Origin of the sequence: Aeromonas sp. 2HA2, assembly GCF_029237345.1 — a bacterium.
GTDB classification, from domain to species: domain Bacteria; phylum Pseudomonadota; class Gammaproteobacteria; order Enterobacterales; family Aeromonadaceae; genus Aeromonas; species Aeromonas salmonicida.
Genome location: NZ_JAACGB010000002.1, coordinates 455,524 through 513,194, shown reverse-complemented (window position 1 = coordinate 513,194; position 57,671 = coordinate 455,524). Strand labels below are relative to the sequence as shown.

Annotated in this window: 44 protein-coding genes (2 of these 44 only partly in view); 20 read left to right on the top strand and 24 right to left on the bottom strand. The window is 60.5% G+C overall.

What is annotated here, in order from left to right:
* Together GWQ29_RS05765 and topA are read right to left on the bottom strand one after the other, a co-directional pair.
* Positions 1-67, bottom strand: the beginning of a protein-coding gene (locus GWQ29_RS05765) for a hypothetical protein (RefSeq protein ID WP_005312189.1). It extends 101 nt beyond the left edge of the window; the window shows 67 of its 168 coding nt (coding positions 1-67); it begins with the start codon at positions 65-67; its stop codon lies off the left edge, out of view.
* A gap of 114 nt (positions 68-181) precedes the next feature.
* The gene (gene topA, locus GWQ29_RS05760; RefSeq protein WP_275918952.1) at positions 182-2,803 is read right to left on the bottom strand and encodes a type I DNA topoisomerase; all 2,622 of its coding nucleotides are present in this window, start codon (positions 2,801-2,803) and stop codon (positions 182-184) included.
* Positions 2,804-3,164: 361 nt separating this feature from the next.
* Here topA and astB point away from each other — a divergent pair, with 361 nt between their 5' ends.
* Entirely contained in the window at positions 3,165-4,502 is a 1,338-nt protein-coding gene (gene astB / locus GWQ29_RS05755; RefSeq protein ID WP_275918951.1) for an N-succinylarginine dihydrolase, read from the top strand.
* A gap of 203 nt (positions 4,503-4,705) precedes the next feature.
* Here astB and sohB read toward each other — a convergent pair whose 3' ends face one another.
* Positions 4,706-5,713 carry a protease SohB gene (gene sohB, locus GWQ29_RS05750; protein WP_275918950.1) on the bottom strand — a complete coding sequence of 336 codons (1,008 nt, stop codon included), beginning with the start codon at positions 5,711-5,713 and terminating at the stop codon, positions 4,706-4,708.
* Positions 5,714-5,935: 222 nt separating this feature from the next.
* Between sohB and GWQ29_RS05745 the strand changes: the two genes are divergently transcribed.
* Positions 5,936-6,691 (top strand): YciK family oxidoreductase, encoded by a 756-nt coding sequence (locus GWQ29_RS05745; protein WP_059112091.1) that lies wholly within the window; start codon positions 5,936-5,938, stop codon positions 6,689-6,691.
* A 109-nt stretch (positions 6,692-6,800) separates the two neighbouring features.
* Positions 6,801-7,685 (top strand): LysR family transcriptional regulator, encoded by an 885-nt coding sequence (locus tag GWQ29_RS05740; RefSeq protein WP_005312172.1) that lies wholly within the window; start codon positions 6,801-6,803, stop codon positions 7,683-7,685.
* Between the two features lie 181 nt (positions 7,686-7,866).
* Here GWQ29_RS05740 and GWQ29_RS05735 read toward each other — a convergent pair whose 3' ends face one another.
* Positions 7,867-9,039, bottom strand: coding sequence for an MFS transporter (locus GWQ29_RS05735; RefSeq protein ID WP_005312169.1), 1,173 nt, complete (start codon positions 9,037-9,039; stop codon positions 7,867-7,869).
* A gap of 161 nt (positions 9,040-9,200) precedes the next feature.
* On the opposite strand from GWQ29_RS05735, the gene GWQ29_RS05730 reads away from it, so the two are divergent.
* Both GWQ29_RS05730 and GWQ29_RS05725 read left to right on the top strand, forming a co-directional pair.
* Complete coding sequence (locus tag GWQ29_RS05730) at positions 9,201-10,340, top strand: PatB family C-S lyase (protein WP_275918949.1); 1,140 nt, start codon at positions 9,201-9,203, stop codon at positions 10,338-10,340.
* Between the two features lie 177 nt (positions 10,341-10,517).
* On the top strand, positions 10,518-11,882 hold the full coding sequence (locus tag GWQ29_RS05725) for a TAXI family TRAP transporter solute-binding subunit (RefSeq protein WP_275918948.1): 1,365 nt from the start codon (positions 10,518-10,520) through the stop codon (positions 11,880-11,882).
* A gap of 199 nt (positions 11,883-12,081) precedes the next feature.
* Here GWQ29_RS05725 and GWQ29_RS05720 read toward each other — a convergent pair whose 3' ends face one another.
* Complete coding sequence (locus tag GWQ29_RS05720) at positions 12,082-13,002, bottom strand: LysR family transcriptional regulator (protein ID WP_058393458.1); 921 nt, start codon at positions 13,000-13,002, stop codon at positions 12,082-12,084.
* Positions 13,003-13,183: 181 nt separating this feature from the next.
* Here GWQ29_RS05720 and GWQ29_RS05715 point away from each other — a divergent pair, with 181 nt between their 5' ends.
* The 4 genes from GWQ29_RS05715 (at position 13,184) to GWQ29_RS05700 (ending at position 18,564) form a co-directional block, all read left to right on the top strand.
* Positions 13,184-14,440: an adenylosuccinate synthetase gene (locus GWQ29_RS05715; protein WP_265452188.1), complete on the top strand. Its 1,257-nt coding sequence runs from the start codon at positions 13,184-13,186 to the stop codon at positions 14,438-14,440.
* Positions 14,441-14,675: 235 nt separating this feature from the next.
* Positions 14,676-15,212, top strand: a complete 537-nt coding sequence (locus GWQ29_RS05710; protein WP_275918947.1) for a YbhB/YbcL family Raf kinase inhibitor-like protein — start codon at positions 14,676-14,678, stop codon at positions 15,210-15,212.
* An 11-nt stretch (positions 15,213-15,223) separates the two neighbouring features.
* Complete coding sequence (locus GWQ29_RS05705) at positions 15,224-16,027, top strand: AraC family transcriptional regulator (RefSeq protein ID WP_275918946.1); 804 nt, start codon at positions 15,224-15,226, stop codon at positions 16,025-16,027.
* Between the two features lie 425 nt (positions 16,028-16,452).
* Positions 16,453-18,564 carry an alpha-amylase gene (locus GWQ29_RS05700; protein ID WP_275918945.1) on the top strand — a complete coding sequence of 704 codons (2,112 nt, stop codon included), beginning with the start codon at positions 16,453-16,455 and terminating at the stop codon, positions 18,562-18,564.
* An 81-nt stretch (positions 18,565-18,645) separates the two neighbouring features.
* On the opposite strand, the gene GWQ29_RS05695 is transcribed toward GWQ29_RS05700, so the two are convergent.
* On the bottom strand, positions 18,646-19,272 hold the full coding sequence (locus GWQ29_RS05695; RefSeq protein ID WP_059167917.1) for a glutathione S-transferase: 627 nt from the start codon (positions 19,270-19,272) through the stop codon (positions 18,646-18,648).
* 158 nt (positions 19,273-19,430) lie between these two features.
* On the opposite strand from GWQ29_RS05695, the gene GWQ29_RS05690 reads away from it, so the two are divergent.
* The 4 genes from GWQ29_RS05690 to GWQ29_RS05675 all read left to right on the top strand — a co-directional run bounded on the left by GWQ29_RS05690 (position 19,431) and on the right by GWQ29_RS05675 (position 22,953).
* A complete protein-coding gene (locus GWQ29_RS05690; protein ID WP_234593867.1) occupies positions 19,431-20,075 on the top strand; it encodes a response regulator transcription factor in 645 nt (214 codons plus the stop codon).
* 87 nt (positions 20,076-20,162) lie between these two features.
* On the top strand, positions 20,163-20,744 hold the full coding sequence (locus tag GWQ29_RS05685) for a TetR/AcrR family transcriptional regulator (protein ID WP_005312128.1): 582 nt from the start codon (positions 20,163-20,165) through the stop codon (positions 20,742-20,744).
* A gap of 70 nt (positions 20,745-20,814) precedes the next feature.
* Positions 20,815-21,684: an alpha/beta fold hydrolase gene (locus tag GWQ29_RS05680; protein ID WP_275918944.1), complete on the top strand. Its 870-nt coding sequence runs from the start codon at positions 20,815-20,817 to the stop codon at positions 21,682-21,684.
* Positions 21,685-21,807: 123 nt separating this feature from the next.
* Positions 21,808-22,953 carry a patatin-like phospholipase family protein gene (locus tag GWQ29_RS05675; protein ID WP_265461662.1) on the top strand — a complete coding sequence of 382 codons (1,146 nt, stop codon included), beginning with the start codon at positions 21,808-21,810 and terminating at the stop codon, positions 22,951-22,953.
* Between the two features lie 31 nt (positions 22,954-22,984).
* Here the strand turns inward: GWQ29_RS05675 and GWQ29_RS05670 are convergent, their stop codons facing one another.
* Positions 22,985-24,937, bottom strand: coding sequence for a monovalent cation:proton antiporter family protein (locus GWQ29_RS05670; protein WP_275918943.1), 1,953 nt, complete (start codon positions 24,935-24,937; stop codon positions 22,985-22,987).
* Between the two features lie 101 nt (positions 24,938-25,038).
* Here GWQ29_RS05670 and GWQ29_RS05665 point away from each other — a divergent pair, with 101 nt between their 5' ends.
* Positions 25,039-25,959 carry a GGDEF domain-containing protein gene (locus GWQ29_RS05665; protein WP_034523696.1) on the top strand — a complete coding sequence of 307 codons (921 nt, stop codon included), beginning with the start codon at positions 25,039-25,041 and terminating at the stop codon, positions 25,957-25,959.
* Positions 25,960-26,019: 60 nt separating this feature from the next.
* Here GWQ29_RS05665 and tilS read toward each other — a convergent pair whose 3' ends face one another.
* The gene (gene tilS / locus GWQ29_RS05660) at positions 26,020-27,390 is read right to left on the bottom strand and encodes a tRNA lysidine(34) synthetase TilS (RefSeq protein ID WP_275918942.1); all 1,371 of its coding nucleotides are present in this window, start codon (positions 27,388-27,390) and stop codon (positions 26,020-26,022) included.
* Positions 27,391-27,518: 128 nt separating this feature from the next.
* Here tilS and GWQ29_RS05655 point away from each other — a divergent pair, with 128 nt between their 5' ends.
* From GWQ29_RS05655 to GWQ29_RS05640, 4 genes are all read left to right on the top strand, one after another.
* Positions 27,519-29,549 carry a M13 family metallopeptidase gene (locus tag GWQ29_RS05655; protein ID WP_275918941.1) on the top strand — a complete coding sequence of 677 codons (2,031 nt, stop codon included), beginning with the start codon at positions 27,519-27,521 and terminating at the stop codon, positions 29,547-29,549.
* Between the two features lie 116 nt (positions 29,550-29,665).
* Positions 29,666-30,103 carry a PliI family lysozyme inhibitor of I-type lysozyme gene (locus GWQ29_RS05650; protein ID WP_021139089.1) on the top strand — a complete coding sequence of 146 codons (438 nt, stop codon included), beginning with the start codon at positions 29,666-29,668 and terminating at the stop codon, positions 30,101-30,103.
* A 398-nt stretch (positions 30,104-30,501) separates the two neighbouring features.
* Positions 30,502-32,235 carry an ABC-F family ATP-binding cassette domain-containing protein gene (locus GWQ29_RS05645; RefSeq protein WP_275918940.1) on the top strand — a complete coding sequence of 578 codons (1,734 nt, stop codon included), beginning with the start codon at positions 30,502-30,504 and terminating at the stop codon, positions 32,233-32,235.
* Between the two features lie 77 nt (positions 32,236-32,312).
* Entirely contained in the window at positions 32,313-32,852 is a 540-nt protein-coding gene (locus GWQ29_RS05640) for a GNAT family protein (RefSeq protein ID WP_111589316.1), read from the top strand.
* Positions 32,853-32,907: 55 nt separating this feature from the next.
* On the opposite strand, the gene yjeH is transcribed toward GWQ29_RS05640, so the two are convergent.
* Together yjeH and GWQ29_RS05630 are read right to left on the bottom strand one after the other, a co-directional pair.
* Positions 32,908-34,188, bottom strand: coding sequence for an L-methionine/branched-chain amino acid transporter (gene yjeH, locus GWQ29_RS05635; RefSeq protein WP_275918939.1), 1,281 nt, complete (start codon positions 34,186-34,188; stop codon positions 32,908-32,910).
* A 140-nt stretch (positions 34,189-34,328) separates the two neighbouring features.
* Positions 34,329-35,624: an HAAAP family serine/threonine permease gene (locus GWQ29_RS05630; RefSeq protein ID WP_034523881.1), complete on the bottom strand. Its 1,296-nt coding sequence runs from the start codon at positions 35,622-35,624 to the stop codon at positions 34,329-34,331.
* 504 nt (positions 35,625-36,128) lie between these two features.
* Between GWQ29_RS05630 and GWQ29_RS05625 the strand changes: the two genes are divergently transcribed.
* Positions 36,129-37,037, top strand: coding sequence for a LysR family transcriptional regulator (locus GWQ29_RS05625; protein ID WP_021139723.1), 909 nt, complete (start codon positions 36,129-36,131; stop codon positions 37,035-37,037).
* A 106-nt stretch (positions 37,038-37,143) separates the two neighbouring features.
* Complete coding sequence (locus GWQ29_RS05620) at positions 37,144-38,565, top strand: MATE family efflux transporter (RefSeq protein ID WP_275918938.1); 1,422 nt, start codon at positions 37,144-37,146, stop codon at positions 38,563-38,565.
* Positions 38,566-38,589: 24 nt separating this feature from the next.
* Here GWQ29_RS05620 and pdxY read toward each other — a convergent pair whose 3' ends face one another.
* The 14 genes from pdxY to rseP form a co-directional block, all read right to left on the bottom strand.
* Positions 38,590-39,450 (bottom strand): pyridoxal kinase PdxY, encoded by an 861-nt coding sequence (gene pdxY / locus GWQ29_RS05615; RefSeq protein ID WP_275918937.1) that lies wholly within the window; start codon positions 39,448-39,450, stop codon positions 38,590-38,592.
* Positions 39,451-39,518: 68 nt separating this feature from the next.
* Positions 39,519-41,651 carry a lysine decarboxylase CadA gene (locus tag GWQ29_RS05610; protein WP_275918936.1) on the bottom strand — a complete coding sequence of 711 codons (2,133 nt, stop codon included), beginning with the start codon at positions 41,649-41,651 and terminating at the stop codon, positions 39,519-39,521.
* A 76-nt stretch (positions 41,652-41,727) separates the two neighbouring features.
* On the bottom strand, positions 41,728-43,062 hold the full coding sequence (cadB, locus tag GWQ29_RS05605; RefSeq protein WP_005312099.1) for a cadaverine/lysine antiporter: 1,335 nt from the start codon (positions 43,060-43,062) through the stop codon (positions 41,728-41,730).
* Between the two features lie 726 nt (positions 43,063-43,788).
* A complete protein-coding gene (gene cadC, locus GWQ29_RS05600; RefSeq protein ID WP_275918935.1) occupies positions 43,789-45,324 on the bottom strand; it encodes a lysine decarboxylation/transport transcriptional activator CadC in 1,536 nt (511 codons plus the stop codon).
* A 402-nt stretch (positions 45,325-45,726) separates the two neighbouring features.
* Positions 45,727-46,677: an acetyl-CoA carboxylase carboxyl transferase subunit alpha gene (accA, locus tag GWQ29_RS05595; RefSeq protein WP_159165782.1), complete on the bottom strand. Its 951-nt coding sequence runs from the start codon at positions 46,675-46,677 to the stop codon at positions 45,727-45,729.
* Positions 46,678-46,693: 16 nt separating this feature from the next.
* Entirely contained in the window at positions 46,694-50,173 is a 3,480-nt protein-coding gene (gene dnaE, locus GWQ29_RS05590; RefSeq protein WP_275919014.1) for a DNA polymerase III subunit alpha, read from the bottom strand.
* 38 nt (positions 50,174-50,211) lie between these two features.
* Positions 50,212-50,802, bottom strand: coding sequence for a ribonuclease HII (gene rnhB / locus GWQ29_RS05585; protein ID WP_005312094.1), 591 nt, complete (start codon positions 50,800-50,802; stop codon positions 50,212-50,214).
* Positions 50,803-50,882: 80 nt separating this feature from the next.
* Entirely contained in the window at positions 50,883-52,022 is a 1,140-nt protein-coding gene (gene lpxB, locus GWQ29_RS05580; protein WP_005312093.1) for a lipid-A-disaccharide synthase, read from the bottom strand.
* On the bottom strand, positions 52,015-52,806 hold the full coding sequence (gene lpxA, locus GWQ29_RS05575; RefSeq protein ID WP_021139730.1) for an acyl-ACP--UDP-N-acetylglucosamine O-acyltransferase: 792 nt from the start codon (positions 52,804-52,806) through the stop codon (positions 52,015-52,017). The genes lpxB and lpxA overlap by 8 nt, the downstream gene beginning before the upstream one ends.
* A 5-nt stretch (positions 52,807-52,811) precedes the next feature.
* Positions 52,812-53,273, bottom strand: coding sequence for a 3-hydroxyacyl-ACP dehydratase FabZ (fabZ, locus tag GWQ29_RS05570; RefSeq protein ID WP_005312091.1), 462 nt, complete (start codon positions 53,271-53,273; stop codon positions 52,812-52,814).
* Positions 53,274-53,297: 24 nt separating this feature from the next.
* Positions 53,298-54,317, bottom strand: a complete 1,020-nt coding sequence (gene lpxD / locus GWQ29_RS05565) for a UDP-3-O-(3-hydroxymyristoyl)glucosamine N-acyltransferase (RefSeq protein WP_042467152.1) — start codon at positions 54,315-54,317, stop codon at positions 53,298-53,300.
* 3 nt (positions 54,318-54,320) lie between these two features.
* Positions 54,321-54,833, bottom strand: a complete 513-nt coding sequence (locus tag GWQ29_RS05560) for an OmpH family outer membrane protein (RefSeq protein WP_219598530.1) — start codon at positions 54,831-54,833, stop codon at positions 54,321-54,323.
* Positions 54,834-54,981: 148 nt separating this feature from the next.
* Entirely contained in the window at positions 54,982-57,405 is a 2,424-nt protein-coding gene (gene bamA, locus GWQ29_RS05555; RefSeq protein ID WP_219598529.1) for an outer membrane protein assembly factor BamA, read from the bottom strand.
* A gap of 34 nt (positions 57,406-57,439) precedes the next feature.
* Positions 57,440-57,671, bottom strand: the 3' portion of a protein-coding gene (gene rseP, locus GWQ29_RS05550) for a sigma E protease regulator RseP (RefSeq protein ID WP_275918934.1). The gene runs 1,121 nt beyond the window's last position; 232 of the gene's 1,353 nt are visible here — the last part of the coding sequence; the start codon falls outside the window, past its right edge — the gene reads right to left on this strand; it ends in the stop codon at positions 57,440-57,442.

Genomic DNA, 57,671 nt, shown 5'->3' with positions numbered 1-57,671 from the left:
CCAGCACATAGGCAGTCCCTTCCCGGGTCAAGCAGGTCATTCCCGGCCGGATCTCGTTAATCTCCATCACAACCTCCGTGTACAGCGCTGCCATCCTTGCAGCCGTTTCAGTATACCGTCATCTCCCAACAAAAAGGCCCCAGCAAGGGGCCTCTTTCATCATAGTGTGAACTGCGCGCCATCACGCCTTCTTCGACTTGGCCAGGCTCTCCTGCCACTTGCCGTTGTCGTAGTGCGCCGTCCAGCCCGTCGCCTTGCCGTTGACCTCCGTCATCACGTACTGCTCCTTGGTCTTGCGACTGAAGCGAACGATGGAGGCGTTACCGTCAGGATCTGACGCCGGGGCGTCAGCCAGGTACTGATGCTTGGGCGACAGGCGATCCTTGAAGCGCTTGAGCTCTTCCACTAGGGGTGCACGAGTCTCGCGGGATTTCGGGAAGTTGCTGGCGGCCAGGAACAGGCCCGCCGCCCCGTCACGCAGTACGAAGTATGCATCGGACTGGGTGCACTTGAGCTCGGGCAGTGGTACAGGATCTTCCTTCGGCGGCGCTATGTCGCCGTTTTTCAGGATCTTGCGGGTGTTCTTGCAAGTCTCATTGGTACAGCCCATGTACTTGCCGAAACGGCCGTTCTTGAGCTGCATCTCGCTACCGCAGCGATCGCACTCTATGCTGGGGCCTTCATAACCCTTGAGCTTGAACTGGCCCTTCTCGATTTCGTAACCGTCGCAATCCGGGTTGCGACCACAGACATGCAGCTTGCGGCTGTCGTCGATGATGTAGGCGTCCATGGCTGTGCCACAGATGCCGCAGCGGTGCTTGGCACGCAGCGCCTCGGTTTCGGCCTCATCACCGTCAGTGGCAGAGACAAATTCGTCGGCTGAGACCAGGTTGATGGTCTTCTTGCAGCGCTCTTTCGGCGGCAGGGCATAACCGGAGCAACCGAGGAAGACGCCGGTGGTGGCGGTACGAATGCCCATCTTGCGGCCGCAATCCGGGCAGTCGATGTCGGTCAGCACCATCTGATTGGCACGCATGCCACCCTCTTCCGCATCCCGATCCGCTTTTGCCAGCTCCTGGGTAAACTCTTCGTAGAAGGCGTCCAGCACCTTCTTCCACTCCAGGCTGCCTTCGGCGATGCCATCGAGCTTGTCTTCCATCTTGGCGGTGAACTCGTAGTTCATCAGCTCGACGAAGTTCTCCACCAGACGGTCGGTGACGATTTCACCCATCTTTTCGGCGAAGAAACGGCGGCTCTCGACCCGCACATAACCGCGATCCACGATAGTGGAGATGATGGAGGCGTAGGTGGAAGGACGGCCAATGCCGCGCTTTTCCAGCTCGCGCACCAGGGCAGCTTCGGTGAAGCGCGCGGGCGGCTTGGTGAAGTGCTGGCGCGGATCCAGCTTGATCAGTTTGAGCACCTCACCCACTGTCACCGCAGGCAGCTGGCTGTCTTCGCCCTTGCGCCCCATGGGCGGCAATGCCTTGGTCCAACCGGCGAAACGCAGGGTACGACCACGGGCCTTGAGCTCGAACTCACCGGCCTTGACGGTCAGGGTGGAGGAGTCGTACTGGGCTGGCGTCATCTGGCAGGCCACGAACTGGCGCCAGATAAGATCATAGAGACGCATCGCATCCGGCTCCATGCCTTCCAGCATTTCGGCCGTGACCAGCACGCTGGATGGACGGATCGCCTCGTGAGCCTCCTGGGCACCGGCCTTGGAACCATAGAGGTTCGGCTCGGCCGGCAGATAGGCTGCGCCATACTGCTCACCGATATATTCACGCAGCGCCTCGACCGCCTCTTTGCTGAGGTTGGTGGAGTCGGTACGCATATAGGTGATGTAACCCGCTTCATACAGACGCTGGGCCATCATCATGGTCTTCTTCACCCCGAAGCTCAGACGGGTCGATGCCGCCTGTTGCAGGGTGGAAGTAATGAAGGGAGCGGACGGCTTGGAGCCGGTCGGCTTGTCTTCCCGGTTCACCACCTTGTAGTCGACCCCTTCCAAGGCGGCCACGGCGGCAAAGGTCTCGGCCTGGGTGACTGGCTTGAAGTCGGCGCCGTTGCGGCTGACCACTTCCATGCGCAAGTCGGCCTTGTCAGCGGTCAGCAGATCGGCGTTGAGATCCCAGAACTCGACCGGTACGAACGCCTTGATCTCGCGCTCTTTATCGACGATGAGACGCACGGCAACGGACTGCACCCGGCCGGCAGAGAGGCCACGGGCCAGTTTCTTCCAGAGCAGGGGGGAAACCATGTAGCCCACCACGCGGTCGAGGAAACGACGGGCCTGCTGGGCATTGACGCGGTGGATGTTCAGCTCGGATGGCTGGGCAAATGCTTCCTGAATCGCAGTCTTGGTGATCTCGTTGAACACCACCCGCTTGTAGCGGCTGTCGTCACCACCGATGATCTCGCGCAAGTGCCAGGCGATGGCTTCTCCCTCTCTATCCAAGTCGGTTGCGAGATAGATGGTGTCGGCCTTGGCGGCCAGACTTTGCAACTCACTGACCACTTTCTCTTTGCCGGGCAAAATCTGGTAGTTGGCCTGCCAGCCTGCGGTCGGATTTATCCCCATCCGTGAGAACAGGGCATTGCGATCCTTGGCAGCCTTCTCTGATTCGCTCAGCTTTATACCGCGAATGACAGGTTTTTTGGGCTCGTTGCTGGCGCTGCCACTGGTGGGCAGATCGCGAACATGACCGACGCTGGATTTCACCACGTAGTCCTTGCCCAAATATTTATTGATGGTCTTGGCCTTGGCCGGAGACTCCACTATGACCAGTGATTTGCCCATGCTGTAACTATTATCCTCATTGCACCCGACGGGGTTGGTGTGCGGTTTTGTGGGGCTGTATAAGAGATTTGACGCGAAAAAGCAATCTTGTGAGCAAATTAGCTCACCAGCCCGAACCACCTGACCTCTTTATTTATTAATGCGAAGCCGAGCCTTGGGAAGCAACCGCTTTTTTATTTTTATGCCATATCCACCCCTTTTTTATATTTGAAACGACATAACAAACCGCTCTTGCAACATAACAAACCACTTTAGTTATCAGCTTGTTACAAAAGACAAAATCTCTTTATAATGGCTGCATCCCGCAGCTTTGTGCGCGGAAGGAACCGCTACCCATATAAAAATCGAAAGGATGTACTCAATGAAGCACTTCGAGGTCAATTTCGACGGCCTGGTCGGCCCGACCCACAACTATGCGGGCTTGTCCTACGGCAACGTTGCCTCCCAGAGCAATGCCAAGGAAGCGTCCAATCCCAAGGAGGCAGCCAAGCAGGGGCTGCGCAAGATGAAGGCGCTAACCGAGCTTGGCATGACCCAGGGGGTGCTGGCCCCGCAGGAGCGGCCGGATCTGGCTACCCTGCGCCGTCTCGGCTTCACCGGCAATGATGCAAGCGTGCTGGCCCAGGCCGCGAAACAGGCACCCGCCGTGCTGGCCGCCTGTTATTCAGCTTCCAGCATGTGGACCGCCAACGCCGCCACCGTCTCCCCGAGTGCCGATACCCAGGATGGCCGCATTCACTTCACCCCCGCCAACCTGACCAACAAGTTCCACCGCTCCCTCGAACCCGAGGTGACGGGCCGCATACTGCGCGCCGTGTTCAACAACGACCGTCACTTCTATCACCACCAGCACCTGCCGGAAAATGATCACTTTGGTGATGAAGGCGCCGCCAACCACACCCGGCTGTGTCGTGCCTACGGCGAATCCGGGGTCGAGCTGTTCGTCTATGGCCGCAGCGCGTTTGATGTCTCCCAGCCCGCCCCCAAGCGCTATCCGGCCCGCCAGACCCTGGAAGCCAGCCAGGCCATCGCCCGTCTGCACGGGTTGAGTGAAGAGAGTGCCGTCTTCATCCAGCAGAATCCGGACGTGATCGATCAAGGGGTGTTTCACAACGACGTGATAGCGGTAGGCAACCAGAACCTGTTCTTCTTCCACCAGCAGGCGTTTCTCAATACCGAGTCGGCGCTGGTCGAGGTGCGCAACAAGTTCGGCGAAGGCGAGCTGCACTTTATCGAGGTACCGACTGCCGAGGTGTCGGTACAAGATGCGGTGAAATCCTATCTGTTCAATACCCAGATCCTGACCCTGCCGTCCGGCGAGATGGCGATCATCGCTCCCACAGAGTGTCGTGACAATCCGGCGGTATCGGCCTACCTCGGCAAGCTCATCGCCCGGGGCACCCCCATCAAGCAGATACACTACATGGACGTGAAGCAGAGCATGCGCAACGGCGGCGGCCCCGCCTGTCTGCGGCTGCGGGTCGCCATGAACGATCAGGAGCTGGCGGCGGTCAATCCGGCCTGCCTCATCAACGACAGCCAGTTTGCCCGGCTGGATCAGTGGGTGGATCGCCACTACCGCGACAGTCTGGCGCTGGACGATCTGCGCGACCCGGCACTGGTACAGGAGTCCCGTACCGCACTGGACGAGCTGACCCAGATCCTCAAACTCGGCTCCGTCTACCCCTTCCAGCGCTGAGTCGCTGGATAGCAAAAGCCGGGCAAGTGCCCGGCTTTTTATTGCCCTTTGAACGGCTTCCTAGAACCTGTTTTCGAACTGTCGCGAGAGGTCGTCAGCAAGGTGAAGAGCAGCGCAGGAACCGGAGCGTATAAACATACGTGAGGATTCCGAGCAGCACATGAGCCTTGATCACGACCTCGCAGTAAGATCGGAACAGGTTCTCAGCGCCAGGGGCTCTGCTGCCACAGGCGACCCAAGCTCGACTCCAGCGCCATGGCCGCCTGCTGGCCCAGCTTCTGGGTCAGGCTCTTTGGCTTGCGATAGCTGATGCCGACCACCTTGTGGTGGCTGGCCTGGGCCAGCAGGTAGTCGTCGCTGGTGCAGAGGGTATCCACCAGCCCCAGCCCCTTGGCCTGGCTCGCCAGCCAGTGTTCCCCCGTGGTGACACTGTCTATGTCGAGGTGGGGTCTGTGCTCGGCCACGAACGCCTTGAACCGCTCGTGGATGGCGCCCAGCTCCTCACGAAACTTTTCCCGCCCCAGATCGTCGTTCTCACCGAACATGGTGATGGTGCGCTTGTACTGGCCAGCGGTGTGCATCTCGAATTCGATGTCGTGCTTTTTCAAGAGCTTGTTGAAGTTCGGCAACTGGGCAATCACACCGATGGAGCCGACGATGGCAAAGGGCGCCGCCAGTATCTGATCTGCCACGCAGGCCATCATGTAGCCGCCGCTCGCCGCCACCTTGTCGATGGCCACTGTGAGTTTGATGCCCTTGTCCCGTAGTCGCTGCAACTGGGAAGCCGCCAGGCCATAGCCATGGACCACACCGCCGCCGGACTCAAGACGCAGCAGCACCTCGTCACCGGACTGGGCGACCCCTATCACGGCGCTCACCTCTTCTCGCAGGGACGCCACCTCTTTGGCATCCATGCTGCCGTTGAAATCGAGCACAAACAGGCGGCTGCGTTCGTCTTCCGTCTTGGCGCGCGCCTTGTGTTCGGCCTTGCGCGTTTTCTCCAGCAGCTTGCGCTCGGTCTTGCCGGCCAGCGCCGCCTGCAACTGATAACGCCCCTGCTCCAGCTCGCTGGAGAGATCAGTCACCACCAGCTCACCCTTGCGGGATTTCGGCTGACGGCTGCTGATCACCATCAGGATGACGGCAGCTATGGCCAGCAGTAAGGTGAGGGTCTTGGCCAGGAACAGGCCATACTCGGTCAAAAATGCCACTTGATACTCCATAGTGAGTCAGTTTTTTCACATTCTAGGGAGTTTGCAGGGCTCGCGCAAAAACTCTGCGACAGTGGCTCAAAAAACAGACTCGCCAATCACAACCCCTCTATTTTCTTCACATTTTTGCCGTCTCATACTGGTCAAATGCCGTGCGGGATCAGTACACTTGCCCCTCTATTGCCGCGCGCATCTGCCACGAATTTGTTAACAGGAGTTGTCATGCTCGATTATCAGGCACCCCGGGATCTGCTCAAGGACAAGGTCATTCTGGTCACAGGTGCCGGTGACGGCATAGGCCGCGAAGCGGCGATCACCTATGCAGCCCACGGCGCGACCGTGATCCTGCTCGGCCGCACCAGTGCCAAACTCGAGGCTGTTTATGACCAGATTGAGACCGCCGGTTATCCCCTTCCCGCCATAGTGCCGGTGGACCTGAAAGGAGCAACCGCCGCCCACTACCGCGGCATGGCCGAGACCTTCGCCCAGCAGTTTGGTCGCCTCGACGGCGTGCTGTTCAACGCGGGCCTGCTCGGCACCCTTTCTCCCTTCGAACATATTCAGGAGAAAGAGTGGGACGAGGTGATGCAGGTCAACGTGAAATCCGAATTCCTGCTGACCCAGGCGCTGCTGCCGCTGATCCGCCAGACCGCCAGGGAGCATGGTGAGGCCTCCATTGTCTACACCTCCTCCAGCGTGGGGCGCAAAGGCCGCGCCTACTGGGGCACCTACGCCATCTCCAAGTTCGCCATCGAAGGCATGATGGAAGTGCTGGCCGACGAACTGGAAAACACGGCTGTGCGAGTCAACACCCTCAACCCGGGCGGTACCCGCACCAAGATGCGCGCCAGCGCCTTCCCGGCGGAAGATCCCCAGCAGCTCAAGACGCCGGCCGACCTGATGCCGCTCTATCTCTACCTGATGGGACAGGACAGCCGTGGCAAAACCGGTCAGACCTTTGTGGCCCAGCCCAAATAAATCAACAAAATAACCGGAACCCTGCACCGCATGGGGTTAAATTCAATAGGGTGTCGTCGGCACCCTGTCGAAGGCCTTTATCAGATCCGATCCCTTATCAGGTTGAGATATGTTTCGTCCCAAGAGCACGTTTGAGCAATGGCGGATCTTTCAGGCCGTGGTGGACTGCGGCGGTTATGCCCAGGCCGCCGAGGCGCTGAACAAGAGCCAATCCTCTCTCAATCATGCGGTGGCCAAGCTGCAGCAGAGTCTGGGAGTCCCCCTGCTGGAAGTGAGGGGGCGCAAGGCGGTATTGACGCCGGCAGGGGAGATCTTCCTCAAGCGGGCCCGTCAGCTCAGCCAGCAGGTGGAAGAGCTGGAAAACCTGGCCAACAACCTGGAACGGCAGTGGGAGCCGCAGATCAATCTCTATGTTTCCGTGCTGCAACCGCGGGAGCGTCTCTATCGGGCACTGGCCAACTTCTATCCCCGCAGCCGGGGCTGCCGCGTCAATCTACACGAACGTATTCACTGCCACTTCAATGCATTGCAGGTGGGGGATCTCATGCTGTCCGAACACCTGCCCCAGGATCGCACCGGCCTGCCGCTGGACGAAGTATGCCTGCTGCCGCTCTGCTCGGCCGAACATCCCCTCGCCGCCCTGACGGGGGCCGTCTCCACTGAGGAGCTCGCCAGCCACAACCAGATAAGCTTGCATCCCCCCATCCACCGCTCGGTGGACTGGAACGATGCGGACGACACCGGCTGGAAGGCGACCCACTATCACGAAGCCATCGCCATGCTCAAACTCGGCCTTGGCTATGCCTGGTTGCCCCGCCATCTGGTGCAGGAGGAGCTGGGCAGCGGCGCCCTGGTACCACTGGATCTGGAGAGCGGCAACGAGCGCCACCTCTATACCTATCTGCTCACCCCGTCAGCCGATACCCTGGGTCCGGCCACCGAACTGCTGCTGCGCTGTCTTCGCAACGAATATCAGACCGATAACGACAAGTAACCTCGGTCAGCGACAGCGATACTGATATCTCAGCTCACGCCATCAACGGCCGATACCCTGGGTCCGGCCACCGAGCTGCTGCTGCGCAGTCTTCGCAACGAATATCAGACCGATAACGACAAATAAGCCCAAGCCGTCAGGCTGCCTGCGTCACCCATCGCCAACCGGTCACAGACCCGCCTCACACATTGGGTACCCGCCAGCAGGCGGCCAGTGCTGCCATCGCCAGTGCGGTCGCCACCATGAAGACACCGTGAAAGCTCCAGATCTCTGCCACGGTTCCCGCTATGGCCCCCGCCATGATGGAACCGGTGCGGATGCTGTTGGCAAACAGGGTAGTCGCCACCCCGGCGCGCCCCGGCATCAGATCCTGGAAGTAGGACATGCCGATCCCCGCGACTATACCGATGAAGATGGCGTTAAGCAGTTGCAGCGCTATGAGGGCTGGCTGGCTCGACAGGGTGACCAGCCCCACGTAGAAAAACACTCCGGCCAGCACAGCTACCAGCATCATGGGGCGCTTGCCAAAGCGCTGGGTGTAGTAGCCTGCCAGCAACATGAAGGGAATTTCCAGGGCCGCAGCCGTGCCCATCAACACACCCGCCAGTTTCTCCTCCAGCCCCAGCTCGCGGGTAATGTAAAGCGGCATGTTGATGAGATACATGCTGTTGCAAGTCCACATCAGGGTGGAGGCGATAAACAGTGCCCGCACCGACGGGTCCCGCCAGCTGCTGACCCGTTCCACCTCGTTATTTGGCGTGGGCAACGGCAGGGAGGGCAGCCAGCGCCACACCACCAGCGCGCAGACAAGGTAGGCAAAGGCGGAGGCGAGATACATCACCTCGAAGCCATAGCCGATGGCCAGCGCGAAGGCGATGGGGGGACCAATCACCCAGGCCAGGGAAAACTGGGCCCGCAGCACTGAGCTGAACATGTCCGCTCGCTTGTTGCGGCTGTCGGCATATTCACGGGCCAGGGCAAACAGCTGTGGGCTGGCAGTGGCCGCCAGACTGGCCAGCACGACCCCCAGGCTCACCAGCAGCCAGTAGTTGCGATTCCAGGCGAACAGCAGGGAGAGCACCACACCCGCGAAACAGCAGCGCAGTATCAGCTGCTTGCGATCCCCCTTGCTGTCGGAGCGGTGGCCGAGCCACTGGCTGATGAGGATGCCGACCACAGCGTTGACGGTGTAAAAGAGCCCGACCAGCAAGGGGCGCACCTGCACCTCTTCGGCCAGAAACAGGCTCAAGGTCGGTACCTGGAGCGCTACTGCAACCCCGGTCATAAAGGTCACGGCCAGAAAAGAGAGGGAGACGGGATCACGCCTCTGCAGGGCTGTGGTCAGCAAGCTCATAGGATTACCACTGGATTGGGGGATAAAAACTGGCCAAAATTCGGCAAGTGCATGAAATGGCGCCGCTTATTTTATGTCATTATCAAGAGTTACCTCAAGGCTTGCGACCCCGCGCCCGACCCCGTACATTGAAAGCCCACTGGCCAGTATAAGGATTTCACATGTTTGATTTTGACCGGGAAATAGATCGTCGCGACACCATGAGCCTGAAATGGGACAAGTACAAAGGCGAGGACGTGCTGCCCATGTGGGTTGCCGACACCGACTTTGTCTCGCCGCCCGCCGTCGTCGAGGCCCTCACCAAACGGGTCGCCCACGGTATCTTCGGTTACTCGCGCCCCTCTGCCCGGCTGATCGAACTCATCATGGCGCGTCTGGCCAGCCGCTACGGCTGGACCATACAGCCAGAGTGGCTCATCTTCCTGCCCGGCGTGGTACCGGGTCTGAACCTGGCGTGCAAGGCCTGGAGCCAGCAAGGCCGCGGCATCATCACCCCCAAGCCGGTTTACTACCCCTTCCTGCAAGCCCCCGGTTTCAACGACCGTCCCCTGCTCACAGTCCCCATGGTGGAAGAGGAGGGTCGCTGGGTGCTGGATCTGGAAGCGCTGGAACGTCAGGCCCCGTTTGGTGATCTGCTGCTGCTGTGCAACCCGCACAACCCGGGTGGGACAGTGTTTACCCGCGAGGAGCTCGAAGCCATCGATGCCATCGCCGAGCGCCACAATCTGGTGGTCTGCTCGGACGAGATCCATTGCGATCTGCTGCTGGACAAAAATGCCCGTCACATACCCTATGGCGCCGTCAGCCCGGAAGCCGCCGATCGCTGCGCCGTCATGATGGCACCGAGCAAGACCTTCAATATTGCGGGTCTGTGCTGCGCCTTCGCCGTGGTGCCCAACCCCCGCCTGCGCCTCAAGCTGCAACAGGCAATGCGCGGCATCAGCGCCGACGTCAACCTGCTGGGCTTTGTCGCGGCCGAAGCGGCCTACGAAGGGGGCGACCCCTGGCTTGCCGAACAGCTCGACTATCTGGCCGCCAATCTGGCGCTGATCGAGCAGGCGGTCGCCCGCTGGCCTGGCGTCACGCTGGCTCTCCATCAGGCGACCTACCTCGCCTGGATCGATGTCAGTGCGCTCGGGCTCGAGGATCCCATCGCCTTCTTCGAACAGGCGGGAGTGGGACTCTCCCCCGGCGCCCAGTTCGGCAATGGTCAGTTCGTGCGGCTCAACTTCGGTTGCACCAGGGCACGGCTGACCGAGGCACTGGCTCGGATGGAGAAAGCGATCCAGACTCGCATCTGACGGCAATAGCGTATATTTTTGCAGCTGCATGTCGGCGGCAACCAACTACGCTTGAGCGCAGTCGTTGCGGGCCACAATGGTTGACTCCATTGTGGCCCGCCGCTGAATAGACAACATGAGACGTCATACGGGATGGGCCAGGCCCATCCCTTTTATCAGCCATTGATCCGGTTCACTATGTACCCAAGCCCCTTGCACCACCTGCCTGCCCTGCTACGAATCACCCTGCCCTGGCTGGCTGCTGCCCTGGCACTGCCCCTGCACGCCACCACGCCCACCAATCTCACCATTGGCACAGGGGCGCTCAACGGCGTCTACTATCCGACCGGAGGCGCCATCTGCCGCTTGCTGAACGAAGAGAGTGCCAGCAAGGGGCTGCACTGTTCGGTGCAGAGCACGTCAGGTTCGCTGGCCAACTTGAAGGCGCTGGGCCAGGGCAAAATCCAGCTGGCACTGGTGCAATCGGATGTGGTTCATCATGCCGCCAAGGGCACAGGCCCCTTCGTGGGCCAGCCGCCCAACGACCGGCTTCGCAGCCTGTTCAGGCTCCATCAGGAGTCGCTGACCCTGCTTGCCAGCGCCACCAGCAGCATCACTACCCTGGCTGACATCGAAGGCAAGCGGGTCGATCTGGGCAACCCGGGCTCGGGGGAGCGCGTCACCAGCCAGGCTCTGCTCGATGCCATGGGTTGGCAGGCAAGCAGCTTTGCCCCCGTCATCCCGGCCGCAGTCAACAGTCGGCTGGAAGGGCTCTGCGATGGCACTCTGGACGCCGCTTTCGTGGTGGCGGGCCACCCCAATCAGGGCATAGGGGACCTGACCGGTCGCTGCAAGGCGCGTATCATCCCTATCGAAGGGGAGCAGATCGACCGCCTGCTCAAGCATCACCCTTACTATCAACACAGCCGGATCGGCGCCAACCTCTATCCCGGACAGCCCACCAGCGTCAGTACCTTCGCCGTTACCGCCGAGTTGATCGCACTGGACAACCTGCCCGAAGCCGAGGTGCGCACAGTGCGGGACGTGCTGACCGCGCGGCTCAAACAATTTACCCGATTGCACCCGGCACTGACGCCCCTCACCCAGGACTCCATGCTGGCCGCGGCAGACGTACCGCGCCATCCGGGCATGGAAGACGCCGCCCTGCCACTGCCGTCACTGACACCTGAATCCCTCACTGCCTCTGCGACAGAAGTGTCGGCGGCAACCCCCGCAATGGAAGCCGCCTCGGCTGCGCACGCCAGCAGCGAGGTGACAGCCCCCCCGGTAGGCACATCCGCCCCGGTGGCAACCCAGCCCGTCGCGGTACCGCCCACCTCGGCCGCCATGGCGACTCAACCCGGAGTGGCAGCTCCCCCGTCGGCGGCAACGACAACGCAAGCAACCGTGACTATGCCCGCCTCGGCGGCAGTCTCTCCTGCAGCGGTTGCCACTGGGGCGACAAGCGACACAAAAGGGGGCTCGCCAAGCGCGACCGGTGCAACGAACGACGCGAGCCAGCCCTTGCCCGCCGCGCCCTCGGCGAGCATCCCCAGCCAGTGATCCCGGGGATGCCCAAGGCAAAGAGGCCACCCATACGGGTGGCCTCTTTTTTGTATCGTTTTATATCCCTTGGCCCGGCACACACCGCGAGAATAAAGACGATAGATATACCGGTTATTTCAGCCCTTTAACCTTGCCTGTTATCGGTTGTGATCGCGGCCGGACAAGCGACAACTCCCCCGGCCTATCCGAAACCGGCTCAGCGCTCAGCCGTGGGCTGCGGGGGATGGTAGGCATCCGGCCTCTGTATCTCCTCCTCCACCCAGTGCAGCAGCTGCTTGATGGCCCGTGACAACACCTGATTCTGACGCACCACGTATCCTAAGCTGGTGCCGGGAAAGTCGGTCAATCTGGTCACGGGGGCGGTGAGCTTGAGGCGCGGATGGAGCGAGAAGTCCGGCACTATGGCCACTCCGAATCCCGCCTCGGCCCAGTCGAGCTGGGCATCCACGCTGCCCACTTCCATGATGCGACAAGTAGGCAAACCGAGCAGAGGCAAGGAAGGGTCTATCAGCGCCCGGGTACGGGTGTCGTGACCAAGCAGGATCAGGGTCGGCTCATCGAGGGGATCGCTCTCTCCCGCCTTCGCCCGCGCTTGCCAGCGGGCCAAGCCGTGTCCCAGCGCGCACCAGGTCACTTGCTGCAACTCTGTGTAGAACAGGGGTTCGCTGCGCTTTTGCGCCATCACGAAGCCAAGGTCCGCCTTGCCAGCCTTGACCAGCTCGGCCGCCTGATCCGACGTGGTATTGAACAAGGTGAGGTCGATGCCGGGAAACTCCTGCTTGAAACGCTGGAACGGCTGGATCAGCAGCAAGCGGGAAATGATGTCGCTGGCAGCGATGGCGAGCGTGCCCTGACTCAGCTGATTGAGGGCATTGAGGTCGGATTGACACAACAGCAACTCATTGATGGCGCGCTCGGCGCTTTGCAACAGGCGCTCCCCCGCCTGGGTCAGCCGGAACGGGCTGCGTTCAATCAGCTTGACCCGGGTAGCCTGCTCCAGATTCTTGAGGTGCAGGCTGACATTGGGCTGGGTCATGTGCAGTTCGGTGGCGGTGTGGCCGAAGTGCTGCAACCGTGCCAGGGTGACGAAGGTTTGTAGCCAGTGAATATCCAGCATGGGGATCCTTTTGTTTTCCACCTATGCGCACCTTATGCCGGCCAGTGCAGCAGCACAGGTGTCTTGCCGATAACGCTGTTGTAATTATATGGTTCTCTTATCGGAATTATAAAGATAATTAATTTTTCTAATCCGCCTTAGCCTCCTAGGATGAACGCCTAACGTCTTAGGAGAAAGAGTCATGTCGTCTATCGTAGTCGTAGGTGCTAACTGGGGTGATGAAGGCAAAGGCCGCATCGTCGATTATCTGGCAGGTCAATCCGCCGCCAGCATCCGTTTTCAGGGCGGCAACAACGCCGGCCACACCGTCGTCAACGACCTGGGCACCTTCAAGCTGCACCAGTTGCCGAGCGGCGTATTCAACCCGGAGTGCCTGGTTGTCCTCGGCCCTGGCATGGTCATCAGCCCGGAGCCGTTGACCAAAGAGCTGGCTGAAGTGAAAGCCGCCGGCGTGACCCCTAAACTGGCTATCTCTGATCGCGCTACCTTCTGCCTGCCGATCCATGCGCTGGAAGATACCCTGGAAGAAGTCCGTCTGGGTGATGGTGCCTATGGCTCCACCCGTCAGGGCATTGCACCGGCTTACGGTGATCGGGTCATGAAAAAAGCGATCCTGGTCGGCTGGCTGAAACAGCCTGAAGTGCTGGTCGAGCGCATCCAGTTCTTCCTCGACTGGAAACTGCCGCAGCTCAAGGCCCTCTACCCGAGCTTCGAGTTCAGCCAGACCGCCCAGGAAATGGCCGACTGGCTGCTGGAAGTGTCCGCTCCCTGGATCGACGCAGTCTGCAACGTCAGCGAGCCGCTCAAGGCCATCCAGGCCCAGAATGGCACCCTGCTGTTTGAAGCCCAGCTGGGCGCCGGCCGTGACCTCATCTACGGCGAATACCCCTGGGTAACGTCTTCCCACGTTTCCGGCGCTTACGCCGGCATCGGTGGCGGCCTGCCGGCCCTGCGCCCCGAGCGCGTGATTGCCGTGGCCAAGGCGTTCAGTACCTCTGTCGGTACCGGCACCCTGATCACCGCCATGGAGAACCAGGAAGAGTTCCGCAAGTTCGCCAACGAGTTCGGTGCCACCACTGGCCGTCCCCGTGACATCGGCTACTTCGACGCCGTTGCCACCAAGCAGGGTCTGGAGATCCAGGCCGCCAACGAGATCGCCCTGACCAAGCTGGACTGCCTCTCCGGCATGCCGGATCTGAAGATCTGCGTGGCCTACGAAGGTGCCAACACCGAGAACCCGATCTGGCCACAAACTGCCGGTCTGAAGCCGGTGTACGAGTCCATGGAAGCCTGGAGCGAAGACATCTCCCACATCCGCAAGTTTGAAGACTTGCCCAAGGCTGCCCAGCACTACGTGCTGCGTATCGAAGCCCTGCTGGGTGTGCCGGTCCCCATGGTCTCCGTCGGCCCAGGCCGCGAGCAGATGATACTGCGCTAAGCCGCCTGCTCTCCTGTCAGCACAATGTCAAAACCGGCCTCCATGAGGCCGGTTTTTTATGACCGCCACACCACCAGCCGCCCACTCCCTTGCCACCTCACCGTACCAATTTTCTTCCTTAAAGATGCAGTTCAGCTCAAATTAGCCACCTGAAATCTGATATTGAGCCTTGATGTTGCACCAGGCTGACCCTCTTTCGCTAGACTGATCCCCTCATCCATAAAGGAGCACCACAATGAAATTACCCCTGCGTTCCGCCCTGCTCTCCCTGCTGTGCGTGGCGGCCCTGCCCGCCTCTGCCATGACCTTGAAGAGCACGGACATCCAGGAAGGTCAGCTGATGGACAAGGCGTTCAGCTTCAACGGCTTCGGCTGCAAGGGGGAGAACCGATCTCCCCAGCTGAGCTGGCAGGACCTGCCGGCCGGCACCAGGAGCGTCGCCATCACGGCCTATGATCCCGATGCCCCCACCGGCAGCGGCTGGTGGCACTGGCTGGTGGTGAACCTGCCCGCCAATCAGATCGAGCTGGCCAGCAACGCCTCCGGCAAACTCAAACAAGGGCTGGAGCTCGGAACCGACTTCGGCAGCCAGGGCTACGGCGGCCCCTGCCCGCCCGCCGGGCATGGCATGCACCGCTACCAGTTCACCGCCTGGGCTTTGCCTCAGGCTCTCGAGGTCAAGGCAGATACTCCGCCTGCCATGGTAGGCTACATGCTCAATGCCATGGCGCTGGGCAAAGCCACCCTGACCGCCACCTTCGTCACCCCCTAGGAGCCCGCCGGATGAGCCCCCCCTTGCTGCAACTGCATCACTATTTCGGGATCCGCGAGCAGCCCCTGCACAGGGTGCTCATCTATGCGCCGACCCTCATCTGGGTACAGCAGGGCCACAAGCTGCTGTGGTGGCAAGACAGGCGCCTGTCGTTTGACAAGGGGAGCTGGCTGCTGATCCCGGCAGGCCACCAGCTCACCTTCGTCAATCAGCCCGAACAGGGCAAGTTCAGCTCCCATGCCCTGACCCTGCTGGCCCCGCCCCCCGCCGAATGGCTGAGCAGCGCCCCGCCCACCCCGCAGAGGGAGCCGCGCCTTGAGGTGAACCCGGCGCTGGCGTTCTGCTTCGAGCTGGTCTGCTCCATGGCCAGCCGCACGCTGAGCCAGGCCACCCAGATCCAGCTGCTGCACGGCTTCTATGCCGAGCTGCACGCCGCCCATGCACTCGACCTGCTGTTTCCCGCCAGCACAATGACACTCGGGGAGCGGCTGGCCCGCTACCTCGGCGTGGAGCCAGGCGCCGACCATACACTCGAGACCCTGGCCCCACACTTTGCCATGAGCCGCGCCTCCCTGGTGCGCAAGCTGGCCGCCGAGGGGCGCAGCTTTCGCCAGTTGCTGACCCAGGTGCGCATGAGCCACGCTCTCAACCTGTTGCAACAGGGCCTCACTCCGCTGGAGGTGGCCCTCGCCTGCGGTTATGACTCTCCCAGCCGTTTCGCCGCCCGCTTCAAGCAAGAATTCGGCCTGACCCCATATCAATATCTGCGCACCTGTCCCTCTGTTAACGCACAGCGCATGGTGAATAGTGACTAAGACAGCCTCTGGCATATCGCGCAAAGTGGTCACATCCGCCAACTGTGACTGACCCGTACTGTAATACCCGCTGACCGATACAGTTAGCGGGGTCCGCCGCGTCGGGTTAGAGCCGTGCCATTTTTCCGGGAAAAGAAGCGGGCCCAGTACAAGCACCGAAGCTATGCCTTGGGGTTGCTCAGTCGTGAGCAAATGCCCTGTGAATGTCGCGACTCGGGCGGCGGCCTCTTAACGTCAGGGCGGCCTTCTCTGGACAAGCGCGATCGGATGCTTGCCGTCATCACACTTTACCTGGCTTGAAAACGTAACCATTTGAACTGAGCTCACAGATCGGCGTTTTGCCTGTCCAAGCCCGCCACTATGCCACCTAGAATGAGCCCCATTGACGGAATCTGGTCCGGTTACCCTTGCTCAAGGAATGGCTTATGCGTCGCTCTCCTCGCTTCTCTCCCCTCTGGCTCGCCCTGCTGGCCGGCCCCCTGTGTTCAGGCCTGGTGCTGGCCTCCCCCGAGGTACATCTCTATGTGGATGGCAAACCTGTGGCCGAGGCGCTGACGCTGGACAAGGGCACCGTCAGCCTGACCCACAAGCTGGACAAGGGCAGCCACCAGATCCGCATCGGCGATGCCGGCAACAGTTGCGGCACCAGCTTCGGTCCGACCGAGGCCAAGCCGCTCCCCTTCGGCACCGCCCAACCCATGGACAAATGCGCCAAGGGGACAAGTTTCACCCTGCGGGTGATGCTGGCCGGGGACTACGAGTTTACCTTCAATCCCGATACCCCCAGCCTCAAGGTGCTGCGGGCCACCAGGAAGAGCGAGTTCAAGCGCCAGCCCCCGGCAGAGCCCTGTATCGCCTGGGATGGCGGCCCTGTGACGGTGTCGCTGAAGGGAGTCTGGCCTGACGGCACCCGGCTGCGGGATGCCTACTCAAAGCAGGAGGCCGTGATCAAACAGGGCAAGCTGACCCTGACCCCGAGCAAGGAGAGCGGCAGCCTGCTGCTGCTCGAACCGGTCAAGGCAGCCAAGCAAGCACCTTTCAGCTGGGATCAGGCGAGCGTCTATTTCTTGCTGACCGATCGCTTCCACAATGGCGACCCGGCCAACGATCACAGCTTCGGCCGCCAGAAGGATGGTCAGGACGAGGTCGCCACCTGGCACGGCGGCGATTTCAAGGGGCTGACCGAGAAGCTCGACTACATCAAGAGCCTCGGCATGAACGCCATCTGGATCACTCCCATGGTGGAGCAGGTACACGGCTTCATCGGTGGCGGCGAGCAGGGCAACTTCCCCTTCTACGCCTACCACGGCTACTGGGCACTGGATTTCACCAAGATCGATCCCAACTATGGCGACGAGGAGAGCCTGAAGACCCTGGTGGACGAGGCCCACAAGCGCGGCATGCGGATCATCCTCGATGTGGTGATGAACCACGCCGGTTACGCCACCCTGGCGGACCTGCAGGATCTGGGGCTCACCGATCTGACCCAGAACACTGGCAAACTGCCGGCCACCTGGAACCAGTGGCGCCCGAGTGGCGGCCTCAACTGGCATGGCTACAACCAGTTTATCGACTACCAATCACCAGACTGGAACAAGTGGTGGAGCGGTGACTGGGTGCGGGCTGGCCTGCCCGGCTACCCGCAACCGGGCACAGACGACGTCACCGGTTCGGTGGCGGGGCTGCCGGACTTCCTCACCGAGTCCACCAAGCCGGTGGGCTTGCCACCGCTGCTGGCAGTGAAGAAAAACACCAGAGCCAAGGCGCTCCCCAATGCAAGCGTCAGCGACTACCTGATCGCCTGGCACACCGACTGGGTGCGCCGCTTCGGCATCGACGGCTTTCGCGCCGACACCGTCAAGCACTTGGAACCCGCCGTGTGGGCCAAGCTCAAGCAGGCGGGCACGGCGGCACTCAAGGAGTGGAAGGCAACCAACCCGGACAAGGCGCTCGATGATCTCCCCTTCTACATGGTTGGCGAGGTGTGGGATCACGGGGTAGCCAAGGATTTCTGGTACCAGAATGGCTTCGATTCCCTGATCAACTTCGACTATCAGCGGGAGTTCGCCCTGCCCCAGGCCCAGTGCATGGCGGGCGCCGAGCCCACCTATGCCAGCTACGCCAGCCGCATCAATCAGGATCCCGAGTTCAACGTGCTGAGCTACATCAGCTCCCACGACACCAAGCTGTTCTTTGGCGACTATCAGGACGTGCCGCTACAACGCAGAGTTGCCAACAGCTTCATGCTGTTGCCGGGGGGCATCCAGCTCTACTACGGGGACGAGTCCGGCCGGGGTCTGGCCAAGGATGGCGGCGTGTTCGATCAGAGTGTTCGCTCGGACATGAACTGGCAGGAGATCGGGAGCGGTGAGAAGGCCGAGCTGGTCAAGCACTGGCAGCGACTCGGCCAGTTCCGCGCCGCCCATCCGGCCATAGCCGCTGGCAGCCACAAGAAGCTGTCGGATGCTCCCTACAGCTTCGTGCGGGAGAAGGGGGAGGACAAGGTGGTGGTGGTGTTTGCCGGTCGGCAGCCATAGACAGTACCACGCATCAGCAGAGAGGGGAGCCAATGGCTCCCCTCTTCAATGTCAGTCGCCGACCCGTTCAACAGGGCCGTCTTACGCCGGCTGACGGGCAGCCACAGGCCACTGCAACCGTACCTTGACCAGCAGAGCCTGCCACAAAGGCCAGGCCAGCAAGGCCTGCTGATAGACACCGGCCTGACCGGGCAACTGGATGCCATAGCTGGCAAGCCGATAGGCCATCACCCCATAGAAGGCATCTATGATGCCCTCTTCACCGAAATAGAATGGCCCCCTCGCCTGGGACCAGATGGTCTGCAGGCGAGCCAGCTCGCCGATGGCCTCCACCGGCGGCTCGCTGCGGGTCGGCGCCCCCAGAAAGAAGGGCAGCTGACTGCGGATCTGGCCAAAGCCCGAGTGCATTTCCGCGCACAGACTGCGGGCCAGCGCCCGCTCGGCCCGGGAAGCGGGATAGAGCTGGCGGTCTGGGCAGAGCTCGTACAGGTATTCGGCAATGGCCAGCGAGTCGTGTACCCGCACGCCATCGTGATCCAGCCAGGGCACCAGGCCGGCAGGCGCCAACCGCTTGAGCCGCGCCAACGCCTTGGCATCTTCCAGATCAAACACCTGCTCCTGCCACTCCAGCCCGCTCATGGCGAGCACCAGTGCCGCCCGCATTGCCCAGGTGGAGCCCGTGCCCACCGTCAATACCAAGGATCCCATCTCTTGCCTCCTGCATGGGTTGCTCGTGACCATCCCATCTGCCCCAATGGCACGACATCCGACGGTCGCTTCACATTTGCACGCCTGCGGGTTTGACCCCCCAGGAGAGCGATGCTAGTTTGATTTTCCAAAACAATCAGTTAGCAACAATGTGAGCAATGGACAGCCAATTTACCATCGTCATCGCAGATGACCACCCCCTGTTTCGGGGCGCACTCTATCAAGCTGTGCACATGGCCATCAAGGATGCCCAGCTGCTGGAGGCCGACTCCATCAACAGCCTGACCAGCCTGCTGGGGGAACACCCTGAGGTAGACCTGTTGCTGCTCGATCTCAAGATGCCCGGTGCCAACGGCTTCTCCGGCCTCGCCCACCTGCGCGGCCAGTACCCCGACCTGCCCATTGTCGTGGTCTCCGCCTCGGAAGATGCCGCCATCATCCAGCAGGTACTGCGGCTCGGCGCGCTGGGTTTCATCCCCAAGTCGGTCCCCATGAAGGAGCTGGTCAACGCCCTCAATACAGTGATCGGGGGAGATAACTGGGTACCAGCCGGCATATCCCTGCATCCCGAATCCGAAGACGGTCCCGATTTCGCCAGCAAGCTCGCCAGCCTCACCCCCCAGCAGTACAAGGTGCTGGTGATGTTGCGCGATGGCAGCCTGAACAAGCAGATCGCCTGGGAGCTCAATGTCTCCGAAGCCACCATCAAGGCCCATATCACGGCTGTTTTTCGCAAACTCGGCGTCAAGAACCGCACCCAGGCGGTCATCGCCTTGCAGCAGATGGATATCAAGGAGGATTGAGTCTGATCTGTGGCCTCTCCTGCCAGTTTCTCCCTCGACAATTAGCACGATCGTACTTTATGCTGCAGGGCCAACGAGGAGAGTGTGATGAGCAAGGGCCGTCTGACCCGCGACAACATTTTGCAGACTGCGTTTGAGCAGGCGAGCCAGCAAGGGCTGGAGAGCCTGACCATAGGCTCGCTGGCCTGTGCGTGCGAGATGTCCAAGAGCGGTCTCTTTGCCCACTTTCAATCCCGCGACAACCTGCAGATCGCCGTACTGGAACACGCTGCCGAAGTGTTCCGGGAGCGGGTGATCCAGCCCGTGCGCCAGCAGCAACACCAGAGCCAGCGCGAAAAACTTGTCGCCCTGCTCCAGGCCTGGCTGGCCTGGAATCAGTGTTTCGCCGGTCGCTGCATGTTCCTCGATGCCTGGACCTCGGCTCAGGAGGGTGACGTGCAACAGGCGGCGCGCCAGCTGGTGCGTTTCTGGCTCGACTACCTGGCCCGCCAGGTGGTGCAGGGTCAGGCGCAGGGGGAGTGGCGCCAGGATCTGGAACCCTGGCGCGCCGTCTATCGGCTGTACGGCCTCTATCTGGCAGATCAGGTGTTCAATGCGCTGGACTTGTGTCAGGATCCCGCACGCCACTTCTGGCCCGAAGTGGATGATCTGCTGACCAGCTGGCAATGATTTCTCGAATGACTTTTTAAAAACCCACAAAAAAGCACGACCGTTCGCATACAAAACAGACAGGACCATCATGAGCAGCAAGATCTACTTCAACACCCGCCGCTTCAGCCCGAGCAAATGGCTGCTGGGGCTTGGCACCCGGTTGCACCACAGACTCGCCCCGGCCCACGCCAGACGCACCGCCAGCAAGCTGTTGCTCACCCCCCAGCGCAACCATCGGGACGCGGCGGCGCCTGCGGGCCTGGTGAAGCAAGCAGTGCACACCAGCGAGGGGATATTGATGAGCTATCGGCTCGGCCAAGGGCCGGTCTGGCTGTTGATGCACGGCTGGTCCGGCAGTGCCAGCCAGTTTTATCCGCTGATGAGCCATATTGCCGCCCAGGGCTTCACCGCCATCGCCTATGACCATCCGGCCCATGGCCATAGCGCCGGTCATACCGGTCACCTGCCCCGCTTCGTGCGCGCCTTTGACGAGCTGGTGGCCGAACAGGTCGCCAAATTCGGTCCCCTCAGTGGCGTCATCGCCCACAGTATGGGAGGTGCCGTCACCCTCTCCAGTCGCCAACAAGCCCTCGACCAGTTGCCGCTGCTGCTTGTGTCGCCCGTGCTCGACTATGTGCCCCAGCTCTACGGCATGGTGGCCCGCTCCGGCTATTCCATCCGCCTGTTCGATGCGGTAGTGGAAGAGATTGAGCGGGAGTACCAGCACCCCCTCAGCACGGTCGACCCTCTGGGGCGTCTCGCCAGCCGCAGCGGCGCCGCCATCATAGTGCACGACGAGGAAGACAGGTTTGCCCCCTACGGCGACTCCCAACGAGCAACCCTGGATGGCCGTACCCGACTGGTCAGCACCCGTGGGTTGGGTCACGGCCGAATCCTTGCCAGTGCCCCCCTCTTTGCCGCCTTCGATAACCTGGCAGGCTCCCATTCACCGGTATAGCCGCAGTTGAAACCAGCCTGCTGAAAAAATGGTACACAGACCTGTTTTTATATTCGATACAGCGCCTTATAGTTAAATTGCTCGGTGGCAACACCTTCAGTGGCAACCATAAGGCGCAGTATCATGGCCAGACCCAACACAGCTCTTCTCTTGACCGGTGGCGGTGCTCGCGCGGCCTATCAGGTCGGTGCCCTCAAGGCCATCGCCGAGTTTTATCCTCGCAATCTCGGCATTCCGTTTCCCATACTGTGTGGCACCTCGGCCGGTGCCATCAATGTCACGGCGCTGGCCTGCTATGCCTCCTGTTTTCACCTGGGGGTACGCAAGCTGGAGTGGGTCTGGCGCCGCTTCGAAACCCACCATATCTTCGACTTTCACCCCGGCAGATTGCTGTGGCGGCTGTTGTATGAAGGCTCTGCCGGGCTTATCAATCCTCACACCAATCACGCCTTTCACCTGTTTGACAACGCCCCCCTGCGCCGCCTGCTGGATCAGCTCATCGACTATCACCGCATCGACGACAACATCCTCTATGGCAGCCTGGAGGCGCTGGCCATCACAGCGTCGGACTATGATGACGGTCTCTCAACCACCTTTTTTCAGGGACGGGCCGACCATCTGCCGTGGGAGCGAGCCAGACGGCGCGGGGTGCGCACCCTGCTCACCTCGGATCACCTGCTGGCCTCCTCGGCGTTGCCGTTTGTCTTTCCGGCGACCCATATTGGCGACAAGTTTTACGGCGATGGTTCCATTCACCAGTTGAGCCCATTAAGCCCAGCCATCCATCTGGGGGCGGAGCGGATCCTGCTGATTGCGCTGGATCCACCTGCCCACTCGGCCCCCACCTTTCGCCATGGCCACCTGACCAGCTCCAACATCGCGAGCCACCTGCTCGATACCGTCTTTACCGATACCCTGAATTCGGATCTGGAGCGGCTATGGCGTATCAATCAGACCCTGGATCTCATACCCGAGCGGGAGCGCAGACGCCTGAAACTCAAACGGGTGGAGACCTGCGTGCTGAAACCGAGCCAGGATCTCGACACCATAGCGCTGGCCTATCTGCGCAAACTGCCTGTACACCTGCGCCGCCTGTTGCGGGTGCTGGGAGTGTCGGGGGACGAGACCAGCAGCCTGGCCAGCTTTCTGATGTTCTATCCCGGCTACTGCCAGCAACTGATCAAGCTGGGTTACCGGGACACCCTCAACGAGCGGGCGCGGGTCGAACAGTTTCTGGGGATTGAAGACGTGATGCGGGGGGAGGCGTAAATCAGCTGGTCGGCCTTGTGCAGCGCAAGGCCTAACGCCCCTCCAGCAACTTTTGTTCCGCCTGCTCCATCGCTACCGCATTGCCAAACAGCACCAGCCTGTCCCCTGCCGCCAGCCGCAATTCGGGCCTGGGCTCCAGGCTCTGTTCACCGCGTTGCACCTCTTTTATTCGCACAGCGTCAAGCGCCAGCGCCTGGACCGTCTGCCCCACGGCCCAGGCCTGATCGTGCAGCAGCACGGGATGCAGACGCTCGAGCAACTGATCCGTCTCCAGATTGCTGGCACTCTGGTCCCCCCAGTAGAAGCCGTGCAAAAAGCGATACTGGCTGCTGCGTTCCAGCTCCATGCGCCGGATCACCCGGCCGATAGGGATGTCGCAATTGAGCAATAGATGAGAAACCAGCATCAGGGCCCCTTCCTGGGATTCCGGGATCACCTCATGCGCCCCTGCCTGCTTGAAGGCCTCCAGAAAGCTGTCGTCCCGGGTCCGTACCAGTACCCTGACCTGCCCCGCCAGCTCCTTTATCAGCGCCAGCATGGCCTCGACCCGCTTGCGATCGTCGAAGGTGATGATCACCAGGCGAGCCCGCAGCAGACCGGCGGCCAGCAGGATATCGCGCCGGCTGGCATCGCCAAATGCCACCTGCTCCCCAGCCGTCTTGGCTTCGCCCACCCGCTCGGGATCGAGATCCAGCGCGAGGAAGGGAATGTCTTCCAGCTTGAGAAAACGGGCGCATGTCTGCCCGGCACGGCCAAAACCGGCGATGATGACGTGTTGATGTTTGCTCAGCCCCGACTGCGCCACCTCGGAGCGGGTAAGCAGGGCCGAGTCGGTGAGCGAGCGCGCCAGACCGTGCGCCTTTTGCACCAGCCAGGGGGTCATGGCGATGGAGATCACCCCTATGCCGATGAGCAGGGAGACCAGCTGATGGTCGAGCAGCGCATGGTGGTTGGCCAGCGCCAGCAAGACGAAGCCAAATTCGCCGACCTGGCTCAGCATGATCCCCGCCGCCATGGCATCCCGCTTGCGCTCTCCCATCAGGCGGCCCGCCAGCAGTACCAGCAGGGATTTGATCAAGATGAGGCCAAATACGCAGAGGATCACCTGCCACCAGGCCAGCGCCACCAGTTGCCAATCCATGGTCATGCCGATGGTGATGAAGAAGAGTCCCATCAACACATCCCGAAACGGCCTTATGTCCACCTCCAGCTGATGGCGATAGTGGGACTCGCCCAGCATCATGCCCGCCAGGAAAGCCCCAAGCGCCATCGACAACCCCAGCGAATGGGTCATGAACGCCGCCAGCAAGGCCACCAGCAGGGCACTGAGTACGAAAAGTTCATCGGAGCGGGCCCGTGCCACCTCGTGAAACAGCAGGGGCAGCAGCCACTTGCCGACGGCAAGCAGGCTGAACAGGGCAAACAGGCCTTTGAGGGTGGCCCAGGCGATCTCCGCCAGCAGGGCACTGCCCTGGATCTCGGGTCTGGCCAGTATGGGTATCATCACCAGCAGCGGCACCACCGCCAGATCCTGAAACAGCAGCACGCTGACCCCGAGTTGAGCACGGCGGGTATGCAGCTGTTTTTGCTCTCCCAACTGCTTGATCACCACGGCGGTGGAAGAGAGCGCCAGGGTGCCCGACACCACCAGCGCCTGGGGCAGGCTCAGCCCCCACCACCAGCCAAGCCAGAAGAACAGCAGGGAGGTGAACAGCACTTGCAGACCACCGACCCCCACGACCAGCATCCGCATGGCGATCAGACGCGGCAACGAGAACTCCAGCCCCAGTGAGAACATCAGAAAGACGATGCCAAGCTCGGCGATGGTCTGCATGTTCGCCTGCTCGGAGAGAACGGCGGCGCCATGGGGGCCCAGCAGAACCCCGGCGACCAGGTAAGCGAGGATCACCGGCTGGCCGAGGCGCCGGAAAATCGCCACCAGCAAGACGGCGGCAAACAGCAGGATCAACACATCTGCGTACAAATTTTCCCTCCCTTTTTATCCACTTAAGCCTAGTCAGCCGCCCTTGCTCACATTGAACATATTTTAGGCACAGGGATTGCAGGGAAGTGGCAGGTAGTAGGATGTATGAGGGCTGTACCGTGGAAAACACATCGTCATTGAATGGTTTGGGGCATGGCATCGAGTTGTGGGTTCGGCAGATGGAGCGGCTCACGCCGCTGGCAAGTCAGGATCGCAACCAGTTGCTCGAGCTGTTGCTGGCACAGTCGGATCTCGACAGCCTGCTGGCAACCTTTGCCGATCGTGCGGCAAGAGTTGTCCGTATACATAGCCTCTATTTTGACAACCCCCAGCCACAGAGGCTGATCCAGCAGCCGCCCCAGGCCAGCCTGACGCTCCACAGCTACCCGTTTGAACTACGCGGCCAGCACGGTCAGCTGTTCGGCCAGTTGCACTACACCCTGGAACACATACTGAGCGGCAGCCAGCAGCGGATCCTGCAGCAGTACCATCAGCTGCTCTGCCAGCCGCTGCCACTCTACCTGCGGCTGGCGCAGCTGGAGCAGCAAGTACGGCTCGATCACCTGACTGGGCTTGGCAACCGCTCCTATTTCGACGAGGCCATAGGTCGCGCCGTGGAGCAGCACAGCCGGGAATCCCACGGTCTGGTGCTGGTGCTGCTGGATCTCGATCACTTCAAGCAGATCAACGACACTTGGGGGCACCCGGTCGGCGATCTGGTGTTGAGCCGCTTTGCCCATCTGCTCCAGAGCTGTATCCGCAGCACGGATCAGGCCTTTCGCCTCGGTGGCGACGAGTTTGCCCTCTTGCTGCAACCCGCCGAGCCCGAGGCCTGGCGCCCTGTCTGGCTGCGGCTGCAACACATGCTGCTGACCCACAAGGAACTCAGCACCTTCTCGGTCGGTTGCAGTCTGGGGGCGGCCAGCTGGCAATCTGGGGTCGCAGTCCAGAGCCTGTATGAGGCGGCCGATGCTCACCTCTATGCCCGCAAGAAAGCCGGTAAAGCGGGTCTGCTGGACTGAGTACCACAGCGCCAGGATCGTAAAAAGGCCCGCCAGGCTAGCTGCATGGCGGGCCTGAGCTCACTGCGGGATGCCGCTGTCGGCCGCTGGCAGCCACTGCCATCCTATCCCCGCTTCTTGCGTCATAAATCCGTCACAGATAAAGAGTCCGGCTACTGCCGCCACCTGCTCGCCATAGTAGAGAATGGGAATACGGCCCCGCAGCCAGGAAGGTACCCCATACTCTTGCAGCAGCTTCTTGAAACGGCGGCTGCCGCTGCGCCCCACAGGTTTGAGCATGACACCGGGCGTCACCTGAAAACGCACTGACAAAGGCTCCCCCATCCCTGGCAACCTCAGCCCCTCCCCGTCCGGCGTGGCCGACACTTGCACCCGCCCCAGCCCATCGGGCAGGACCACTGACTCGCCGATAGTGACGGCCAGTTGTTCGTGACGGGGCGTCAACCCGGGCCGAACCAGATGCAGCCGCCCCTGAAAACGGCGGCAATCGAGGTTTTTCAGGCTGAACTGAGGGTTGGCATCCTCCCGCGCCAGCGCCACCTCCTGCCACAGCAGAGCGAGCTGATCCCGGGAGGGCATCTCGCCCCCTAGGCGGCGGATCCAGTAACGCAGCAAGTTGTTGCGCCGGGTGGGCGACAGGGTGAGCAGGGGCACAATCTGCAGCGATGAAGCCGGTAACGATGAAACGTGCAGCGCCTCCCCTCCACAGGCCAGCTGCCAGTCTTCTTCGGCCAGCTCCTCCAATAACGCCTCCTGCTCGGCGCACAGTGCCATGCTGCGGGCGGCGGTACGAGCCATGGCTGGCCAGCGCGCCTTGAGCTGGGGGATCAACTGCTGACGCAGAAAATTGCGGTCATAGCTCACGTCCTGATTGCTCTCATCCTCCACCCAGCCGAAGGGGAGGGTCGCCGCCGCCTCGGCCAATTCGGCGCGACTGAACTCAAGCAGGGGGCGCAACAAGAGGCCACCGGCAAAGGGCTGGCTCGGCAAGATCCCCGCCAGACCGCGCAGACCGGCACCTCGCTTGAGGGCCAGCAGCAAGGTCTCCAGCTGATCGTCCTGATGATGGGCGGTGAGCAGCCACTCCCCTTTTTCCTGTCTGGCGGCCAGCCGCTGATAACGGGCATCCCGCGCCTGTGCCTCCAGACTCTCGCCATTGCCACGCACCAGCTGCACCCGCTCCACCATGAGCGGCACCGCCAGTTGCTGACACACGGCTTCGCAGTGGGCGACCCACTCATCGGCGTGGGGGCTGAGGCCGTGGTGGACGTGCAGGGCGCGCAGCGCAAGCCCATGCTCGCGGGCAAACTGCGCCGCCAACGCCAGCAACACTGTGGAATCGAGCCCGCCACTGAAGGCTACCAACAAGCCCCGGGAACCTTCCGGCTCTGGCAGGGTCTGACAAAAACGAGAATAAATACGAGAAATCATAGGCTTCCCCAAAACGACCTGGCCGATCTTAGCAGAGTCGGGCTTATCAAGCTGTAACCCGACTGCTAGAGTGATGTGCGCCCTGCGTGGGCAAGGAAGCTGAATAACCCGAATTGGAATCCAACAGAATGAACAACAAGAAAAGCATACTGGCCGGCCTCATTGGGTTGGCCCTGTTAGCCGGTTGCAGTCAGGCGCCGGACACGGCAGACAAGCACTCGGGCCTGGCACTGGCCAACATGGATACCCGGGTCAAACCCGGTGATGATTTCTTCCGCTACGTGAACGGTCACTGGCTGGCCACCGCCAAGATCCCGGATGACAGGCCCGCCGATGGTGCCTTCTATATGCTCAGGGACAAATCCCTGGCGGATGTGCGAGTGCTGGTGGAAGGGCTTGATGCCAAGGCCTCCGCCGATACCCAGGCCCGGCAGATCCGCGATCTCTACACCAGCTATCTGGATCAGGCTGGTCGGGATGCCAAGGGCACCACACCGCTGCTGCCCCTGCTCGGCGAAATCGATCAGATCCGCGATCAGAACGGACTGGCTCGCGCCTTCGCCCGCTCGGGCCAGCTGGGGGGCGGCGCCCCGTTCGGCTTCTGGATCGGTGCCGATGCCAAGGCACCGGACAGCCATGCCGTCTATCTCTATCAGTCCGGGCTCAGCCTGCCGGACAGAGATTACTACCTCAAAACCGACGCCAACAGCCAGGCCCTGCGCCAGAAATACGAGCAGCACATCGCCGGTATGCTGACACGCTTTGGCGAAGCGGATGCGAACGCAAAGGCCAAGCGTATCCTGGCCCTTGAGACCCAACTCGCCCAGATCCAGTGGGACAACGTGACCCTGCGGGACAGGGAGAAGAACTACAACAAGGGCTCCCTCGACGAGCTCAAGCGCCTCGCCCCCCATATCGACTGGAACGGCTACCTTGGCCAGGCCGGTCTCGCCGGTCAGCAAAGCCTGATCATCGGCCAGCCCAGCTATCTCGCTGCCCTCGACGGCCTGATGCAGCAGACTCCCATCGGTGATTGGCAGGCTTACCTCAAGTGGCAGCTCATCACGGATTATGCCCCCTATCTCGACAGCAAGACCGACGCCCAGAATTTCACCTTCTTCGGCACCACCTTGAGCGGCACCCCCAAGCAACGCGCCCCTTGGGAACGCGCCCTCGGCATACTGGACGATCACCTTGGGGAAGCAGTGGGCAAACTCTATGTGGAGCGCTACTTCCCGCCCCAGGCCAAGGCCCGCATGGAGCAATTGGTGGAAAACCTGCGCACTGCCTACGGCCAGAGCATTCAGGAGCTGGACTGGATGTCACCGGCCACCAAGACCCAGGCACTGGAAAAGCTTGCCAAGTTCAGGCCCAAAATAGGCTATCCGGACAAATGGAAGGATTACAGCGCCATCGAGATCCGCGCCGATGACCTGGTAGGCAACCTGCAACGGGCTCGCGCCTTTGAATATGCCGACAGCCTGGCACGCCTGGGCAAGCCGGTGGACAGGGACGAGTGGCACATGTCGCCGCAGACGGTGAATGCCTACTACAACCCGAGCAACAACGAGATCGTCTTCCCGGCCGCCATATTGCAGCCCCCCTTCTTCGACATGCAGGCGGACGATGCCGTCAACTACGGTGCCATCGGTGGCGTCATTGGCCATGAAATGGGCCACGGTTTCGATGATCAGGGTGCCAAATACGACGGCGACGGCGTGATGCGCGACTGGTGGACGCCGGCCGACCTCAAGGAGTTTCGCTTTCGTACCAGCCGCCTGGTTGCCCAGTACAACCGCTTCGAGCCCATCAATGGCCAGTTCGTCAACGGCCAGTTCACCCTGGGGGAGAACATAGGCGATCTGGGCGGTCTCACCATAGCCCACAAGGCCTATCTGCTGTCGCTCAAGGGCGAGGAAGCCCCCGTGCTGGACGGCTTCACCGGCGAACAGCGCTTCTTCCTCGGCTGGGCCCAGGTGTGGAAAGGCATGTACCGCCCCGAGCTGATGCAGATGCTGCTCTCCTCGGATCCGCACTCCCCGCCGGAGTACAGGGTCAACGGCGTGGTGCCGAACATCCCCGCCTTCTACGAGGCATTCAACATCAAGCCGGGGGACAAGCTCTATCTGGACCCTGCCAAACGGGTCAAGATCTGGTAACTGACGCCCTGTGCCAAAGAGCCGGGGACAGGCATCACCTGACCCCGGCTCACACATCAACATCCGTGACGGGCAGGAGATACCCGCCCGTCACCACAGTCACAAGGATCACATCCATGAAAGCCTTGCTCATGACACTCGGCCTGCTCACCCTGCCACTGACTGGTCAGGCGGCAGAAGGGTTCTTCAAACAGCTGACACTGCCCACAGGTCAGGTGCTTGCCATCAGCGAGGGGCGCGGTGAGCCCGCCTCCATCGGCAGCTACGACGTGCGTCTCTATTCCGGCGCCAACCCCCAGTTTCCCCTCGATCAGTTCATCGATGGCAAGGTACTGGCGCGAGATGGCAGCATCAAGGAGCTGAAGTTGCAGGATCTCAACGGCGACAAGCAGCCCGAGCTCATCGTCATCATCGAAAGCGCCGGCAGCGGCAGCTATCGCAGTGCCGACGCTTTTACCATCAATCCACAGGAGGGGCTGGAGATCTTCAACCACGTAGAAGGGCTGGCCCCCGACGAGGATGTGATCCAGGCGCTCAAGACCCCCCGCGATTGACCCACCATTCTCATACAGCCAAGGCCCCGCAATGCGGGGCTTTGACTTTGCTGGCGCAGCCGATAAGGCCACTGTCTCCGTGTACCCGGACCCGCCTCACCACGGGGGCAAGAGACAGAGGCCCCCGATGGACGACTATTTTTTCTGTGCTTATAATCGGCGCACCTTGTCATCACAAAAAATAAGGAGGTAAAAAATGGTTATCCAAGCGTGTCCGATGTTCTCGGCTCGCCTGTTCGGCACATTCCAGTGCTCTTGCCTGCATACCATCGCGCTGCGATAGCGGGTTCGAGCAAAGCCGACTCCCTTCCAAACCGAGACCTTTCTCGACTCTGCCGTTGTCGCCAGCGCTCCTGATGACAGGGATTTCCGATCCCGTGATTTTAGAGAGCAAGAGCATGACAACCCTGATGAGTACCCATTCCCTGCACATGACGGCAGGACACCTTCCCCTGTTTGACAGCGTCGACCTCAGCATCCGCAGCGGTGATCGCATCGGCCTTATCGGTGCCAATGGCAGCGGCAAGAGCACACTCCTCGCCCTGCTGGCCGGTCAGCTCGATCCCCATGACGGACGCGTGCATCACGCAGCGGCTTGCCGTTGTGAATTCGTGGCGCAACATCTGCCCGCACGCCTGCAGGCGCTCACCGCCCGCGCCGTACTGCTCGATGCAGTGGACGGGGATCCCGCGCTCGACTGGCAGGTGGACAAGATGCTGACCGAGCTGCAGCTTGAAGCACAGGGCGCGTTACCGGTCAGCGCCCTGAGCGGCGGCCAGCACACCCGATTGCAGATAGGCCGCGCCCTGCTGCGCCAGCCCAATCTGTTGCTGCTCGATGAGCCCAGCAACCACCTGGACTTGCCCGCTCTGCTCTGGCTGGAGCGCTTCCTGCTGGGCTGGCGCGGCGCTTTCGTGCTGGTGTCCCACGATGGCCGCCTGCTCGACCGGGTCACCCGCGAGACTCTGATCCTGCGGGATCGACGCCTCTATCGCTTCGCCCTGCCTTGCAGCCAGGCCAGGGCGGCCCAGGCCGAAGAGGACGAGCAAGCCCGTTTGCGCCGGGCCGACGAGCAGAAGGAGATAGACCGCCTGAGCGCCAGCAGCAAACGCCTCGCCATCTGGGGGCGGGAGCATGACAACGAGAAGCTGGTGCGTCAGGCCAAATCCATGGAGAAACGGATTGCCAGGATGCAGGAGGAGCAGAGCGTTGTCGGTGCCGGCGCCCCCTGGCGCCTCGAACTGCACGGGCAGGCACTGCCCGCCGATGCCCTGCTGCGGCTGGACGCCCTCGACGTGCGCCCCGCTCCCGGCTTGCCTCCCCTGCTGCGGGCCGAGGATCTCGGGCTGCGAGCCGGAGACAGGGTTGCCCTGCTCGGTGCCAATGGCACCGGCAAGTCCTCCCTGCTGCGTCAGTGCTGGCACGATCTGCGCGCTCAACTACCGGGTGAAGGCTGGCACCGCCACCCCGGCGCCAGCATCGCCTACTACGATCAGTCCCTGCAGCAGCTCGATGACGCTGCAACGCTGACCGATGCCCTCTATCCTCTGGCCCCCCTGCCCGAGGTGACGCTGCGCCAGGCCTTGATCCGTGCAGGTTTCCCCTACTCCCGTCACGGGCAACGCGTGCATAGCCTGAGCGGTGGTGAGCGGGCCAGGCTGCTGTTTCTCGCCCTGTCGCTGGCGAGCCACCATCTGCTCTGGCTGGATGAACCCACCAACCATCTGGATCTGGAAGGAAAAGAAGATCTGGCCGAGGCGCTGTCGCGTTTTGCCGGTGGCGTGCTGCTGATCTCCCACGACCGGGATCTGATCGAGCGCAGTTGCAACCGGTTCTGGGTGATCAGGGAAGGCCGGATTGTCGAAGCCCACAGTGCCGAGCGGGCCTATGCCGAGTTGCTCTGTGATGAACCCATGGACCTTTCAATCAGCCCCGCCACCACTGGCAGTTCGCAGGAGCAAGCCACTGTGGAGGATGACGAAGAGGCGTTGCTGGCACGCTGGTACGAGCTGGATGCCCTGCTCGCCGCCGACCTCGCCCGCAAGCCCAGGCATCAGACACCCAGGCTGCAACAACAGTGGCGCGACGAGTTGCGGCAGCTGGCCGGTTTGCTTGGCCTCCCAGCGAACTGACGCCAGCAGTCACACCTTCACACAACTGTCTTTCCCAATCAGGCGGCCTGCCAACACAGGCCGCACAGGAGAAGAGCATGAATTCACGACAAGGGGGCGAACTGCGGCTCGACCCTATCACGACTGCCGATCTGCCCCACATCTATCGCGGCCTGTCGGATCCAGAGGTTATTGCCCACTACGGCATCAGTTACGATAGCCTGACAGCCTGTGAGGCCCAGATGGCCTGGTACGCCGACCTGGTGCGTCAGGGCACTGGCGGCTGGTTTCTGATCCGCAGTCAGCCCACCGACCTCCCCATGGGGGCCATCGGCTACAACGATGCCGATCCGCAGCACAGGAAGGCCGAGCTAGGTTATTGGCTCTATCCCGAGTACTGGGGAAAAGGGGTAATGGGCAGGGCCCTGCCCCTTTTTCTGACCCACTTCTATGGCACCACTACGCTGCACCGGCTGCAGGCCCTGGTGGAGGAGCCCAATGTCGCCTCCGCCCGCGTCCTGCTCGGCGCCGGATTTCGCTACGAGGGGACGGCGCGGGAGTGCGAATGGAAGGGGGATCAGTTTATCTCCCTGCAACACTACGCTCTGCTACGCAGCGACCAGCCAAGCGCCCGGTAACCAACACCCCTGATAGACAAAGAACCCCGCACTGCGGGGCCCTTTGTCGGGCTGGTTACTTGATGGCGCAGATATTCTCCGTGGCCCGGGTGCGGCGCAGATAGCGGCGCCACAGGGAGAAGAGACCGTAACCTGCACTCAGCAATACGGCATAAAACACCTGGGAGGCGAGCGCCACCAGCACGGCAAGGCAGAGCAAGACACTCAATCCCGCCAGCCCCTTGCCCATGCCGCCGAGCAGACGCCAGCCTGCCGCCATGCAGAGCAGGTAGACCAGCACGAAGTTGCCGTTGGCGTAGCGGATAAGCTCATCCAGCGGCAGCCGCAGCCAGAGGATCAAGGTGATGGAGACAAGGCAGATGGCGAGCACCCAGCACAGGGCATTGAGCGGCGCACCCCGGGCCGAGAGACGAGCCAGCGAGGTGGGCAGCTTGCCCTCCCGCGCCATGCTCCAGATAAGGCGCGCAAACCCCTGTAGATAGATGTTGATGCTGGCAAAACAAGAGAGATAACCCAGGATAGCCACCAGCCACTTGGCGGTAGGGCCGAACAGCAGCGAGAGCAGGGCCGGAATGGCGGTGGCATTTTTTGCCTCGTCGCCATAGAGCCCATATTTGAGCACCACCAGCGAGTGAACCCAGTAGATAAGCCCCGCCAGCAGCACGCCGCCAAGCAGTGCCAGCGGGTAGTCCCGCTCAGGTCGCTTGAACTCCTCCCCCATGTGGGCGAAGGCTTCCAGCCCCACGAAGCACCAGAACATCACCGCCAGCGCCGTGCCCATGGCGGGCCATTCGCTTGCTGTCGGCAACGGCTGGGCCCCGTCGCGCCAGCTGAGATCCCCCTTGAACCAGATAAGCAGGGTCAGCCCCAATATGGCCAGAGCGATCAGCAGTTGCAGGTTGCCGGAGGATCGTGCCCCGCGCAAACCCAGCAGAAACACCCCGAGCAGTGTCAGCAGCTGTATGCCCCACAGGGTCCACTCCCCCAGATCAAACAGGGCATGCCAGAAGCCGGCGGCAATGGTGAGTGCGGCAGGCAATCCCACCGGCAGCACAGCCAGAAACAGGAAGGCGGAGAAGCGCTCGGCGCCAATGCCAAAGGCAAGCCCGATGAGATGCGGCGCCCCACCTGCGTGAGGATAACGACGGCCAAGCCGGGCGAAGGTAAAGGCGATGGGCAGCACCAGCACTATCAGCAGCACCCAGGCCCAGAGCGAGGCCCCACCCGCCAGCGACGCCGCGGTCGCCGGCACCACGAAGATACCGGTACCCAGCAGTGAGGTGGCGAGCAGCCCCATCCCCTGCCAGAGCCCGAGATCCTTTTTCAAAGCAGACATATTCCTTTGTCCCGATTAATAAACACACATCGAGCCATGTTAGGCCGCAACCCCTTGCTTGTTAAGGACTATACCTTGCTCAAATAAAAAAGCCGCCTCTTGCGAGGCGGCTTCTTCATTCAACAGTGTAACCGGAATTATCAGGCAATCAGCTTGTAGATGATACCGGACATGGCGATCAAGCCAATCAGGGTCACGAAGCCGTTGCTGATGTTGCCAGCGTATTTGCGCATGGCAGGTACCTTGGTGATGGCGTACATCGGCATCAGGAACAGCAGCATGGCGATGATGGGGCCGCCCAAGTCTTCGATCATGCCGAGGATGCTGGGGTTGACGGTAGCCACAGCCCAGGTGGTCAGGATCATGAAGACCGCAGTCACCTTGTCCAGTTGCTTGATGTCGACCTGCTTGCCTTTCTCGCGCAGCGCCTTGGCCATCAGACCGTTCATGCCCTCTTTGGCTCCCAGATAGTGGCCGAGGAAAGACTTGCTGATGGCAACCATGGCAATCAGCGGAGCCGCTGTGGCAATGAAGGCATTATCGAAATGGTTGGCCAGGTAGGACAGAATGGTGATGTTCTGTTCCTTGGCGGCAGCCAGATCAGCCGGGGAGAGGCTCAGTACGCAGCTGAACACGAAGAACATGACGGTCATGACCATCATGACGTGGGCACCCAGCAGTATGTTGCCACACTTCTTCTCGGCACCGGCGCCGTAACGACCCTTGTTGTCCACTGCGAAGGAGGAGATGATCGGGGAGTGGTTGAAGGAGAACACCATCACCGGAATGGCCAGCCACAGGGTCTTGATGAAGTCGCCGTTGAAGGCATCGGACAGGGCCGGTGCTTCTGTGATGATGGCGCCGTTCCAGTGTGGAACCAGATAGAAGGCCAGGCCCATCAGGGTCAGCACGAACGGGAATACCAGCACGCTCATCGCCTTGACGATGAACTGGCCACCGAGGCGTACCACCGCCATCAGACCCAGGATCAGTGCCAGCGACAGGACGGCACGGGGTGGTGCTGTCATACCCAGTTGGTGAACCAGCAGGCTTTCAACCGTGTTGGTGATGGCGACCGAGTACATCAGTACTATGGGATAGATGGCAAAGAAGTAGAGCAGGGTGATGAACTTGCCTGCGGTCTTGCCAAAGTGCTCTTCCACCACTTCGGTGATGTCGCCATCACGGGTGGAGCCGGACAGTACGAAGCGAGTCAGACCACGGTGTGCAAAGAAGGTCAGCGGCAACGCCAGAAGCGCCATGGCCACCAGCGGCCACAAACCACCTACACCGGCGTTGATCGGCAGGAAGAGTACACCGGCACCGATGGCGGTACCGTACAAACCCAGCATCCAGACCAGATCGGCCTTGGTGTTGCCACGGGAAGACGCATTACTGGCTACGCTGCCTTCTACTGCAATATTCATGTCAGACATAGTGGTGTTCCTGTCATCAAGGAAAATAGAAAAATCGAGTCAACCGGGCGCAATGCCCTGTCCCATTTCCCTGGAACTCCTGCCGTCCATCCCTGTTTTTTTCTTCCCCCCAAACCCGGCAAGGTGGTCATTACTCCATGCAACAACCAAATTGCAACAAACAGGTCAGTGGGTCATCAGCCTGGGGCTGTCAGCGCGTCAGCTGTTACAAGTCGTTAACGCGCCTTTGTTCTGATGGGCTGACTCTAATTAAATCCCCTTAACGATCACAGTGTTTTTTTGAATTAATCAACCAAAGTTTGACTAGAATCGCCTTTCTGGCGTCATGGATCACGTTATCAGCTCAACCTTGTGAACAACCGTTAACAAGTACAGGTAGTTTCACCAGTATCTATATCCTTATAGGTATAACAAACCGCTTACACTCGGTCGTTTATTGGTCAGGTTGTGCCTCGCCTTGCCCTGACGTACCCTGTTGTTCACCCTTTTTTCCCCTGAGTTGTCATGGTCATCACCCGTACCGATCTCGCCGAACTGGCGGTTTTTGCCGCCGTGGCCCGCCATCAGAGTTTCAGCAAGGCCGCCCTCGAACTCGGCGTCTCGGCCTCCGCCCTGAGCCACAGCCTGAAAGGGCTGGAGACCCGGCTCGGTGTCAGACTGCTCAATCGCAGCACACGCGCCGTGGTGCCGACCGATGCGGGTCAACGTCTGCTCGAGCAGTTGCTGCCGACCCTCAATACCCTGGAAGAGGCCCTCGACGAGCTGGCCCATCACAGCAATGAGCCTGTGGGGCGACTGAAAATAAGCGCACCAAGGGAGGCCATCAACGACTTGCTGGCCCCTGTGCTTATCGATTACATGGTGCGCTACCCGCGCATGCAGGTAGAGGTGGTGGAGCAGGAGCTGATGCCACGGCTTATCGAAGATGGCTATGACGCCGCCATCTTCTACGGCGATCTGCTGCCCAAGGAAATGATCGGTGTGCCACTGGGACCACACCAGCGTTATCTGGTGGTGGGCTCACCGGCCTATCTGAGCAAACACGGCACACCGCAACATCCCCGCGAGCTGTCGCGTCACGCCTGCATAGGTTATCGGTTGACACCCTCCCACCATTATCGCTGGGCGTTTACCGAGGGAAAGGGGAGCATGCTGGAAATCGAGGTGACAGGGCCGCTCACCACCAGTACGCCAGCCCTCTATCTTGGCGCTGCCGAGGCAGGGCTGGGATTGGCTTACTGTCCGGAAGAGGAGGTCAGCAAGCAGCTGGCAGAAGGGAAACTGTTGCGAGTGCTGGAGCCCTGGTGCCCAACCTTCGTGGGATTTTCACTCTTCTATCCAAGCCGTCATCAACTGGGTAAAGGTCTGCGCGCCCTGATCGACATGCTCAAGGCACACTACCAAACCCGGTAATTACTGAATTTTACTCATCAATTCATCAATCTTAAGGCGGATTATCAACAAAAATGTATTAATTTAGACTGTCGGCTCGATAATCGAACTCCCCAAGAGAACAGATATGTCTGCCTACTTCACATTGCGCCAGCGGGCGATGACCCGCCGTTTCTGGGGCTATGCCCTCCCCTCCATCATGGCCATGCTGGTTTCCGGTGCCTACTACCTGGTCGATGGCATCTTCGTCGGTCACTACGTGGGCGCCGCCGGCCTCGCCGGCATCAACCTGGTCTACCCGGTCATCATGGTGTTGATCGGTCTCGCCGCCATGATCAGCATGGGCGCGGCCACCGCCATCTCCTTCCAGCAAGGGGCCAAGAACCTCAAGCTGGCCCGCCAGGCGCTGGTCAATGCGCTCTGGCTGCTGGCCTTGCTAGGCACTCTGGCCCCCCTGCTGCTGCACCACTGGCACATCGATATCCTGCTGGCATTGGGAATCGAGCAAGGCACAGAGACCTGGAAACAGGCCAGTGACTACCTCTACTGGATTGGTGGCGGTACCCTGCTGCTGGCCAGCAACCTGGCGGTGCCCTATCTGCTGCGCAACGACGGCAAACCCAGGCTGGCCATGATCCTGGTCAGCGGGGGCGCAGTGCTGAACATCATTCTCAACTACATCATGGTCGGTCGACTGGGGTTGGGACTGGTGGGCTCTGCCCAAGCGACACTCATGTCCGAGGGGGTCGTCAGCCTGCTGGGCCTGGGTTACTTCTTTACTTCCCATGCCAAACTGAATTTGTCATGGCGCCATATGGTGCCCAATTTTCCGGCCATGCCCAACCTGCTCTTTACCGGCCTGCCGAGCCTGATCGCCCAGTTCAACCTGGGACTGCTGCTACTGCTGCACAACAGCCAGCTGATGGCGTATGGCGCCATCAAGGATCTGGCCGGTTACACGGTAGCAGGCTACACGGAGGCAATATTCATCGTCATCCTGCAGGGACTGGCATTTGGCATCCAGCCTCTCGTCAGTCAGGCAGCGGGGGCCAAGCGCTACCGTGATCTGAAATTCCTGATGGAGATGGGGCTCAAGATCACGCTGGTCTATGGCATGGCAGTCTGGTTGCTGATCCAGCTGTTGCCGCGCCAGGTGGCCATGCTCTACACCGGCGGTCAGGATGCCGAACTGCTTGCCGCTGCCGTCAGCAGCCTGACTCTCAACCTCAGCGCCATTCCGCTGGAAGGGATCATCATCTTTGGCATAGTGCTGCTGCAATCCATGGCTCGCACCAAGCAGGCACTGATCATCTCGGCGGCCAAGACACTACTGCTGCTGCCACTGATCTTCTTGCTGCCGATGCAGTGGGGACGCGAAGGTGTACTGCTCGCCCAGCCCACGACTGTGCTGCTGTTGACCCTGCCGCTGTGCTGGCTGCTGTGGCGAGAGTGGCGTCGCCTCAAGCTGGCGTGCGCTCCTCAGGGCCTGCACCAGGCCACAGGGCTAACCGCTCGTCAGGCTCTGCGACTGGCACATCGCCCTAGCTAGACACAAGTAGCACGAATGCGTCGGCTAAAGCCGGGTAGCCTGCTCACGCACCTGTGGCAGCACCATCGCCTGCTGGGCTGCCACCAGTTGCAGCTCATAGGCTCCGGCGAGCCAGGTCTGGGCCACGACTGCATCGACGCTGGCATTGGTACGCTCGAACGCCGCCACAGACGTGAAACCTGCCAGCAGATTGGCCAGCATGGTGGCGCTCAGCAGATCACCTACCCCAATGGGATCGCGAGCAAAGGGATAGAGGGGGCGTGAGATATGAAACGCCCCCTCTTCGCATACCAGCAGCATTTCGAACCTGTCCATGGCAAAACCCGCCTGCCCGAGATACTTGACCATCACCAGCTTGACCCCCTGATCCCGCAGTTGCTGGCATGCTGCCAGTGCCTGGGGCACATTGCGGATCTCCCGATCGGTCAGCTGTTCCAGCTCCAGCAGATTGGGGGCCAGCATATCGGCACAGGCCAGCGCCCGGTTTTTGAGAAAATCGGCGACACCGGGTGCCACTATGCATCCCTTGTCGGGGTGACCCATGACGGGATCACAGAAATAGAGGGCGTTCGGATTGAGCGCCTTGAGTCTGGCCACCGCCGCCAGTATCTCTTCCCCCTGCTCGGCCGAGCCGAGGTAACCGCTTAGCAGCGCATCGCACTGCCCCAGCACGCCTATGTCGGCCAGACCGGTTATCAGCTGGCGGATATGGCCATCCGGCATCACCATCCCCTGCCACCCCTGACGGTATTGGGTGTGGTTGGAAAACTGCACTGTGTTGACGGGCCACACTTCCATGCCCATGCGGCGCATGGGAAATACGGCGGCACTGTTGCCGGCACAGCCAAAGACGACGTGGGATTGAATGGAGAGAATGCGCTTCATGACGACTCACAAAATGGATAAAAAACGCAGGGAAAAACGGGCCTTGCGGCCCGTTGTTGTCACTTTGATTAGCGCAGCACCTTGACGGTGTAGCTGCCATCGGCCTGACGATAGAGGCCGTGGATGTCGGTCTCGAAGCCCGGGTAGTGGGCGCCGATCTCGCACAGCATCTCGAGGAACTCGAGCACCGGCAGGGAATCAGCCGTTACCATCTCGCCCGGCAGAACCAGCGGCACTCCCGGCGGGTACGGCAGTATCATGTTGGCGCTGATGCGATTCACCATGTCACGCAGCGGCACCTCTTCCAGATTGCCCGCCAGCTCCTGTTGCCAGGCGAGGTGCGGGGTCATCTTCATCTCCGGCAGCACGTCGAACGCCTTGAACATCAGCTCCGGCAGACGGTACTTGCAGGTCAGATCGTGGATGCTCTGGGCCAGCTCCTGGATCCTCATGCCTTCGTAGAAGCTCGGGTCTTCACGATAGAGACTCGGCAATATGCTCTTGATGGTCAGGTTCAGGTCATAGCCACGCTTGAACTCGGTCAGGGCGCGCAGCAGCTGCATCGCATTGGACTGATCGATCCCGATGGAGAAGAGGAACAGCAGGTTATAGGGACCTGTCTTCTCCACCACTATGCCGCGCTCGTCAAGGAACTTGGAGACCAGAGAGGCAGGCAGGCCACGCTCAAGCAGCTCGCCCTGACGGTTCATCCCCGGGGTCAGCAGCGTGACCTTGATGGGATCCAGGTACATGTGGTCATCGTCGATGCCGTTGAAACCGTGCCAGTCATCTTTAGGATCCAGCTTCCAGCACTCGACTGTGTCTATGTTGTCCGGCTGCCATACATCGAAGAACCAGCCTTCGCTCTGATCACGCAGCCGCTTGATCTCCTTGCGGAAGGAGACGGCGCGATCGATGGAGTCCTTGATCAGACGCTTGCCGCTGTTGCCTCGCATCATGGCGGCGGAGATCTCGGTGGACGCCACTATGCCGTATTGCGGCGATGTGGAGGTGTGCATCATGAAGGCTTCGTTGAAGGTCTCTTCCTCTACGTCACCCTTGATGTGGATCATCGAGGCCTGGGAGAAGGCCGCCAGCAGCTTGTGGGTGGACTGGGTTTCGTAGAACACCTTGCCCGGCATGGCGTCGCCACTCATGCCGCATTTGCCCTCATAGATGGGGCTGAAGTTGGTGTAAGGCACCCAGGCACTGTCGAAGTGGATGTAAGGGGTATCCAGACTCTCCTTGATGAAGCCGGTGTTGTAGAGCAGGCCGTCGTAGGTGGAGTTGGTGATCACTGCGTAACGGGGTGCCTGGGCACCCGGGGTGGCAGCAACCTTGGCCGTTATGGTCTCGCGGCTGAATTCGCTCTGCGGAATCCCCCCCAGAATGCCATAGGCATTGCGGGTCGGACGAAAATAGATAGGGGTCACGTCACTCATCATCATCAGGTGAGTGAGGGACTTGTGACAGTTGCGATCCACCAGCACAGTGCTGCCCGCCGGGGCGGAGAACATGCCGACAATCTTGTTGGCGGTGGATGTGCCGTTGGTGACTATGTAGGAGCGGTCGGCATTGAAGGTACGGGCGATGTACTCCTCGGCCTCCTTGTGCGGGCCTGAGTGATCCAGCAGGGAACCCAGCTCCGGCATGGAGATGGAGACATCCGCCTTGAAGGCGTTGGGGCCGTAGAAGTCATAGAAAATGCTGCCGGCCGGGCTCATCTGGAAGGCAGTACCGCCCATATGCCCCGGGGTACAGAAGGTGTACTTGCCCTCTTCCACATACTTGAACAGCGCCTTGGTGAAGGGCGGCAATATGGCGTCCTGATACGCCTGAGTGGCCTGACCCATCTTGAGGGCGATGTCATCGGCCATGCCGAGACGGTACTCGAAAAAGTGGACGTTCAGACGCAGATCGGTCAGGTGAATATCCAGGGTGGACTGATCGTTGGCGAAGGCGAAGATCGGCAGCTTCTCGTTGCGATCGTGGATCTCCTTGCACAGACCCAGTGAATATTTGTCCCAGTCGAAGATGGCGCCGCAGACACGGGGGTTCTTCTCGATAAGCTTCAGCAAGTCGGCCACATCGACCGGATACACAACCTGAAAGCCTTTGCGCTCCAGGGAAGCTTGCAGCTGGCGAATGGGTTCTTCTTTGAAGAAAACGCCCAGGTGGTTGAGGATGGCAATGATATTCATCTTGATGCTCCACACATGAAGGGGCGCTCTCCATCAGGGATGGTGAGTGAAGAGCGCTCGGAAGAAGAAAAGGGAATTAGTGGCTGGCTTGCTCTTTGAGCAGGGCGTCGTGTTGACGCAGCCCCTGTTTTTTGGCGTAGAACATCAGAATGATGAGCGACACCACGAAGGTGGCAGTGAGGTTTGACCCCTTGGCGCCCATCAGGGCCACCAGACAGAAGACACAGGCGACGCCGGAGAAAATCATGGTGCCTATGCTGCGGGAGGTCATGCCCTCGAAGCGAATGAGGTTAATGCTGGAGTAGAAGTAGGGCAGCATGGTCAGCAGCACAGCATCCGTGGTCAGCACGTTGAACAGATCGGCGGCGTGAGCGGACCGGGATGTGAAGGCGGTCAGGCCAATCATCAGCGCAGTCATCTTGAGGGAGCCGAGGATCAGGCCCTTCTTGGCAACACCGTTCTTGTCCAGCTCACCGTAGATTTTCGGGAAGTTGCCGTCGTTGGCGGCACGCTTGCCCGCCTCGCCCACCAGCATCATCCAGGAACCCAGCGAGGTGAAACAGGCCAAAGCGGTAAAGGCAGACACGAAGGGAGCAGACCAGTTGCCAAAGATGGCGGAGGAGGCCATGGCAAACGGGGCGCCGGAGGCTGCCACTTCACCGGCCGGGAACATACCGCTGATCACCTGGGTAGAGAGGATGTAGATAACACCCGCAATACCCGTGCCCAGCATGGTGGCGAGGGGGACGGTGCGCTTGGGGTTCTTCACCATGCCGGAAGAGACGGCGGCGGATTCCACGCCGACGAAAGACCAGAGGCAGATGAGCACGGCACTGATGACCGCATGCAGGTCGCTGCCGCTGGTGGTGTTCCAGTTCTGGCTGTAGACGCTGGTATCAAAATGCCCCCACCCCATCACGGCAGTACCCACCACAGGCAACAGGATCAGCACCAGACCCAGGGTACAGAGTCGGCTCACCCAGCTGCCGCCGAGCAGGTTGACGAAAGTGAAGATCCAGACTGCCGCTATGGTGGCGATGGCCGCCGGGATAGGGTTGTTGAGGATGGGGAAGAAGACCGACAGGTAAGAGACGCCGGTAATGGCGATGGCCAGGTTACCGATCCAGTTGGCATGGTAATAGAGCACACCGGTCTGGAAACCGAACACCGGAGAGATCTCGCCAGCATAAGCAATGGGGCCACCCTCTTGCGGGTTCTTGGTCGCAAGGCGGGCGAAGACGAAGGCGAGGCCCATGGCACCCACCAGACAGATGGCCCAGCTGAAAATGGAAATGGAACCTATGGTAGCCAGTGCCGAAGGCAGCAGCGCTATGCCGCTCCCCATCATGTTGCCGGCCACCACACCAGTACAGGCGATAAGGCCAATCTTCTTGCTCGTATCTAGGGACATAAGATCTCCGGTTCTATAAAAGGTCGGGTCGTCACATACACATTTGGCGGAACGCCCCGCCAACGAATGGGCACAGACTAGGCCTCTCCTCCCCGGAAAACATAAGGACCCGCTAACGGATAAAAATATGAGCCAACTTTTTTCGCCGCCTCGGCACATTTTCAAAAAACCATTTAAAAACAGCAAATTGAAATCAAGCCACACCGCCATATTGATAAAACCTTGATATCCGGCCACCCCGCTTTTGCTCCTTGATAACGCCCTTATCTCGCCGTCTTGATATTTTTCCGGGGATAAACCCGGGATAACGGGGCTCGCATAGCGCCCCCTCCCCTTGCGGCCATCCGAAAGTCCATCGGACCATCACTCCAAGTGGCCGCTCCCCCCTGTTCGACCCTCCACATCTCTCATCACCACCCCGGCTCAGAGGCAAACCTCAGCGGCAATACCCGGTTCCCGGTGACCGGCAGGCCATACCCGCACTCACAGTGGAATAGCGGCAGCGAGCAGTGCTCATGACGCAAAGCCGGACAAGCGCAAATGCGGCGAGCAAGTCAAACGCGGGCGACAATGAGCAGCGGGAGATAAATCCGGCTGAGCCAGACTGGCTATTCCCTTGGGCAGACAGACGGATTGACGCAGACAGAAACGACACAGGCCGCCCGAAGGCAGCCTGTGGATACGGCCGGCAACAGTGCCGACCGAGGGAAAACAAGCGCTTCGGCGCTAGAAGAGCTTCACCTTGCTCTGGCCCAGCGCATTGAACAGTGCTGGGGTGAGGGTCTCCATATTGCTGTAGAAACCGAGCTGCTGGCAGAGCAGATAGGTCTGCTCGGTCGCCTCCATCAGGAAGGCCTGACTGTAGGCATCTCCCGCCGCCTCGGGGCGGCCATCCAGCTCCGCCAGCTTGCCCTGCAGTATGTAGTAGAGTACGGAGCGGCCACGGCTGGCGGCCTGCGCCAGCAGCTGACTCGCCTGCTGAGGCTGGTTGTTGAGGATGGCTTGCAGGGTCAAGGCCTCCCACACCCGAGTAGGCACGACGCCATCGCTTTGCACCACGCTGGCGAGATGAGTACCTATCCCCATCAGATGCTCACTCTCGGACTTGCCCGCCAGGGTTGCCAGCGCCTCCCCCGCCAGATAGCGCTCTGCCAGCAACAACGGCTGATCCGGCTGGACGAAAAGAGAGTTGTCGAGCAGCGCTATGCCACGCTTGAGGGCCACGGGATCCTGGCTGTTGATGTAATACTGCGCCTCCATCATGGCCATCAGGGAGGCATCATCGGTGGGCCATCCCATGCCGGGCAAGACGTCCGGCTGATCGAGGGCCCGCAGCAGATCCTGACTGCTCGCCTGCAGCACAGCGTGTACCTTGTGACGGCTGAGCTGGTACTGGTGGCTGAACAGCACCCGATTGGTATTGATGTTGCGATACTCCAGATCCAGATAGGTGCCCCGCGGCTGGCGGGAGACCCGCACGCTCAGCTCCTTGCCGGGCAGGATGCCCCCCATCAGATTGGTGGCGCCGTACTGAACACGCAGAGGGGTAACCGCAGCCACCTCCCCCATCAGGGCACGAGTGATGCCATCGGCCAGACGCACGTTCTCGTTGTTGTCATCCATGCCGGAGTGAAAGCGAAACACCAGCAAATTGGGATCCAGCATGGTGTGAACCTGGGGGCTGGCGTGCTGATAGCTGAGCATGCTGACGATGGCAACCAGGATGACGGCCACGAAGATATCGAAGCTCACCATCTTCCAGCGGCTGCGGGCATCCTTGGCGTGAGTCGAGATGGCGCGGGTCAGAGGCCCGGCGGGAAAAGGGGCTGCATTGGGCAGGGCATCGTCATCGTCGGCCGTGGCGGGCGGGCTCAGATCGGAGAGAGTGGTATTGACCGCTGGCACGGGCTGCTCGTCAGCCATCAGCAACGAAACCACCTGCAGCGGCCGCACCGATGCCACCAGCTTGTAGCCGCGCTTGGGCACGGTAACGATATAGTCGGCCGCATCAAAGCGACCATCTTTGAGGATCTTGCGCAACTCGAAGATGGACTGGGTGACCACCTGATCGGTCACCTCGGCGCCGTCCCACACCTCCTTGATCAGGGCATCGCGGCCAAACACTGTGCCCGTATGGCAGGCCAGAAACCGCAACAGATTGACCAGTCTGGGTTCAAGGTAGACCTCGCGGTCGGGGCGACACAGCATGTTATCGTCAACCCTCAGGGTCCAGTCGTGGATCTCAAAAACCGATTCGCTCATGATTCACTCGCTGCAGATGGAGACAATGCACAATGAGAGTGACGCAAACCTGGACTGACTGAACGGAACAAGGCGCTGCCAGCGCGAGGTGGCAGAAAAAGGGAACCGGAGCAGTAAACATCGCTGTGAGTCAGTCTGGCCAGGCCATCCTGCGTACGTCTGAAGAGCATCCTTGCGGGCATTCCAATCGGGTCGATCGGAAGGGGGCCACTTTAAGCAAAACGGGAGCGGGATCCCACTTTTATTGGCCATTAACCACAGCTGAATTGATCCAACACAGGGGTTTTCGGCAAACGGGGTGCCGACTGATATCCATATGAACAGCACTTTCCCCGCGCCCAAAAAAGAAGGCCCCCGCATATGCAGGGGCCTTTTGACGCCATTTAGAGAAGCATGCAGGGCTTAGCAGTAGCCGTAGCCCATCAGGCGCTGGTAGCGCTGCTCCAGCAGCTGATCGGTCTCGAGCGGACGCAGGGCATCCAGGTCCTGCTTGAGGCGCTCCTTCAGGCGCTGGGCCATCAGGGGCACATCGCGGTGGGCACCACCGAGCGGCTCTTCGACTATGGTGTCGATGAGCTTGAGCTCTTTCAGGCGCTGGGCCGTGATACCCATGGCATCGGCGGCCACGGGCGCCTTATCGGCGCTCTTCCACAGTATGGAGGCGCAGCCTTCCGGCGAGATGACGGAGTAGGTGGAGTACTGCAGCATGTTGACGCGATCGCCCACGCCAATGGCCAGGGCGCCACCCGAGCCGCCTTCACCGATCACGGTGCAGACCACGGGCACGGTCAGACCAGCCATCACTTTCAGGTTGCGGGCGATGGCTTCAGACTGACCACGCTCCTCGGCACCCACGCCAGGGTAAGCACCCGGGGTGTCGATGAAGGTGATGATCGGCATCTTGAAGCGCTCGGCCATCTCCATCAGACGCAGGGCCTTGCGGTACCCTTCCGGGCGCGGCATGCCAAAGTTGCGCTTGATCTTCTCTTTGGTCTCACGCCCCTTCTGCTGGCCAATCACCATCACGGGCTCGCCGTCGAGACGGGCGATACCGCCGACGATGGCCTTGTCATCGGCATAGGCGCGATCGCCAGCCAGCTCGTCGAAGTCGGTGAAGATGTGCTCGATATAATCGAGGGTGTAAGGACGCTGAGGATGACGCGCCATCTGGGATACCTGCCAGGCACCCAGATCGCCGAAGATCTTCTTGGTCAGCTCTTCGTTTTTCTTCTCCAGCCGGCGAATGTCTTCATTGAGATCGACAGCACTGTTGTGCTCACTCACATGACGGAGTTCATCAATCTGCGCCTGCAGCTCGGCAATCGGCTGTTCAAAATCCAGAAAAAGACTCATAGGGCCTATAGATCCTCTAATCAAAAACCAATTCAACCCGCTCTCGTCCCAGCAGGACACGCAAGTCATCTATCAGTTGATCGGTGGGCGTCACCCGCCACTCGGTACCGAGCGTCAATCGCACCCGTGAGCCGGGGCGACGATAGTTTACCTGAACCGGACAGACTCCGGCACGGGCGGGTTCCAAAATCTCGCACAAACGCGGGAAAAAGCGATCATCAATCCGCTGTTCATCGAGGGAGATGCGGATTGCCCTGGCAAAACGCTCCCTCGCATCGTTGATATCCAGTAATTCACGGGCCGACATTTTAAGGCCACCGGAGAAGTCATCAAAGCTGACCTGTCCAGAAACCACCAAAATACGGTCTTTTTGCATCAATTCTTCATATTTTTCCAGCGCTTCACTGAACAGGGTCACATCCAGACGGCCGGATCTGTCGTCCAGGGTGAAGATCCCCATCTTGTTGCCACGCTTGGTCACCATGCTGCGGGCCGCGATCACCAGCCCCGCCGCCGTGGTAACCGTATCCCGGGAGGTGGGATGCAGATCGCACAGACGGCCGGACGTGTAGCGACGCAATTCGCCGCTGTACTGGTTGATGGGGTGGCCGGTCAGGTAAAGGCCGAGCGTCTCCCGCTCCCCTTCCAGCCACACCTTGTCAGGCCAGTGCGGCACGTTGGCGAACGCCTTCTTGACGTCGTCAATCTCCTGGGTCAAGACCCCGAACATGTCGACCTGACCCACGGCCTGTGCCTTGGCGTGCTGCTCGGCGGCGCGCATCGCCTCTTCCAGGGTCGCCATCAGGGCGGCGCGGTGAGGACCGAGCCTGTCCATGGCGCCGGAGAGGATGAGTTTTTCCATCACCCGCTTGTTGATCTTCTTGATGTCGACCCGGTTGCAGAAGTCGAACAGATCGCGAAACGGCCCGTCCTGATCCCGGGCGCTGAGAATGGCGTCGATAGGGCCTTCCCCCACCCCCTTCACAGCCCCTATGCCGTAGACGATGTGGCCATCTTCGTTGACGCTGAACCGGTAGCGACCGCTATTCACATCCGGCGGTATCACGGTGAGCCCCATGCGCTGACATTCGTCCACCAGAGTCACTATCTTGTCGGTGTTGTCCATATCGGCGGTCATGACCGCCGCCATGAACTCGGCCGGGAAGTGGGTCTTGAGCCAGAGGGTCTGGTAGGAGACCAGCGCATAGGCGGCGGAGTGGGATTTGTTGAAGCCGTAGCCCGCAAACTTCTCCACCAGATCGAAGATCTTTACCGCCAGTTCGCCGTCGATGCCGTTCTTGACCGCCCCTTCCTCAAACCCGGATCGCTGCTTGGCCATCTCGGCCGGGTTTTTCTTGCCCATGGCCCGGCGCAGCATGTCCGCACCACCCAGCGTATAGCCCGCCAGCACCTGGGCTATCTGCATCACCTGCTCCTGATAGAGGATGATGCCGTAGGTGGGTTCAAGGATCGGTTTGAGACTCTCGTGTTGCCACTTCTCGTCCGGGTAGGAGATCGCCTCCTTGCCGTGCTTGCGCTCGATGAAGTTGTCCACCATGCCCGACTGGAGCGGACCCGGACGGAACAGGGCCACCAGGGCTATCATGTCTTCGAAACAGTCAGGCTGCAGCCGTTTGATGAGATCCTTCATGCCGCGGGATTCGAGCTGGAATACCGCCGTGGTCTCGAACCGCTGCAACAGATCGAACGACTTCTTGTCGTGGATGGGGATGGCGGCGATGTCGACCGGCGGCTTGCCCTCTTTGGCAAGGCGCGGGTTTATCATGCCAAGCGCCCAGTCGATGATGGTCAGGGTACGCAGCCCCAGGAAGTCGAACTTCACCAGCCCGGCATATTCCACATCGTTCTTGTCGAACTGGGTGACAGGGTGATTGCCGGAGTCGTCGCAGTAGAGCGGCGCAAAGTCGGTGATCTTGGTGGGCGCTATTACCACGCCACCTGCGTGTTTGCCGGCGTTGCGCACCACGCCTTCGAGACGGCGTGCCATGTCGATGAGGTCTTTGACCTCCTCGTCCTGCTCATAAAGCTCGGGCAGCTTGGGCTCGGCCTCGAATGCCTTGGCCAGGGTCATGCCCGGATCAGGCGGGATCAGTTTGGAGATGCGATCGACGAAACCATAGGCATGGCCCAGCACCCGGCCCACGTCCCGTACCACCGCCTTGGCCGCCATGCTGCCGAAGGTGATGATCTGGGACACCGCATCCCGGCCATACATGTCGGAGACGTGCTCGATCACCTCGTCCCGTCTGTCCATGCAGAAGTCGACGTCAAAGTCGGGCATGGAGACCCGCTCGGGGTTGAGGAAGCGTTCGAACAGCAGGTCAAATTCCAGCGGGTCGAGGTCGGTGATCTTGAGCGCGTAAGCCACCAGTGAACCCGCCCCCGAGCCCCGGCCCGGGCCAACGGGGATGCCGTTGTCCTTGGACCACTGGATAAACTCCATCACGATGAGGAAGTAACCCGGGAAGCCCATCTGGTTGATGACTTTCAGCTCGATCTCGAGGCGCTCGTCATACTCGCCGCGCTTGACGGCGCGCACGGCCGGATCCGGAAACAGGAAGGCGAGACGCTCTTCCAGGCCCTCTTTGGATTTGGCCACCAGAAAGTCTTCGGTGGTCATGTCACCGGTCGGGAAATTGGGCAGGAAGTATTCACCCAGACGCACTGTCACGTTGCAGCGCTTGGCGATCTCCACCGTGTTTTCCAGCGCTTCGGGGATGTCGGCAAACAACTCGGCCATCTCCTCCTGGCTGCGCAGGTACTGCTGCGGGCTGTAACGGCGTGGGCGACGCTTGTCCATCAGGGTATAGCCATCGTGGATGGCAACCCGGATCTCGTGGGCGTCGAAGTCCTCGGCGTTGAGGAACACCACCTCGTTGGTGGCCACCACCGGCAGCTCGAACTCGGTGGCAATGGCCACCGCCATGTGCAGGTAGACCTCTTCATCGGGTCGACCGGTACGCAGCAGCTCCAGGTAGTAGGCGTCGGGAAAGTGGGTCTGGTAGAAGGCGAGACACGACTCCGTCATCTGCCGGTTGCCCTTGAGCAGGAACTTGCCCACGTCCCCCTCTCGTCCGCCCGAGAGCACTATGACCCCCTTGGCGTGATCGGTGAGCCACTCCTTGTCGATGACGGGACGTCCCTGCACATGCCCGCGCTGATAACCGCGGGAAATGAGCAGGGTAATGTTCTGGTAGCCGTCGTTGTCCATGGCCAGCAGGGTGAGGCGGAACTGCTCGTCCCCCAGCTCATCGCTTTGCACCCAGAAGTCGGCCCCGACGAGGGGCTTGATGCCCTTGCCGTGGGCGGAGCCATAGAAACGCACCAGACCGCACATGTTCATCTGGTCGGTCAGGGCCAGCGCCGGCATGTTGTTGGCCGCAGCGGCTCCGACGATGGGATTGATCTTCTGCAGACCATCGACCATGGAGAAATCGGAGTGGACGCGCAGGTGGATAAAACGGGGTTCAGCCATCGTCATACCCTCTCGTTGCTCAAACAGAAATGCATTGGCTATTCGATCCCAAGTGCATGGCGCACCGGCTTGAAACTCTTGCGATAGGCGGGCAAGGGCCCGCGCTCGGCCAGAATGGCGAGGTGCTCAGGGGTCGGATAGCCCTTGTGACGGGCGAAACCATATTCGGGATGACGGCTGTCCAGCTCGGTCATCTCCGCATCGCGAGTCACCTTGGCCAGAATCGAGGCGGCGCTGATGGCAGCCACCAGACTGTCGCCCTTGACCACGGCGCGCGCTTCCATCGGCAAGCTTGGACAACGGTTGCCGTCGATAAAGACCAGCTCAGGGGTGATGGACAAGCCCGCCACGGCGCGCTGCATCGCCAGCATGGTGGCGTGCAGTATGTTGAGCTCGTCTATCTCTTCGGGACTGGCGCGGCCGATGGCCCAGGCCAGCGCCTTCTGCTTGATCTCGTCAAACAGCGCCAGACGCTTCTTCTCGGAGAGCTTCTTGGAATCGGCGAGCCCGGTGATCGGGTTGGCCGGATCCAGGATCACGGCGGCGGTGACCACGTCACCCACCAGGGGGCCACGACCCACCTCGTCCACCCCGGCAACCAGCTTGTCTTCGGGAATATCGATCATCATCTTGCAGCCTTGAATCAAAACAGGCCCCGCAGGGCCTGACATGGGGTAGATGAGCGCAGCGCTATCGGCCACCCTGCCTGTTATCTGCCGAGCAGTTCGGCCACCGCATCCGCGGCCTGCACGTCGGCGTTGCAGCGAATGCTCTGGTGCAGCCGGGTGAAGGTGGCTATGAGCTCACGGTTGTCGTGTTCCAGCAGCTTGCTGACTTCATCCACCAGATTGTCCGGGGTGCACTCGTGCTGAATAAGTTCGGGCACCAGCATCTGATCGGCCAGCAGATTGGGTAGCGACACATAGGCGGTCTTCACCAGCCGCTGAGCCAGCCAATAGCTGAACGGTTTGAGCTTGTAGCCCACCACCATGGGCTTTTTCACCAGCATGGCTTCCAGTGCTGCGGTACCTGAGGCAAGCAGCACGGCATCGGCAGCTATCATGGCTTCGCGACCCTGACCTTCCAGCAACACCATGTCGAGATCCGGCGCCAGCTCGGCCTTGATGGCCATGAACTGCGCCCGTCGCGCCTCGTTGACCAGCGGCACGATAAAGCCGAGATCCGGATAACGTACCGTCAGCCGCTTGCAGGCCTCGAGAAATACCGGTGACATGAAGCCCACCTCGGCGGTGCGACTGCCGGGTAACACGGCCAGCCAGCGTCGACCCGGGTCAATGCCCAGCGCCTGGCGCACGGCAGCCTGGTCCGGTTCGAGCGGGATCGCATCGGCCATGGTGTGACCCACAAATCGGCAAGGGGCAGCAAAGCGATCGTAGAAGGCTTTCTCGAACGGCAGGAAGGCGAGCACCATATCGGTGGCGGCCTTGATCTTGTGAATGCGGTTCTGACGCCAGGCCCAGACAGAGGGACTGACATAGTGAACCGTTTTGATACCGGCGCGGCGCAGCTTCAGCTCCACCCCGATATTGAAATCCGGTGCATCCACCCCGACGAAGATGTCAGGTGGATTGGCAATGAAATGGCGCAGCAGTTCACGGCGAACCTTGAGGATGCGCGGCAGACGGCCCAGCACCTCTGTGATCCCCATGACGGAGAGCTCTTCCATCTCGAACAGGGCCTTGACGCCGAGGGCCTGCATGCGCGGCCCGGCGATCCCTTCAAACTGCGCGTCCGGATAACGGCGCTGCAGCTCGCGCACCAGGCCGGCGGCCAGGATGTCGCCGGAGGTCTCTCCGGCGACGATACCGATGCGAACGGGATCAGGCACGGATGATCCCGCGCTCATTGTCCTTGAGGAAATCCACGTAGAGCTGGACGGCCGGTTCGGTGGCCGCCATCTCGGTCAGCACGGGCAACACCTCTTCGACTGTCTTGCCGGAGCGGAAGATCTCTTTGTAGGCACGCTTGACGGCGGAGATGGCTTCAGCGCTGAAACCGCGGCGACGCAGGCCTTCGGAGTTGACCCCGAACGGCTTGGCATAGTTGCCAGCGGCCATCACGTAGGGCGGCACATCCTTGTTCAGGGCGGCGCAGCCACCGATGAAGGCGTGGGAGCCAACGCGACCGAACTGGTGGATCGCGGAGAGACCGCCGAAGATCACGAAGTCACCTATCACCACGTGGCCCGCCAGGGTCGCGTTGTTGGCGAAGATGCAGTTGTCACCGATGATGCAATCATGGGCAACGTGCACGTTGACCATAAAGAGGTTGCCGCTGCCCACCCTGGTCAGGGATTGATCCTGGATGGTGCCGCGGTGCACAGTGCAGTTCTCGCGAAAGACGTTGTTGTCGCCAATCTCGAGGAAGGTGCGCTCGCCGGCGTACTTCTTGTCCTGGCAATCCTCACCGATGGAGGTGTGCTGGAAGATCTTGTTGCCACGGCCCAGTTTGGCCGGCCCCTTGATCACCACATGGGAACCTACCCAGGTGTTGTCGCCGATTTCCACCTCGGCACCGATGACGGAAAAGGGGCCGATTTCAACCCCTTTACCAATCACCGCAGACTCATGGACGATGGCAGTATCGTGAATGATGGCAGTCTGGTCGATCACGTGTATTAAACCTCGCGTTTGGCGCACATCAGCTCGGCGGTACAAACCACTTCACCGTTGACCGTGGCCACACCGGTGAACTTGGCAATACCGCGACGCTCTTTCAGGAACTCCACGTCCAGCACCAGCTGATCGCCAGGGCCAACCGGACGCTTGAAACGAGCGTTGTCGATGGAGGCAAAGTAATAGAGTTCGTTGGGAGACGGCTTGCCCACCATGGTAAAGGCCAGGATACCGGTGGCCTGCGCCATGGCTTCCAGGATCAGTACGCCGGGAAACACCGGCTTGGCCGGGAAATGTCCCTGGAAGATCGGCTCGTTGAACGAGACATTCTTGATGGCACGCAAGGTTTTGCGCTCATCGCTGATCTCGTAATCGTCGACCCGATCCACCATCAGGAACGGATAACGGTGGGGCAGCAGATCCATGATTTCCTGGATGCCCAGGCTCTTCTTTTCAGTAGTCAAAACAGTACCCTATACCAATCGTGATTATTCTTGATCCAGCTTCTTCTCAAGCTTGCTCAACCGCTTGTGCATCTCTTCGATACGCATCACCCGGGCGGCGGTCTTGCGCCACTCTTTATTGGTTTGCAGAGGGATGCCGGAAGAGTAGACACCGGGCTCGGTAATGGGTCGCATCACCATGGCCATGCCGGTGACGGTGGCCTGGTCGCAGATCTCCATGTGCCCGTTAAAGACGGAGGCGCCGCCAATGATACAGTATTTGCCGACCTTGAGACTACCCGCCATCACGGTGGAGCCTGCCACGGCGGTGCCGTAGCCGATCTCGACGTTGTGGGCGATCTGGCACTGGTTGTCGATGATGACGTTATCCGCGATGCGGGTATCTTCCAGCGCGCCGCGGTCTATGGTGGTGCAGGCACCAATCTCGACCCGGTTGCCGATAGTCACGCCACCGAGCTGGGGGATCTTGATCCACTCGCCACGCTCATTGGCATAACCGAACCCATCGGCCCCGATCACTGTGCCGGATTGAACCAGACAGTCGGAACCCATGGTGATGTTGTGATACAGGGTGACGTTGGCCCACAACCGGGAGCGCGCTCCCAGTCGGGTATTCTTGCCAACAAAACAGCCAGGGCCTATGCGTACGTCATCACCCAGCACGACGCCGGATTCGATCACTGCATTGGCCCCGATGGCCACTCTCTCGCCCAGTTGCACGTCAGCCGCAATGACGGCGCTCGGATGGATATCCGTGGCCGGCTGCGGTGTGGTGTCCAGCAGTTGGGCTACCCGGGCAAACCCCACATAGGGGTCTTTGAGTACCAGGGCATTGGTGGGACAAAATGGCAGATCCGCTTCTGTAATGAGCACGGCCGAAGCCTTGCTCTGCTCCAGATAATGCCGGTACTTTTTATTGGACAGGAAGGTGATATCCCCCTCCCCGGCCTTTTCCAGTGTCGCTACCTTGCGGATTTCCAGGGTTCCGTCGCCATGGATCTCGGCCCCCAGTTGCTGGGCCAGCTGTGCGAGAGTGAATGCCATCAATTAGTTGCTCTTGCTTACCTGAGAAATAACCTGGGCAGAGATGTCCAGCTTGCTGGCGGCATAGGGCGCAGCATTGCGCTCAAGCACCAGATCGTAGCCATTGCTCTTGGCGATGGAATCGATGGCAGCCTGTACCTTGGTCAGGATCTTGTTGCGCTCTTCGGACTGACGACGACCGTTGTCCTGCTCAAACGCTTGACGCTTCTGGTTGAACTCCATCTGCAGCTTGGCCAGTTTTTCCTGGTTCTGCTTCTTCTGATCGGCGCTCATGAAGGCTTCATCCTTCTTGAACTTCTCGACCAGTTTCTGACCGTCGGATTCCAGCTTCTGCAGTTCACGCATGCGCGGCTCGAATTCACCTTTCAGCTTCTTGGAAACAGCTTCACGCTGGGGCAGCTTCTGGAAGATTTCGCCCATGTCGACCACGGCGATCTTGGTGTCAGCCAAGGCGGAGCCCATGCCGGCAGCCATCAGTGCAAAACTCAAACCAGCTACTTTCAACGCTTTATTCACACTAACTCCTTGTTCCCTCATGTGAGGGCAACCTGATTTACCTGATTATGCAAGTGGTACCCGGACCGACTTGTTACCTGGTGAGGCACGCAAGCTGCGCGTCCCATCATTGAATACCCCCACCGGCTGGGTGGGGGCGCGTCCGTCCTTAGAAGGTACGGCCGATATTGAACGAGAAGAACTCTGTCCTGTCCCCTTCGTACTCCTTGAGCGGACGGGCAATCGCGAACACCAGGGGTCCCATGGGGGAGAGCCACTGCAGCGACAGACCGGCCGAGGCACGGTAGTTGGTCGGGTCCGAATAGTCGGTCAGATAGTTGCAACCACTGAAACAGCGGTTCTGGTACTGGGCATAGTCAAAAGTGGTATCCCACACTGAACCGGCGTCGATGAAGAAGCTGGTACGCAACTGAGGCTGATAGGTTTCAGACGCAAACGGCGTCGGTACTATCATCTCGAGGGACGCCACCGCCAGGGCATTGCCCCCCACCGAGCTGTCGGTGCCCTGAATGACGTCGTTACCGCTCAGGTTGTAGTAGTAGAGCGCCTTCGGACCTACCGTGTTGCTCTTGAAGCCACGCAGCGTGTCGAAACCACCGGCGAAGTAGTTCTCGAAGAACGGCAGGACGTGATCATAGCTGCCGTTGCTGCCATAACCGTTGCCGTAAGAGGCGCGGGCCTTGGCCATCAACACCCATTTGTGGTCCGCATCGAACGGGAAGTAGTGAGCATCTTCGGCGTTCAGCTTGAAGTACTGCAGATCCATGCCGGGCACTGTCACCTTGGCGTTAACACGCTGACGGTCACCGGCGGTCGGGAACATTCCCTTGTTGAGAGTTGAACGGGTCCATCCGGCGGTGACGTCAACGGTGTTGAACACCATGCGGTTGTCGCCATCCTTGTTCTTGCTGTACACCTTCCAAAACTCGTCCACCTGCAGATAGGGGTTGGGCTGGGACAGTTTGTTGTTCTCGACCCCGAGGCTGAAGTCGAGGCGGTTGTTCTCGTTGACCGGGAAACCACTGGAGAGGCGGAAACCAATCGTGGTGTTTTCATAGTCGACGATGTTGGCATCGGCCGCACTGAACTGGTTGTAGTAGAGGCGGCCACCCAGGCTGACACCGTCCACGGTGAAGTAGGGATCGTTGTAGCTGAGGTCGACGCTCTTGGAGTACTTGTTGGTACTGGCGGAGATACCGATCTTCTTGCCGGTACCCATGAAGTTGTCCTGCTGCAGGCCTGCCTGCAGGCTCAGGCCCGATTCGGTACCATAACCCACACCGGCGTTGATGGAGCCAGCTGGCTGCTCCTTGACCTTGAAGTCGAGATCGACCTGATCATCGCTGCCCGGCACCCGCTTGGTGTCCACTTCCGCGGTTTCAAAGAAGCCGAGACGGTTGAGACGGGTCTTGGACTGCTCGACGCTATCGGAGGAGAGCCAGGTGCCTTCCATCTGACGCATTTCGCGGCGCAGCACTTCATCCTGGGTGGTGACGTTGCCGCTGAAGTTGATGTTGCGCACATAGACACGGGGACCCGGCTCTATGTTGACGATCAGCTCCACTTCCTTGGTTTCGTCGTTGACCTGGGGGAAGGTGACCACTTTCGGGTAGGCATAGCCGTAACGACCGAGGAACTTGGAGAGCACCTCTTCAGTGTGGGTTACCTGACTGGCGGAGTAGGTGCTGCCTGCCCCTATGGGGATCAGGCCCTTCATCTCGCCACCACGGTCGATCAAATCGCCCTTGAGCTGAACGCCGGAGACCTTGTACTGATCCCCTTCCTTGACGTTCAGGGTCACGTAGACCCCCTTCTTGTCAGGGGTCATGGAGACCTGGGTCGACTCCTGGGCGAAGCGGATATAACCGCGATCCATGTAGTAGGAGCGCAGGGTTTCGATGTCGCCGGCCAGTTTCTGTTTCTGGTAACGCTGGTCACCGGTGAAGTTCCACCAGGGCACATCGTCCTTGAGGGAGAGCTGGGCCAGCAGTTTCTCTTCCGGGAACACATTGTTGCCAACTATGTTGATCTGCTGGATCTTGGCCGCTTCCCCTTCCACGAAGGTGAACTTGAGGTCGACCCGGTTGCGCGGCAGCGGGGTGACGATGGCCTTGACCTTGGCGGAGTATTTGCCCACGCCGTAGTAGAAATCTTCCAGACCCTTTTCGAGGGAGCTCAGCACGGTACGATCCAGCGGATCACCCACCCGGATGCCGGAGGACTCCAGGCTCTGGGTCAGCTGCTCTTCCTTGATATCCTTGTTGCCTGAAAATTCGATGCTGGAGATGGTCGGCCGCTCCTTGACCGCCACTTGCAACACCTGGCCGTCACGGTAAACCTTCACATCCTCGAAGTTACCGGAGGAGTAGAGCTTTTTGATGGCGTTGGCCAGGGTCACGGAATCGACGGTGTCGCCAACCCGGATCGGCAGGTTCAACAGGGCGGCCCCCAGCGTTACACGCTGCAAGCCGTCGACCTGGATATCTTGCACCACAAAAGAGGCAGGGGCCGCCTGGGCCAGGAAACTGGCACCCAGCAGGCAACTCAACACCAATGCTTTTTTAACAGCCATTTTGTTCTTGTGTGTCCTTGTTGATGCTCTGGCCTCAGAGGCGAGCGAAATCATTAAATAGCGCAATGCCCATCAGTAACATCAGAATGGCGGCGCCGATCCTGAAACCCACTTCCTGAATTTTGTCTGATACCGGCTTGCCGGTGACTGCCTCGATGAGGAAGTAGACCAGATGGCCTCCGTCCAGCACCGGCAGGGGAAACAGGTTGATGATCCCCAGGTTGACGCTGATCAGCGCCAGAAAGCCGAGGAAATAGACCAGACCG

What these genes read in the sequence shown, in the direction of transcription:
- topA (WP_275918952.1), bottom strand. Translation starts at nt 2,803, where the DNA reads ATGGGCAAATCACTGGTCATAGTGGAGTCTCCGGCCAAGGCCAAGACC.
- astB (WP_275918951.1), top strand. Translation starts at nt 3,165, where the DNA reads ATGAAGCACTTCGAGGTCAATTTCGACGGCCTGGTCGGCCCGACCCAC.
- GWQ29_RS05745 (WP_059112091.1), top strand. Translation starts at nt 5,936, where the DNA reads ATGCTCGATTATCAGGCACCCCGGGATCTGCTCAAGGACAAGGTCATT.
- GWQ29_RS05740 (WP_005312172.1), top strand. Translation starts at nt 6,801, where the DNA reads ATGTTTCGTCCCAAGAGCACGTTTGAGCAATGGCGGATCTTTCAGGCC.
- GWQ29_RS05735 (WP_005312169.1), bottom strand. Translation starts at nt 9,039, where the DNA reads ATGAGCTTGCTGACCACAGCCCTGCAGAGGCGTGATCCCGTCTCCCTC.
- GWQ29_RS05730 (WP_275918949.1), top strand. Translation starts at nt 9,201, where the DNA reads ATGTTTGATTTTGACCGGGAAATAGATCGTCGCGACACCATGAGCCTG.
- GWQ29_RS05725 (WP_275918948.1), top strand. Translation starts at nt 10,518, where the DNA reads ATGTACCCAAGCCCCTTGCACCACCTGCCTGCCCTGCTACGAATCACC.
- GWQ29_RS05720 (WP_058393458.1), bottom strand. Translation starts at nt 13,002, where the DNA reads ATGCTGGATATTCACTGGCTACAAACCTTCGTCACCCTGGCACGGTTG.
- GWQ29_RS05715 (WP_265452188.1), top strand. Translation starts at nt 13,184, where the DNA reads ATGTCGTCTATCGTAGTCGTAGGTGCTAACTGGGGTGATGAAGGCAAA.
- GWQ29_RS05710 (WP_275918947.1), top strand. Translation starts at nt 14,676, where the DNA reads ATGAAATTACCCCTGCGTTCCGCCCTGCTCTCCCTGCTGTGCGTGGCG.
- GWQ29_RS05705 (WP_275918946.1), top strand. Translation starts at nt 15,224, where the DNA reads ATGAGCCCCCCCTTGCTGCAACTGCATCACTATTTCGGGATCCGCGAG.
- GWQ29_RS05700 (WP_275918945.1), top strand. Translation starts at nt 16,453, where the DNA reads ATGCGTCGCTCTCCTCGCTTCTCTCCCCTCTGGCTCGCCCTGCTGGCC.
- GWQ29_RS05695 (WP_059167917.1), bottom strand. Translation starts at nt 19,272, where the DNA reads ATGGGATCCTTGGTATTGACGGTGGGCACGGGCTCCACCTGGGCAATG.
- GWQ29_RS05690 (WP_234593867.1), top strand. Translation starts at nt 19,431, where the DNA reads ATGGACAGCCAATTTACCATCGTCATCGCAGATGACCACCCCCTGTTT.
- GWQ29_RS05685 (WP_005312128.1), top strand. Translation starts at nt 20,163, where the DNA reads ATGAGCAAGGGCCGTCTGACCCGCGACAACATTTTGCAGACTGCGTTT.
- GWQ29_RS05680 (WP_275918944.1), top strand. Translation starts at nt 20,815, where the DNA reads ATGAGCAGCAAGATCTACTTCAACACCCGCCGCTTCAGCCCGAGCAAA.
- GWQ29_RS05675 (WP_265461662.1), top strand. Translation starts at nt 21,808, where the DNA reads ATGGCCAGACCCAACACAGCTCTTCTCTTGACCGGTGGCGGTGCTCGC.
- GWQ29_RS05665 (WP_034523696.1), top strand. Translation starts at nt 25,039, where the DNA reads ATGTATGAGGGCTGTACCGTGGAAAACACATCGTCATTGAATGGTTTG.
- tilS (WP_275918942.1), bottom strand. Translation starts at nt 27,390, where the DNA reads ATGATTTCTCGTATTTATTCTCGTTTTTGTCAGACCCTGCCAGAGCCG.
- GWQ29_RS05655 (WP_275918941.1), top strand. Translation starts at nt 27,519, where the DNA reads ATGAACAACAAGAAAAGCATACTGGCCGGCCTCATTGGGTTGGCCCTG.
- GWQ29_RS05650 (WP_021139089.1), top strand. Translation starts at nt 29,666, where the DNA reads ATGAAAGCCTTGCTCATGACACTCGGCCTGCTCACCCTGCCACTGACT.
- GWQ29_RS05645 (WP_275918940.1), top strand. Translation starts at nt 30,502, where the DNA reads ATGACAACCCTGATGAGTACCCATTCCCTGCACATGACGGCAGGACAC.
- GWQ29_RS05640 (WP_111589316.1), top strand. Translation starts at nt 32,313, where the DNA reads ATGAATTCACGACAAGGGGGCGAACTGCGGCTCGACCCTATCACGACT.
- yjeH (WP_275918939.1), bottom strand. Translation starts at nt 34,188, where the DNA reads ATGTCTGCTTTGAAAAAGGATCTCGGGCTCTGGCAGGGGATGGGGCTG.
- GWQ29_RS05630 (WP_034523881.1), bottom strand. Translation starts at nt 35,624, where the DNA reads ATGTCTGACATGAATATTGCAGTAGAAGGCAGCGTAGCCAGTAATGCG.
- GWQ29_RS05625 (WP_021139723.1), top strand. Translation starts at nt 36,129, where the DNA reads ATGGTCATCACCCGTACCGATCTCGCCGAACTGGCGGTTTTTGCCGCC.
- GWQ29_RS05620 (WP_275918938.1), top strand. Translation starts at nt 37,144, where the DNA reads ATGTCTGCCTACTTCACATTGCGCCAGCGGGCGATGACCCGCCGTTTC.
- pdxY (WP_275918937.1), bottom strand. Translation starts at nt 39,450, where the DNA reads ATGAAGCGCATTCTCTCCATTCAATCCCACGTCGTCTTTGGCTGTGCC.
- GWQ29_RS05610 (WP_275918936.1), bottom strand. Translation starts at nt 41,651, where the DNA reads ATGAATATCATTGCCATCCTCAACCACCTGGGCGTTTTCTTCAAAGAA.
- cadB (WP_005312099.1), bottom strand. Translation starts at nt 43,062, where the DNA reads ATGTCCCTAGATACGAGCAAGAAGATTGGCCTTATCGCCTGTACTGGT.
- cadC (WP_275918935.1), bottom strand. Translation starts at nt 45,324, where the DNA reads ATGAGCGAATCGGTTTTTGAGATCCACGACTGGACCCTGAGGGTTGAC.
- accA (WP_159165782.1), bottom strand. Translation starts at nt 46,677, where the DNA reads ATGAGTCTTTTTCTGGATTTTGAACAGCCGATTGCCGAGCTGCAGGCG.
- dnaE (WP_275919014.1), bottom strand. Translation starts at nt 50,173, where the DNA reads ATGGCTGAACCCCGTTTTATCCACCTGCGCGTCCACTCCGATTTCTCC.
- rnhB (WP_005312094.1), bottom strand. Translation starts at nt 50,802, where the DNA reads ATGATGATCGATATTCCCGAAGACAAGCTGGTTGCCGGGGTGGACGAG.
- lpxD (WP_042467152.1), bottom strand. Translation starts at nt 54,317, where the DNA reads ATGGCATTCACTCTCGCACAGCTGGCCCAGCAACTGGGGGCCGAGATC.
- bamA (WP_219598529.1), bottom strand. Translation starts at nt 57,405, where the DNA reads ATGGCTGTTAAAAAAGCATTGGTGTTGAGTTGCCTGCTGGGTGCCAGT.